This is a genomic window from Streptomyces sindenensis (assembly GCF_014649035.1).
Taxonomy (GTDB): Bacteria; Actinomycetota; Actinomycetes; order Streptomycetales; family Streptomycetaceae; genus Streptomyces; species Streptomyces sindenensis.
In genome coordinates, this window is the sequence record NZ_BMSG01000015.1 from 57,095 (window position 1) to 112,978 (window position 55,884).

55 protein-coding genes, 1 pseudogene and 1 riboswitch (1 of these 57 running past the window's edge) are annotated in these 55,884 nt (G+C 73.2%); of the genes and pseudogenes, 28 read left to right on the top strand and 28 right to left on the bottom strand.

Going from position 1 to position 55,884, the window contains the following annotated elements; genetic code table 11:
• From IE145_RS18015 to IE145_RS18025, 3 genes are all read right to left on the bottom strand, one after another.
• A protein-coding gene (locus tag IE145_RS18015) for a SpoIIE family protein phosphatase (protein WP_189526131.1) crosses the window boundary here: on the bottom strand, window positions 1-589 show its beginning. It extends 1,877 nt beyond the left edge of the window; 589 of the gene's 2,466 nt are visible here — the first part of the coding sequence; it begins with the start codon at window positions 587-589; its stop codon lies beyond the left edge, outside the window.
• A gap of 239 nt (window positions 590-828) precedes the next feature.
• Window positions 829-2,094: a glycoside hydrolase family 26 protein gene (locus tag IE145_RS18020; RefSeq protein ID WP_189526133.1), complete on the bottom strand. Its 1,266-nt coding sequence runs from the start codon at window positions 2,092-2,094 to the stop codon at window positions 829-831.
• A 123-nt stretch (window positions 2,095-2,217) separates the two neighbouring features.
• The gene (locus IE145_RS18025; RefSeq protein WP_189526134.1) at window positions 2,218-3,507 is read right to left on the bottom strand and encodes a cytochrome P450; all 1,290 of its coding nucleotides are present in this window, start codon (window positions 3,505-3,507) and stop codon (window positions 2,218-2,220) included.
• Window positions 3,508-3,739: 232 nt separating this feature from the next.
• Here IE145_RS18025 and IE145_RS18030 point away from each other — a divergent pair, with 232 nt between their 5' ends.
• Window positions 3,740-4,216, top strand: coding sequence for a tyrosinase family oxidase copper chaperone (locus IE145_RS18030; protein WP_189526136.1), 477 nt, complete (start codon window positions 3,740-3,742; stop codon window positions 4,214-4,216).
• 19 nt (window positions 4,217-4,235) lie between these two features.
• Window positions 4,236-5,099, top strand: a complete 864-nt coding sequence (locus IE145_RS18035) for a tyrosinase family protein (protein ID WP_189526138.1) — start codon at window positions 4,236-4,238, stop codon at window positions 5,097-5,099.
• A 67-nt stretch (window positions 5,100-5,166) separates the two neighbouring features.
• Here the strand turns inward: IE145_RS18035 and IE145_RS18040 are convergent, their stop codons facing one another.
• The 15 genes from IE145_RS18040 to IE145_RS18110 form a co-directional block, all read right to left on the bottom strand.
• Window positions 5,167-5,448, bottom strand: coding sequence for a chaplin (locus tag IE145_RS18040; RefSeq protein WP_189526140.1), 282 nt, complete (start codon window positions 5,446-5,448; stop codon window positions 5,167-5,169).
• A gap of 139 nt (window positions 5,449-5,587) precedes the next feature.
• Window positions 5,588-6,736, bottom strand: a complete 1,149-nt coding sequence (locus IE145_RS18045; RefSeq protein ID WP_189526141.1) for a GNAT family N-acetyltransferase — start codon at window positions 6,734-6,736, stop codon at window positions 5,588-5,590.
• Window positions 6,733-7,407 carry a YveK family protein gene (locus IE145_RS18050; protein WP_189526143.1) on the bottom strand — a complete coding sequence of 225 codons (675 nt, stop codon included), beginning with the start codon at window positions 7,405-7,407 and terminating at the stop codon, window positions 6,733-6,735. Before IE145_RS18050 ends, IE145_RS18045 begins: the two co-directional genes overlap by 4 nt.
• Window positions 7,404-8,540: a glycosyltransferase gene (locus tag IE145_RS18055; protein ID WP_189526145.1), complete on the bottom strand. Its 1,137-nt coding sequence runs from the start codon at window positions 8,538-8,540 to the stop codon at window positions 7,404-7,406. Before IE145_RS18055 ends, IE145_RS18050 begins: the two co-directional genes overlap by 4 nt.
• On the bottom strand, window positions 8,537-9,349 hold the full coding sequence (locus IE145_RS18060; protein ID WP_189526147.1) for a polysaccharide deacetylase family protein: 813 nt from the start codon (window positions 9,347-9,349) through the stop codon (window positions 8,537-8,539). Before IE145_RS18060 ends, IE145_RS18055 begins: the two co-directional genes overlap by 4 nt.
• Entirely contained in the window at window positions 9,339-11,051 is a 1,713-nt protein-coding gene (murJ, locus tag IE145_RS18065; RefSeq protein WP_189526150.1) for a murein biosynthesis integral membrane protein MurJ, read from the bottom strand. The genes IE145_RS18060 and murJ overlap by 11 nt, the downstream gene beginning before the upstream one ends.
• On the bottom strand, window positions 11,048-12,406 hold the full coding sequence (locus IE145_RS18070) for an O-antigen ligase family protein (protein WP_189526152.1): 1,359 nt from the start codon (window positions 12,404-12,406) through the stop codon (window positions 11,048-11,050). The genes murJ and IE145_RS18070 overlap by 4 nt, the downstream gene beginning before the upstream one ends.
• Window positions 12,407-12,408: 2 nt before the next feature.
• Window positions 12,409-13,728, bottom strand: a complete 1,320-nt coding sequence (locus tag IE145_RS18075) for a sugar transferase (protein ID WP_229825628.1) — start codon at window positions 13,726-13,728, stop codon at window positions 12,409-12,411.
• Between the two features lie 152 nt (window positions 13,729-13,880).
• Complete coding sequence (locus IE145_RS18080) at window positions 13,881-15,047, bottom strand: glycosyltransferase (RefSeq protein ID WP_189526156.1); 1,167 nt, start codon at window positions 15,045-15,047, stop codon at window positions 13,881-13,883.
• 442 nt (window positions 15,048-15,489) lie between these two features.
• A complete protein-coding gene (locus tag IE145_RS18085; RefSeq protein ID WP_189526158.1) occupies window positions 15,490-16,539 on the bottom strand; it encodes a polyprenyl synthetase family protein in 1,050 nt (349 codons plus the stop codon).
• On the bottom strand, window positions 16,536-17,594 hold the full coding sequence (locus tag IE145_RS18090; protein ID WP_189526160.1) for a tetratricopeptide repeat protein: 1,059 nt from the start codon (window positions 17,592-17,594) through the stop codon (window positions 16,536-16,538). Before IE145_RS18090 ends, IE145_RS18085 begins: the two co-directional genes overlap by 4 nt.
• A 220-nt stretch (window positions 17,595-17,814) precedes the next feature.
• Entirely contained in the window at window positions 17,815-18,474 is a 660-nt protein-coding gene (locus IE145_RS18095) for a TetR/AcrR family transcriptional regulator (RefSeq protein WP_189526161.1), read from the bottom strand.
• Window positions 18,471-19,151 (bottom strand): DUF4166 domain-containing protein, encoded by a 681-nt coding sequence (locus tag IE145_RS18100; protein ID WP_189526164.1) that lies wholly within the window; start codon window positions 19,149-19,151, stop codon window positions 18,471-18,473. The genes IE145_RS18095 and IE145_RS18100 overlap by 4 nt, the downstream gene beginning before the upstream one ends.
• Window positions 19,148-19,840, bottom strand: coding sequence for a hypothetical protein (locus IE145_RS18105; RefSeq protein WP_189526166.1), 693 nt, complete (start codon window positions 19,838-19,840; stop codon window positions 19,148-19,150). Before IE145_RS18105 ends, IE145_RS18100 begins: the two co-directional genes overlap by 4 nt.
• Window positions 19,841-19,954: 114 nt before the next feature.
• Window positions 19,955-20,854: a nitroreductase/quinone reductase family protein gene (locus tag IE145_RS18110; protein WP_189526168.1), complete on the bottom strand. Its 900-nt coding sequence runs from the start codon at window positions 20,852-20,854 to the stop codon at window positions 19,955-19,957.
• Window positions 20,855-21,235: 381 nt separating this feature from the next.
• On the opposite strand from IE145_RS18110, the gene IE145_RS18115 reads away from it, so the two are divergent.
• The gene (locus tag IE145_RS18115) at window positions 21,236-21,535 is read left to right on the top strand and encodes a DUF2087 domain-containing protein (protein WP_189526170.1); all 300 of its coding nucleotides are present in this window, start codon (window positions 21,236-21,238) and stop codon (window positions 21,533-21,535) included.
• A 130-nt stretch (window positions 21,536-21,665) separates the two neighbouring features.
• Window positions 21,666-22,961 carry an alpha/beta fold hydrolase gene (locus tag IE145_RS18120; protein WP_189526172.1) on the top strand — a complete coding sequence of 432 codons (1,296 nt, stop codon included), beginning with the start codon at window positions 21,666-21,668 and terminating at the stop codon, window positions 22,959-22,961.
• A gap of 90 nt (window positions 22,962-23,051) precedes the next feature.
• On the opposite strand, the gene IE145_RS18125 is transcribed toward IE145_RS18120, so the two are convergent.
• Window positions 23,052-23,624, bottom strand: a complete 573-nt coding sequence (locus IE145_RS18125) for a rhodanese-like domain-containing protein (RefSeq protein WP_189526174.1) — start codon at window positions 23,622-23,624, stop codon at window positions 23,052-23,054.
• A 73-nt stretch (window positions 23,625-23,697) separates the two neighbouring features.
• Here IE145_RS18125 and IE145_RS18130 point away from each other — a divergent pair, with 73 nt between their 5' ends.
• The 11 genes from IE145_RS18130 (at window position 23,698) to IE145_RS18180 (ending at window position 34,487) form a co-directional block, all read left to right on the top strand.
• Window positions 23,698-24,432, top strand: a complete 735-nt coding sequence (locus IE145_RS18130) for a PIG-L deacetylase family protein (RefSeq protein ID WP_189526176.1) — start codon at window positions 23,698-23,700, stop codon at window positions 24,430-24,432.
• Between the two features lie 78 nt (window positions 24,433-24,510).
• Entirely contained in the window at window positions 24,511-25,110 is a 600-nt protein-coding gene (locus IE145_RS18135; protein ID WP_030717436.1) for a helix-turn-helix domain-containing protein, read from the top strand.
• Between the two features lie 130 nt (window positions 25,111-25,240).
• On the top strand, window positions 25,241-26,206 hold the full coding sequence (locus IE145_RS18140) for an NADPH:quinone oxidoreductase family protein (RefSeq protein ID WP_189526177.1): 966 nt from the start codon (window positions 25,241-25,243) through the stop codon (window positions 26,204-26,206).
• Window positions 26,203-27,396, top strand: a complete 1,194-nt coding sequence (locus IE145_RS18145; RefSeq protein ID WP_189526179.1) for an acyl-CoA dehydrogenase family protein — start codon at window positions 26,203-26,205, stop codon at window positions 27,394-27,396. Before IE145_RS18140 ends, IE145_RS18145 begins: the two co-directional genes overlap by 4 nt.
• A complete protein-coding gene (locus tag IE145_RS18150; protein ID WP_189526180.1) occupies window positions 27,393-28,526 on the top strand; it encodes an acyl-CoA dehydrogenase family protein in 1,134 nt (377 codons plus the stop codon). The genes IE145_RS18145 and IE145_RS18150 overlap by 4 nt, the downstream gene beginning before the upstream one ends.
• Window positions 28,527-28,723: 197 nt before the next feature.
• Window positions 28,724-29,239, top strand: coding sequence for a hypothetical protein (locus tag IE145_RS18155; RefSeq protein ID WP_189526182.1), 516 nt, complete (start codon window positions 28,724-28,726; stop codon window positions 29,237-29,239).
• 151 nt (window positions 29,240-29,390) lie between these two features.
• A complete protein-coding gene (locus IE145_RS18160; RefSeq protein ID WP_189526185.1) occupies window positions 29,391-31,007 on the top strand; it encodes an ABC transporter substrate-binding protein in 1,617 nt (538 codons plus the stop codon).
• Window positions 31,008-31,030: 23 nt separating this feature from the next.
• Entirely contained in the window at window positions 31,031-31,996 is a 966-nt protein-coding gene (locus tag IE145_RS18165; RefSeq protein ID WP_189526294.1) for an ABC transporter permease, read from the top strand.
• Window positions 31,989-32,846, top strand: a complete 858-nt coding sequence (locus tag IE145_RS18170) for an ABC transporter permease (RefSeq protein ID WP_189526187.1) — start codon at window positions 31,989-31,991, stop codon at window positions 32,844-32,846. Before IE145_RS18165 ends, IE145_RS18170 begins: the two co-directional genes overlap by 8 nt.
• Window positions 32,828-33,829 (top strand): ABC transporter ATP-binding protein, encoded by a 1,002-nt coding sequence (locus IE145_RS18175; RefSeq protein WP_373296603.1) that lies wholly within the window; start codon window positions 32,828-32,830, stop codon window positions 33,827-33,829. The genes IE145_RS18170 and IE145_RS18175 overlap by 19 nt, the downstream gene beginning before the upstream one ends.
• A complete protein-coding gene (locus IE145_RS18180) occupies window positions 33,822-34,487 on the top strand; it encodes an ABC transporter ATP-binding protein (protein WP_189526190.1) in 666 nt (221 codons plus the stop codon). Before IE145_RS18175 ends, IE145_RS18180 begins: the two co-directional genes overlap by 8 nt.
• Here the strand turns inward: IE145_RS18180 and bla are convergent.
• Entirely contained in the window at window positions 34,484-35,428 is a 945-nt protein-coding gene (bla, locus tag IE145_RS18185; RefSeq protein WP_189526296.1) for a class A beta-lactamase, read from the bottom strand. The genes IE145_RS18180 and bla overlap by 4 nt on opposite strands.
• Window positions 35,429-35,593: 165 nt before the next feature.
• On the opposite strand from bla, the gene IE145_RS18190 reads away from it, so the two are divergent.
• From IE145_RS18190 to IE145_RS18210, 5 genes are all read left to right on the top strand, one after another.
• Window positions 35,594-36,496: a LysR family transcriptional regulator gene (locus IE145_RS18190; RefSeq protein WP_189526192.1), complete on the top strand. Its 903-nt coding sequence runs from the start codon at window positions 35,594-35,596 to the stop codon at window positions 36,494-36,496.
• The gene (locus IE145_RS18195) at window positions 36,493-37,377 is read left to right on the top strand and encodes a serine hydrolase (RefSeq protein WP_189526193.1); all 885 of its coding nucleotides are present in this window, start codon (window positions 36,493-36,495) and stop codon (window positions 37,375-37,377) included. Before IE145_RS18190 ends, IE145_RS18195 begins: the two co-directional genes overlap by 4 nt.
• Window positions 37,378-37,698: 321 nt before the next feature.
• A complete protein-coding gene (locus tag IE145_RS18200; protein WP_189526195.1) occupies window positions 37,699-38,550 on the top strand; it encodes a phosphatidylinositol-specific phospholipase C/glycerophosphodiester phosphodiesterase family protein in 852 nt (283 codons plus the stop codon).
• A gap of 125 nt (window positions 38,551-38,675) precedes the next feature.
• A complete protein-coding gene (locus IE145_RS18205; RefSeq protein ID WP_006129323.1) occupies window positions 38,676-38,870 on the top strand; it encodes a hypothetical protein in 195 nt (64 codons plus the stop codon).
• A gap of 39 nt (window positions 38,871-38,909) precedes the next feature.
• Window positions 38,910-39,650 (top strand): hypothetical protein, encoded by a 741-nt coding sequence (locus IE145_RS18210; protein WP_189526197.1) that lies wholly within the window; start codon window positions 38,910-38,912, stop codon window positions 39,648-39,650.
• A gap of 49 nt (window positions 39,651-39,699) precedes the next feature.
• On the opposite strand, the pseudogene IE145_RS18215 reads toward IE145_RS18210, so the two are convergent.
• A pseudogene (locus tag IE145_RS18215) lies at window positions 39,700-39,780 on the bottom strand (DUF779 domain-containing protein); the annotation flags it as partial.
• A 131-nt stretch (window positions 39,781-39,911) separates the two neighbouring features.
• Here IE145_RS18215 and IE145_RS18220 point away from each other — a divergent pair.
• Together IE145_RS18220 and IE145_RS18225 are read left to right on the top strand one after the other, a co-directional pair.
• A complete protein-coding gene (locus IE145_RS18220; protein WP_189526199.1) occupies window positions 39,912-40,298 on the top strand; it encodes a hypothetical protein in 387 nt (128 codons plus the stop codon).
• Window positions 40,299-40,374: 76 nt separating this feature from the next.
• Window positions 40,375-40,554 carry a hypothetical protein gene (locus tag IE145_RS18225; RefSeq protein WP_189526202.1) on the top strand — a complete coding sequence of 60 codons (180 nt, stop codon included), beginning with the start codon at window positions 40,375-40,377 and terminating at the stop codon, window positions 40,552-40,554.
• Window positions 40,555-40,672: 118 nt separating this feature from the next.
• On the opposite strand, the gene IE145_RS18230 is transcribed toward IE145_RS18225, so the two are convergent.
• Both IE145_RS18230 and IE145_RS18235 read right to left on the bottom strand, forming a co-directional pair.
• Complete coding sequence (locus IE145_RS18230; RefSeq protein ID WP_189526204.1) at window positions 40,673-41,344, bottom strand: endonuclease; 672 nt, start codon at window positions 41,342-41,344, stop codon at window positions 40,673-40,675.
• Entirely contained in the window at window positions 41,341-41,523 is a 183-nt protein-coding gene (locus IE145_RS18235; protein ID WP_189526206.1) for a DUF6480 family protein, read from the bottom strand. The genes IE145_RS18230 and IE145_RS18235 overlap by 4 nt, the downstream gene beginning before the upstream one ends.
• 129 nt (window positions 41,524-41,652) lie before the next feature.
• On the opposite strand from IE145_RS18235, the gene IE145_RS18240 reads away from it, so the two are divergent.
• On the top strand, window positions 41,653-42,858 hold the full coding sequence (locus tag IE145_RS18240; RefSeq protein WP_189526207.1) for an FUSC family protein: 1,206 nt from the start codon (window positions 41,653-41,655) through the stop codon (window positions 42,856-42,858).
• A gap of 133 nt (window positions 42,859-42,991) precedes the next feature.
• A complete protein-coding gene (locus IE145_RS18245) occupies window positions 42,992-43,183 on the top strand; it encodes a DUF6381 family protein (protein WP_065479705.1) in 192 nt (63 codons plus the stop codon).
• 126 nt (window positions 43,184-43,309) lie between these two features.
• Here the strand turns inward: IE145_RS18245 and IE145_RS18250 are convergent, their stop codons facing one another.
• Both IE145_RS18250 and IE145_RS18255 read right to left on the bottom strand, forming a co-directional pair.
• Window positions 43,310-44,317 (bottom strand): PHP domain-containing protein, encoded by a 1,008-nt coding sequence (locus tag IE145_RS18250; protein WP_189526209.1) that lies wholly within the window; start codon window positions 44,315-44,317, stop codon window positions 43,310-43,312.
• A 112-nt stretch (window positions 44,318-44,429) separates the two neighbouring features.
• Window positions 44,430-45,917, bottom strand: a complete 1,488-nt coding sequence (locus IE145_RS18255; RefSeq protein WP_189526210.1) for a transcriptional regulator — start codon at window positions 45,915-45,917, stop codon at window positions 44,430-44,432.
• A 274-nt stretch (window positions 45,918-46,191) separates the two neighbouring features.
• Between IE145_RS18255 and IE145_RS18260 the strand changes: the two genes are divergently transcribed.
• Window positions 46,192-46,809, top strand: a complete 618-nt coding sequence (locus IE145_RS18260) for a hypothetical protein (RefSeq protein ID WP_189526212.1) — start codon at window positions 46,192-46,194, stop codon at window positions 46,807-46,809.
• An 84-nt stretch (window positions 46,810-46,893) separates the two neighbouring features.
• Complete coding sequence (locus tag IE145_RS18265; protein WP_373296601.1) at window positions 46,894-49,506, top strand: SpoIIE family protein phosphatase; 2,613 nt, start codon at window positions 46,894-46,896, stop codon at window positions 49,504-49,506.
• A 19-nt stretch (window positions 49,507-49,525) separates the two neighbouring features.
• Here IE145_RS18265 and IE145_RS18270 read toward each other — a convergent pair whose 3' ends face one another.
• The gene (locus tag IE145_RS18270; protein ID WP_189526213.1) at window positions 49,526-50,887 is read right to left on the bottom strand and encodes an FAD-dependent oxidoreductase; all 1,362 of its coding nucleotides are present in this window, start codon (window positions 50,885-50,887) and stop codon (window positions 49,526-49,528) included.
• A gap of 484 nt (window positions 50,888-51,371) precedes the next feature.
• A riboswitch (cyclic di-AMP (ydaO/yuaA leader) is annotated at window positions 51,372-51,530 on the top strand.
• A gap of 3 nt (window positions 51,531-51,533) precedes the next feature.
• Here IE145_RS18270 and IE145_RS18275 point away from each other — a divergent pair.
• Complete coding sequence (locus tag IE145_RS18275) at window positions 51,534-52,370, top strand: transglycosylase SLT domain-containing protein (protein ID WP_189526215.1); 837 nt, start codon at window positions 51,534-51,536, stop codon at window positions 52,368-52,370.
• 161 nt (window positions 52,371-52,531) lie between these two features.
• Complete coding sequence (locus tag IE145_RS18280; protein ID WP_189526217.1) at window positions 52,532-54,175, top strand: GMC oxidoreductase; 1,644 nt, start codon at window positions 52,532-52,534, stop codon at window positions 54,173-54,175.
• 73 nt (window positions 54,176-54,248) lie between these two features.
• On the opposite strand, the gene IE145_RS18285 is transcribed toward IE145_RS18280, so the two are convergent.
• Window positions 54,249-54,728, bottom strand: a complete 480-nt coding sequence (locus IE145_RS18285) for a carboxymuconolactone decarboxylase family protein (RefSeq protein ID WP_189526219.1) — start codon at window positions 54,726-54,728, stop codon at window positions 54,249-54,251.
• A complete protein-coding gene (locus tag IE145_RS18290) occupies window positions 54,725-55,804 on the bottom strand; it encodes an NAD(P)H-dependent amine dehydrogenase family protein (protein ID WP_189526221.1) in 1,080 nt (359 codons plus the stop codon). Before IE145_RS18290 ends, IE145_RS18285 begins: the two co-directional genes overlap by 4 nt.
• Between the last annotated feature and the right edge of the window lie 80 nt (window positions 55,805-55,884).

Here is a 55,884-nt window from a genome sequence, read left to right on the forward strand (position 1 = left end):
GCCGCTCGATGGGCGCCGCCAGCGCACGGGGCAGCACATCGGCCGGCCGGCGCCCCAGACGCTGTTCCCGCGGCACACCGCCGAACCGCTCCAGGGTGTCGTTCAGCCAGAGATAGCGAAGACCGGGGTCGAGCACGGCCATCCCGACCGGGGACCGGGCCATGAAGTCGTCCAGCACGGACCCGGTCATCGTCCAGTGCGGAGTGAGCTCCCGCCCGGACGCCAGGAAGACCTCCCGCCCGGCGATCCGGAACGAGGCGGTGACCCGCACATCGATGTCCAGGGACCGGCCGTCCCGGCCCCGCAGGGAGACCAGCCCGCTCCACGCCGACCCGGTCCGGCAGCGCGCGGCCACCGCGGCGGTCCGGCGCGGGTCGGGCGGGCCGGTCAGCAGGCGGGCGGCCGACCGGCCGACCACCTCGGCCGCCGGATACCCGAGCAGCGCCTCGGCCCCGCGGGTCCAGCCGATGACCGTGCCGTCCCCGGCGAGCACCGCGGCCGCGTCGTCGGCCATCAGAGCCGGTCCCCGCCCGTCCCCGGAGGGCAGCGGGCCGGGCTCCGCCGGGAAGCCCTCATCGGCGGATGCCATTGCACCTCACCACCCTCTGTAGGTTTCCATGGTCGCGCGTCGCCCCGGACCGCGCCCGGCGCGGCGTGCGGGGTACGCGCGCGAGCCGTCCCCCGTTCGGCGGCGTGACGGAGCGGGACATGCCCGCGTTGGTGGGATGACAAGCGGTTGCTCGTCCCCCTGCCCCCGCGCTGGACCCGTGTGGGTGGACGGCTCCGGCCCCGGCACGAGGGCGGCCGGAGCCGTTTCCATGCCCGGGGTCAGAAGCGGAAGCAGATCTCGCGCTCCCGCAGCCACGCGCCCAGCCAGTCGGTGGACGGCAAGGTGACGCACCACCTGCGGGCGGGCGGCGGCTCGGCCCCGGGCGCCGGGGGTGTGGGCGACACCGGCGGGGACGGCTGCGCGGAGGGCGTGAGCGTCGGGGACGGGGCCGCGCCGGTCGGCGTCGGGACCGGGGCCGTCGGCGACGGCGACGGCGGGGGAGTCATCGTCGGGCTGGGGGACGGCGCGGCGGGCGCGGCCATCTCCGACATCATCGTCCGGAACACCTCCGAGGACCGCGGATTGCTCCGGCACTGCCAGACACCGTGCGGGCAGTAGTCCGTGACCGTCTGGTAGAGCGGCTCGTGCCGGTCGATCCACTCCAGCATGCGCCGCATGTACTCGGGGTTGTCGCCGTTGCGGAAGAGCCCCCACTCCGGGAACGAGATGGGCTTGCCGCGCTCCGCGGCGAAGTCGACGTGCTTCTGGAGCCCGTACGGGTCGGTGATCTGGTCGTCGAAGGTCTCGCCGGGAGGCTGGTCGTAGGAGTCCATCCCGATGATGTCGACGACGTCGTCGCCCGGATAGCACTCGGTCCACGGAACCGCGTCCCGCCCGCGGCTCGGGGTGAAGTCGAAGCGGAACTCCTGACCGGGCACCGCGCGCATCGCCGTGACGATCCGCTCCCAATAGGCCTTCCAGGACGTGGGGTCGGGGCCGCACCGGTGCGTGTACGTGGTGCCGTTCATCTCCCAGCCGAGCACGATCACGGTGTCCGGCACACCCAGCTCCACCAGGCGCTCCGCCAGCCGGGTGAAGTGCTGGTCGTAGTCGCCCGCCGCACCCGCCCGGAGCAGGGTGCGGACCTCGTCGTCCGGGACCCGCTCCTCGTTGCGCTCCAGCATCGGTACGTTCAGGACGAACATCCGGTCCGGGTCCGCCCGTCTCCATTCCGCCCAGGCGTCGAGGAAATCGGGGGAGCCCTCGATGTTGACCCACAGATCGCCCGGCAGATACGTGTGCCCCACCCGCAGCTCCGCCCCGCCGAGCCAGCGCGAGAACTCGGCCATCCGGCTGACCCCGTCGGGCCCGTAGTCCAGATACGCCCCGTGCGCCGTAGCACTTCCCGCCCTCGGCCCACCGGGTGCCGCGCCGTCGACGGAATCGGTGCCCGGAGGCGACTGACCCGCGATACCGCCGCCCGCCAGAAGGCTCAGAGCAAGCGCCGCGATGCACGAAACGAAGAGACGGCGCTTGGCCGGCATTGCTCCTCCTGGCTGCGATGAATTCCGGCCCGTCCGGCCCGGTGGGAAGAGAGTTTCATCATCATGCCCCGGCGGCATGCGGAGGGAGTCCATTTATCGTATTCGGCGTTGCGGGCGTGCCGTTCAGGTGAATGTGGGGCCGAACGTGAATGGCAGCGAGCCGACGCGGTTGTCGAAATTCGAATCGACCAGCCCCGGGTCCCCGAGATTCCGCATGACGGGACGCCGGTCGATCAGTTCCCGGAACAGGGCCGTCATCTCCAGGCGGGCCAGATGCGCTCCCAGGCAGTGGTGCGGGCCCCCGCCGCCGTATCCCAGATGGGGATTGGGTGAGCGAGTGATGTCGAAGCGATCCGGATGGGTGAAAACCGCCTCGTCGCGATTGGCGGACGCGTAAATGAGTGCGACTTTCTCGCCGGGGAGGAATGTGCGGCCGCCCAGCGCGAATTCGGCCGTGACGGTCCTGCGGAACTGGATGATCGGAGTCGAATGCCGCACGATCTCGTCGACGGCCCCGTCGATGTACCGGTCGAAGTCGGACCGCAGCAGCTCCCGCTGCTCCGGATGCCGGTCGAGCAGGAACAGCCCGTGCGCGATGGCGTTGCGCGTCGTCTCCACCCCGGCCACCAGCAGCAGCGAGAAGAAGGCCCCCAACTGCCGCCCGGACAGGGCCTCGCCGTCGATGTCCGCGCAGACGAGCGCCGAGACGAGGTCGTCCCCGGGACGACGACGGCGCTCCGCCGCGAGGCGCCCCATGCCCCACTGCATGCGGGCCAGCGACGCCAGCCCTCGCCCGGGGATCCGGATCCGGGCGCGGCCCCGCCGCTCGACGCCGACATGCTCCGACGCGTGGTCGATCTGCTCGGCGATCCGCGCCCGGTACGCCTGCGGGATGCCCATCAGGTCGCAGATCACCTCCAGCGGCAGCCGCGAGGCCGCCGACGGCACGAAGTCCCCGGGCCGCTCGGCGATCAGCTCGTCCACCAGCCGCCCGGCGAGCCGCTCGACGTTCTGCTCGACACCCGCCAGCAGCCGGGGGGTGAACCGCCGCGAGATGATCCGGCGCAGCGCCGCGTGCTCGGACCCGTCCATATTGACCATCGAGTTCCCGAACAGCGCCTTCGCCCAGGCGGCCGGTTCCGGGGTGGTGACCCCGGGAGCGCTCGCGAACACCGCGGGCGTACGGCTCGCGGTCCGCACGTCGGCATGGCGCACCAGGGCGTGGAACGGCTTTCCGGCCGTACGCGCGGTCCCGGGCCGGGGCGTGAACAGCACCGGGGTCTCCAGCTCCCGCAGCAACGCGAAGGCCCGCAGCCGCTCGGGGCGCGGCAGCCGCCAGAACGCCGGGTCGGCCAGATCGACGTCCGCCGCGCGCAGCACACGGCCCCCGGACGGCTGATACGGAACGGTCATGCCCACCACCTCCACGGTTCGCCAGGCCATGTTCCGGTCCGCCGGCCACGGGAGCCCCCGCGACGCGTCCCACCGCCGCCGATCGCCCCGCACCCTCACGCGTTTGCCGGAACGCGACCGCCGCGTGTGCGCCGTACGCCGCACGCACGAGAACTGTTTCGCCACCGCCTCGTTGTCAACATCGCCACCAGAAGCACCTCGGACGAGTTAACGAGAGGCAGGTAGTCATCTCATGAGCCCCACCCCCGCGAAACCGGGCGGCACCCGCATTCCCTCCCGCCGGACCGTCCTGCGCGGAGCCTTCACCGCCGCCGTGGTCACGGGCACCGCCGGCGCCCTGCTCCCGCTGCTCGACCGCGACCCGGCCGCCGCGGCCCGGCCCGAACCGGCGCCCGGGCCCGGCTCCGGATCCCGTGCCACGACGGAGGAGTTCGCCGAGATGTACCGGGGCCGGGAGATCCGGGGGACGGCGACCGTCGTCGTCCCCGCGGGCGCCCCGGCCGGCGACCGGGCCGCGGTCGCCGCCGAACCGGTCACCGAGATCCGTATCGACGGCAGGCCGCTCCACGTCATGAGGCGGGCGGACGGCACCTATCTGAGCGACGTCCGGCACTACGAGTCGTATCCGACGCTGCTGGAGACGGCCCGTGCCGCCGTCGACGAACTCGGCACCGCCCGTCTCGCACCGCCCGCCGCGCACCACATGTGAACCAGGAGGACCAGCACCGGTGTACACCCGCAAGAACCAGCGCGACCTCACGCGCACCGAGAAGCGCCGGCTCATCGACGCGATCCTGAAACTGAAGCGCTCGGGCCGCTACGACGACTTCGTCGTCATGCACCGGGAGTACTACGTCATGGACACCGAACGCCGCCCCCGCCCGGCGCACATGACGTCCTCGTTCTTCCCCTGGCACCGCCAGTACCTGCTGGAGTTCGAGAAGGCGCTCCAGCGCTTCGACGCCGGCGTCAGCGTCCCCTACTGGGACTGGACCCAGGACAACAGGACGACCTCCTCGCTCTGGGCGGAGGACTTCCTCGGCGGCAACGGCAGGCCCGGCGACCGCCGGGTCACCACCGGCCCGTTCGCCTACGCGGAAGGCAACTGGAGCGTCGGCAGGGGCGTCACCGACGAGCACTACCTCACCCGCAACTTCGGCAGGCCGGGCAGCGCCCCGGTATCCCTGCCCACCCGGAACGACCTGGCGCGGGCCCTGAAGGACCCCGTCTACGACACCGCGCCCTGGAACAGCGTCAGCACCGAGGGCTTCCGCAACCGCGTCGAGGGATGGGGCATCCGGGGCGTACGCGCGGTCGGCCTGCACAACCGGGTCCACCAGTGGGTCGGCGGACCGATGGCGGGCGCGGCCTCCCCCGAGGACCCGGTGTTCTGGCTCCACCACTCCTTCATCGACCTGCTCTGGGACCGCTGGCGCAAGGCCCATCCCAAGTCCGCCTACCTGCCGGGCCGGAAACCCGCCTCGCCCGGCCCGGACCGCGACTACGTCTTCGGCCTCGACGAGGCGATGCCCCCCTGGGGCGTGACCCCGAGGAAACTCCTCGACCACGGCAAGATCTACCGCTACGCCTGAGGGCGGACGGAGGAACGGCCGGTCCCCTCCGCACGGAGGGGACCGGCCGTTCCGGAACCGCGGGAGATCAGCGGCCGTAGCCGTAGTCCCCGCCGTTGTCGTGGCCGCCGGAGACGTTGGCGCAGGTGTTTCCGAAGGCCGGGTTCAGCAGGCCGATCACGTTGATCGTGTTGCCGCAGAGGTTCACCGGGACGTGCACGGGAACCTGGACGACGTTGCCCGAACCGACCCCGGGGGAGCCGGCGGCGAGGCCCTGCGCGCCGGCGTCCGCGGACGCCATGCCGGCGCCGCCGGCGATCAGGGCGCCGGTGCCGGCCATCACAGCGGCGACCTTCGTCATACGAGACATGGAGAACTCCTTGTAAAGAAGGGGGTTGTGCTGCGGACACGAGGCCCGCACCCCCTGACAACGCGAGAGACGCCGGACGGTAACGGATCTGCTCATAGGTGATATCTCCGACGCCGCCGTCCGGCGTACGCCCGGCGTGTCAGCGTCCGATCACCGGCAGCCCCGACAGCCGCTCGTGCCAGTCCCGCGCCGCCGGGAACCGGGCCTTCACGGTCTCCGCCGCCCGCTCCCGCACCGCCACCTGCGACTCGCGCAGCCGCAGCAGCGGCTCCAGACCCGGCCGGGCCAGCAGCAGCCGCTGATTGACCACCGGCACCGGCCCCCAGTGGTTCTTGTAGCTCTCCGCGCCGCGCAGCAGGCTCAGCACCGCGCGCCCGCCGTCCGAGGCCTGCTGGGCAACCTCGCGCAGCAGCATCGTCGACACATCGACCCTCCGTTCGCGCAGCGCCGGATCCGCCCCGTACAGATAGCCACCCGTCAACCGCCCGGACTGCAACGACAGGTTGGACGCCACCACCTCGCCGTTCAGCCGGAACTCGGTCATGGCCGCCGTGCCGTCCCCCACCATCCGCCCCACCGACCGGATCAGATGGTCCGAGAACCGCGCCCGCAGATGCTCGGGGTTGACCGTCCGGCCCTCCCACTGCCGCTCGTGCAGCCGCAGCAGCGTGCCGATCGCGGCCGGCACCCCGTCCTGGGGGACCCGGTGCGTCTCGATGCCCAGGGCGTCGACCTTGCGCAGTTTGGAGCGCAGCCGCTGGCCCCGCGAGCCCGTCAGCCGGGCCACGCGGTCGTCCAGCGGCTCGGCCGGCAGTTCCATGCACGTCGAGTCCGTGAGCCGGCTCCGGGCCCCCGGCCACCGCCCGAACAGCAACTGCGCCGAGGCGTCGGGACGGACCTCCCGCAGGTCCACCACGGTGTGCCGGGCGGCCCGGTCCAGACCGCGCCCCAGCGCCCCCACCGCGTACCCGGCCTCCTCCTGGTCCAGGAGGATGTCGAAGAAGTCGGAGACGGCCCCGCCCATGGGGACGAGCAGCGGCATCGGACGGTGCACCAGCATCAGCGGGGCCGCCCCGATCAGCCGCCCGGCCCGCCGGACCAGGAGTACCCGAAGCCGGCCCTCCTGACCGTAGGAGATCCACCACGAGTGCAGCCAGGCGTGGCTCTGGAACGGGGTCGGGGTGGCGCAGCGGCGGTGCAGCGCATCCCATTCACCGGCCAGCGCGCCGAACTCCCGGAAGTCCCGGCACAGCGTCACGGCCAGGCCGCCCGTCCGGTGCGCCGTCATCGGACGAGCTCCCGGTCGTCCTGCGCGACGCCGTCCCCGGCCGCCGGACCGGGCACCTGGGCCGCGACGTTCCAGTCCTCCCGACGGGGACGCACCAGCAGGACCAGCCCGCCCAGCAGACCGCCCGCCGCCGCCCCCACGGCGGCGCCCAGCGGCACCGACGGCGAGACCGGCTGGTCCGGCGTCATCGCATGGGTGAACTTGATCAGCTTGACCCCGGTGTCCTTGGAGACGTGTCCGCTGCTCACGATGACGGCCTCGATGACCGCGTTGGCGATATCGGCCGCCCTGTGGCGGTCCGAGGACGTCCCCGTCACCGCGATCATCGGCGAGTCGGGGGAGGTCTCCGACGTGACGTGGGACCGCAGTTCGCGCACCGGCTCGCCCGCCGCGCCCTGCGCGTACGAGAGGGTCGCGTCGCTCGTCGTCAGCCGCCCGTACGACTGGGCGTACCCCAGCGCCGCCGCGGGGTCCGTGTCCCCTTCCGCGACCGCCATCGCATAACTGGTGGCCTCGTACTGCGGGGTGGCGAGCGCGCCGTACGAGAGCCCGGAGGCGGTCCCGATCAGCACGCTGACGGGCAGCGGCCACCAGTGCGGCAGCCGGGCGAGGGCGGTGCGCAGCCGACGGACGACGACGCGTCGCCGCTGCTGCTCGGGTGAGTCGGTCATGAATGGGCTCTCCGGTTCGGTGGGGCGGTGTCGAGGGCGTACGCGTACACGTCCATCAGGCGCTCGCTGCTGCGCCGGATGTCGTAGTGGCCGACGGCCCGGGGCGGCGGGCGGCGGTCCGGGCGGGCCTGTATCCGCTGCCGCAGCCGGTCCGTCAGCTCCTCGGGGCTCCCGGCGATCCGGGTCGCCCCCGGGGCGTGGGCGGCGGGCAGGTCGTCGATGGCGGGGCAGGCGTCGTGGAGCACCGGGAGTCCGGCGGCGAGCGCCTCCACGGCGGCCAGTCCGAAGGACTCCTCGCGGGACGTGGAGACGAAGACGTCCAGGGCACTCAGCAGCGCCGGAACACCCGGGACCGGCCCTTCCCCGTCCTCGTCGCACTCCCCGAGGAACCGGATCCGGTCCACGGCCCCCAGGCGCAGGGCCAGCGCCCGCAGCGCCCCGGCCTCCGGCCCGTCCCCGGCCAGCAGCAACCGGGCCTCCGGCAGGGCGGCGACCGCGCGGATCAGCACGTCGAACCGCTTGCCCGGCACCAGCCGGCCGACCCCGCCGACCACGAACGCCTCCTCGGGGATGCCCAGGGCAGCCCGCACGGATGCTCGCCGCTCCCCGTCGAAGCGGAACCGGTCCGCGTCGATGCCGTTGGGCACCAGCCGGATCCGGTCGGCGGGCACCCCCCAGTCCCGCAGCCGCCCGGCCACCGTGGACGAGACGGCGACGGTCGCCGCGCCGAGCCGTTCGGTGGAGAGGTAGAGGGCGCGGATGGACCGGGTGAGCGGCCGGCCCTCGATCTCGGCCCGCCCCAGGGAGTGCTCGGTCGCCACGGTGGCCCGCGTCCCGGCCAGGCGCGCCGCGATCCTCCCGTACACACAGGCCCGGTAGAGGTGCGTGTGGACCAGGTCGTAGCGGCCGTCCCGGATCAGCCGGGCGAGCCGCCCCACGGCCGACAGGTCCCGGTTGCCGCGCATTCCCAGGTGAGTCACCCGGATCCCGTCGGACCGCAGCTCCTCGGCCACCGCCCCCGGGTTGGTGAGCGTCACCACATCGCACTCCACCGGCAGATGGCGCAGCAGCAGCCGCAACTGCCGCTCGGCGCCGCCGACCCCGAGGCCGGTGATGACGTGCAGCGCCCTCACCGCGGACCCCCCGCCCGCACCGGCACGGCGCTCCGGGAACCCGCACCCGGCCCGGCCACCTGCCGCAGCCCGTGCCGCAGGTCCTTCGCCCACAGCCGCACCCCCCGGTCCGCCTGGCTGATGTGGGTACGGGGCAGGGCGAACCGGCTGAGCAGGGGACCGGGCGTCAGCGCGCACGCGTAGCCGTAACCCGCCTGGCGCGCGGCCCGGGTGACCCGGCGGTCGAGAAAGCCGTACGGGTAGCAGAAGCCCTCCGGGAGCGAGCCGGTGAGATCACGGATCAACTCCCGGCTGCCGGCGGTCTCGCGGCGCAGCTCCTCGTCCGGCAGCGCCGTCAGGTCCTGGTGGTACAGCCCGTGCGAGCCGACCTCCATGCCCTCGGCGGCGACCCGACGGATGTCGTCGTGGCTGAGGAGCGGCTTGCGCGGGCCCAGCGGGTCCCACTCGTTGACCCCGCCCGGCCGGCCCGGCAGCACGAACACCGTCGCCCGGCAGCCGTGCTTGCGCAGCACCGGCAGCGCCTCGTCGAGGAAGTCCGCGTACCCGTCGTCGAAGGTCAGCCCCACCAGCCCGCGCCGCCCCGATGCCCCCGCGCGCAGCAGCTCCGACACGCCCACCCCCGTCAGCCGCCGGCTGCGCAGCCAGGACAACTGCTCGTCGAGGCGTTCGGGGGAGACCGTGATGCCGTACGGGTCGTCGCTCGGGTCCGTCACCGAGTGGTACGTGAGGATCCACGGCTGACGGCGGGTGTGCGGGCGGAGCCGGGACGAGGGAGCGTCGGCGCAATGTGCCGAGGATTCAGCGGCCATCAAGGAACCTCCGTCGGGTGAGTGCCAGCAGGGAGACGACCTCGGGCGAGCGCAGGGCGAGGCCGGTCAGGAAGAACACGGCGGGGACGAGAAGACACCCGGCGGCCAGGCTCAGCACCGAATCGGCGACGAGCGGGGCGCACGCCCAGCCCGCCGCGCCCGCCGCCAGCGACGCCCCGGCGAGCCGGCCCAGCGAGAGCGCCACGTCCCGGGCCCTGATCGGCACCACCCGGGTGCCGAGGCCCATCAGGAGCAGCAGGGCCGTGGAGCTGATGCCGATCGCGTTGGCGGTCGCGATGCCGTCCACGCCGAAGCGGTACGTCAGCGCGTAACCGGCCCCCATCGTGACCAGCAGCCCGGTCCCCATCGCGAACGCCGGGAACCAGGTGGGCCGCCCGGACGAGAAGAACGGCCGGCTCAGCGCGCCGACCAGACAGTGCCCCAGCAGCCCCAGCGCGTAGACCCGCATGACCTGGGCGGTCGACGCGGTGTCGGCGGCGTCGAACGCGCCGCGCTGGAAGAGCACTTCGACGATCTGGGGCGCGTATCCGAGGACGACCGCCGTGCCGAGCAGCACCACCAGCCCGGCCAGACCGAGGTCCCGCTCGACCCGCCGCCGGGCCTTCTCGTGCTCCCCGGCGGCCATGGCCTGCGCGACGACCGGGAAGGTCACCGTGCAGATCATCAGCGACAGCACCATCGGCATCTGCGCGACCTTCTGCGCGTAGTTCAGATGCGAGATCGCCCCGGCGGGCAGGGTGGAGGCCAGGAACCGCTCCACCAGCACCTGGGACTGACGGCTCACCACGAACACGACCACCGGGGCCAGCACCGCGAACCCCAGCAGCGGAGCACTCCGCGCCGCCCGCCGTCCCGGCCGCCGGAACCGGGGCAGGCGCGGCCGGGTGAGCGGTACCAGCCGCAGGAACACGGGGAGCTGGGTGAGGATCATCAGCGCGCTGCCCACCGCGACCCCCGCCGCCGCCGCCCGTACCCCCCACGCCGCGTGCAGGGCCAGCGTCATCCCGATGATGCCGAGGTTGTACGCGACATAGACCCCGGCGGGCGGCAGGAAGCTGCCGTGCGCGCGCAGCGCGGCGCTGAAGTAGCCGGTGATTCCGAAGGTGAGGACGGTGACCGCGGTCAGCCGGGTGCAGTCCACCGCGAGACGGGGATCGGCGAGCCCCGGCGCGAGGATGCCCACCACCCACGGCGCCCCGGCGACGAGCAGCGCCGCGCCCCCGGAGAGCAGGAGGAACAGCCGGGGGAGCGTGGCCGCCACCAGATCGCGTACGGGGTCGGCGCCCTCCTCCGTCCGGCCCGAGGCACGACGGGTGAGGGCGAGGCTGAACGCCGGGACGAGAAGCAGCGCCATCCCGTCCTCGATCAGCAGCGTCGCCGCCATCTCGGGCACGGTCCAGGCGATCAGGAACGCGTCGCTGGCGTCGCTGGCCCCGAAGTACCGGGCGATGGCCTGGTCCCGCACCAGACCGAGGACGGCCGCCAGCACGGTCAGCACCGCCGTGCCCGCCGCCGCCCGGGCCAGGAAGGCCCCGAGCCGGGGCGCCTCGCCGCTCGCCGCCCCGGGTGAGCCGGGCCCTTCCGGACCCGCCCCCGGTGCGGGGAGCAGCGGCGAGCGCGGGCCCCCTGCCGCGTCCGCCGGGCGCGCCCCGGCCTCCGTGCCCGTACCGGACTCGCTCATGCGGCGCTCACCCGGTCCGGCTCGGCCAGCGCCCACCAGGCGGCCAGCCCCAGCACGACACCGCTGAGCACCGTGGTGGGCCCGCCGATGTCCGCGTACAGGAAGTTGACGCTCTGCCAGGTCATCAGGGCGACCGCCACCAGACCGCAGTCCCGTGCCGCGTGCGGGCGCGAACGGGCGAGCCACAGCCGGCGGAACGCGCCGACCAGGATCGCCGCCCAGCTCCCGACGAGTGCGGTCAGCCCGATGAGCCCCTGCTCGCCGAGGACGAGGAGATACATGTTGTGCGGGGAGAGGAGGGCCTGGCGGCGGAACTCCTGGCCCGCCCCGGCGGTGTCGCTGCCCGACGAGAGCCCGATCGAGGCGTGCCCGTCGCGGTGGTCGGGAAAGCCCTTGAGACCGACCCCCGCGACCGGCTGCTCGCGCCACATCGCGCCCGTCGCACTCCACATCGCGTAGCGGTCGCTGACCGACCGGTCCGGGGTGCTGGTCACCCGGGTCACGCTCGCGGCCCGGTCCGCGATCATCTCGGAGCCGATGCCGAACCCGCCGACCAGTACCACGGCCGCCGCGCCGAGGACGGCCAGCGAGGTCAGCGCCTGCCGCCGCCCGCTCAGCGCCAGGGCGACGAGCACCGCGGCGGCCGTGGCGATCCACACGCCCCGGCTGAACGACAGCGTCAGCGGCACGATCAGCGCGACGGCGAGCACGGCGGCGGACGGTCGCAGCCAGGCCGGGGCGCTCCCGGGCGTGCGCAGGGCGCAGGCCGCCGCGGCGAGCAGTCCGTAGGCGACGACGGTCGCCATGCCCATGATGTCGCTGGGTCCGAAGGTGCCGACCGCCCGGATGTCCTCGCCCAGGTATGAGGCGCCGGTCCCGGTGACGTACTGATGGACGCCCGTGACGCCCTGGACGACCGCCAGGAGGACCAGCGAACCGGCGACGACCCGGAAGCCGAACGCGTCCCTGAGCAGCAGGAACACCGCCGTCGGCACCAGGACGAAGACCTGGAGGTAGCGCCCGAGCCCGGGCAGCGCGGCTGCCGGGTCCGCCGCCGTCACCGTGGCCACCGCGAAGCCCACCGCGGGCAGCCCCAGGACGAGCGCGGCGCGGGCGCTCAGCGGCCGCTGCCGGAGATACAGCAGCCGCCCCACACACACCAGCACCGCGATCGCCGAGGCCACATCGGCCGGGCCGCCCCCGCCGGACGTCCCGTACGGGAGGGCGGGCAGCAGAACGGTCGCGACCAGCGGCAGCAGCGGCCAACGGCCACGCCAGGCGGACCGGGGGGAGCGGGCGGCGGCGCGCGGCCCGGCCGCCGGTGACGGCACGGGCGGGGTCAGGACGGCGCTCATGATCAGCTGCCTCCGAGCCGGAACAGGGAACCCGCCGTCCGCGCCAGTACGCACGCGTCCTGCCAGAGCGACCAGGTCTCGATGTAGTGGTTGTCGAAGCGGGCCCGCTCCTCGATCGAGGTGTCGCCGCGCAACCCGTTCACCTGGGCCAGACCCGTGATGCCCACGGGCATCCGGTGGCGGGCCTGGTAGCCGGGGTGGGAGCGGCTGAACTGCGCCACGAAGAAGGGCCGTTCGGGACGGGGGCCGACCATGCTCATGTCGCCGCGCAGTACGTTCCACAGCTGCGGCAACTCGTCCAGGGACGTCCGGCGCAGCATGCGGCCGACCCGGCTGAGCCGCCCGTCGGACGCGACGTTCCAGCGGGTGGCCGACTCCTGGACGTCGGCGGGGCGCAGCGTGCGGAACTTCAGCAGGACGAAGGGGCGTCCGTGCCGGCCGACGCGCTCCTGCCGGAAGATCACGCCCGGCCCGTCGGAGAGCCGCACGGCGAGTGCGCAGGCCGCCATCACCGGGGCCGCCACCACCAGTCCGACCGCGGCCAGGACGGCGTCCACCGCCCGCTTCACGCCGTGGCCGAGGGGACGGTCCGTGCCATCACGCAGCGGCTGGGCCGTGAATCCCCACAGATGGTCGGGCCGGCCGCCCGCCGGGGGCGCCGCGACGGTGCCGGGCCCGGTGATCAGCCACATCCGGCAACCGTGCCCGGCGAGGAGGGTGAAGAGGGCGGCGCCGTCCGGGGTCGCCTCGGGCGGGGCCGTGAACACCGCGTGCCGCACACTGTTCTGCACCACCGCCCGCCCCACCTCCTGGTGCGAGGTCAGGACCGGCAGCGGCACGGCGTCGGCCCCTGCCACCCGCTGCTCGTCCCCGGCCGCGGCGACCAGACCGACCGGCCGCAGCCCGTAGGCGGGGTGGTCGTGCAGCGCGGCCGTCACCTGACGGGCCGGGGCCCCCTGGCCCACGACGAGCGTGGACTGCGGGCTGCGCACGGCGGTCCGCCGCCGCACCCGGTACACCGCCGCGCGCCCGACGCAGGTCAGCGCGGTCTGGGTACCGGCCCCGTACGCCAGCACCGCCCATCCGAACCCCTGCTGCGGGGCCCAGACGTCCAGCACCTCCATGGTCACGTACCACGGGAGGAGGGTGAGACCGAGGAGCGCGGGCAGATCGGAGAGGACCGAGGGGGACAACCGCATCCGGTACAGGCCGCGCCGGGCGAAGAGCAGCACCTGCGCCACCACCTGGACGGCCATCAGCAGCCAGGGCCACGCGACCGGGACCACCAGGGCGAACGTCACCGCCGGAGCCAGGGCGTCCACGCACAGCAGCGGGGCGGGGCGGCCGTACCGGACGGCCCGGCGCCGGCCCGGCCGTGCCTGCGCACCGCCGCCGCCTCTTCGCGGCGGATGAACCGTGTGAGCCTGCACGGCTGTCGCCTGGCCGGATCCGGGAACCGGTGCACTCTCCATCGTCATCGCTCGGTGCGCTTCCTCGTCGTGGGGCCGGACATGCCGACAAGTTCCTGGTAGAGACCGGCAACCGCCCCCGCGGTCCGTCGGACGTCGAAGGCCGCCCGGGCGTGCCGCAGGGCCCGGCGGGAGACCGCCTCGCGCAGATTCCGGTCGGTGAGCAGGGCGGTCAGCGCCGCGGCCAGGGCCGCCGGATCCTCCGGTGGTACGAGACAGTGGTCCTCGTCGCCGGGCGGCAGGCTCTCCCGCGCGCCGTTGACATCGGTCAGCACGACGGCGCGTCCGCAGGCCATCGCCTCCAGCGGGGCCAGCGCCATGCCTTCCCAGCGGGAGGGCAGCACGAGGACGTCCGCCGCGTGGATCCACGGCCGTACGTCCTCGCAGTCGCCCGTGAACAGCACCCCCGGCGGGGCCGACCGCTCAAGCCCGTCCCGGTCGGGCCCGTCGCCCACCAGGACCAGCCGCGCCCCCGGCACCGCGATCCGGCGCCAGGCCCGCAGCAGGATGTCCTGGCCCTTCTGCCGGGTCAGGCGGCCGACGCAGACGACCAGCGGGGCGTCCCGGCCCGTGCCCTCCAGCAGGGGAAGGGCGGCGCGGGCCTGCGCCCGGACCGTGTGGTCGCCGGGGCGGAACCGGTCGAGGTCGATGCCGTTGTGGATGACCGACCAGCGGGCGGCGATGCCCGCCTCCTGCCCGGTGCGGCGCTCCGACTCGCTGACGCACAGGATGTGATCGGCCCAGCGCGCGCCGAACCGCTCCCAGCCGAGCGCGAGTTCCGCGGTGCGCCCGCCGACGGCCTCGAACGACCAGGCGTGCGGCTGGAAGACCGTGGGGACCCGGCCGCGTACCGCGATCCGGCCCGCGAGGCCCGCCTTGGCGCTGTGGGCGTGCACCACGTGCGGGCGGCTCGCGCGGACGATCCGGCGGGCGGCCGCGACCTCACCGGCCAGCCGGGGCCCGGGGGCACGGGTCGCGGACCAGCCGTGGACCTCGGCCCCCGCTGCCGCCGCCCCGACGGCCAGCGGGCTGCCGGGCGGGCAGGCCACCACGGGCCGCAGTCCGGCACCGGCCTGGGCCCTGACGAGATCGGTGACGACCCGGGCCACACCGCCGTCCACGGGCTGAACCACATGAAGGACCGTCAGTTGTCTTTCCTGAGTACGACGCATGTGCAGCACGCACGGCTCTCTTCGCTCAATCCGGTGAGTAAAGCCGAGGTGCACTTTGGCAGATATGTGGCGATATCGTGCGCGTGACTCGCTCATACGACCACATGGGGATCGCACGTCCGGGTAGACCGTTCGAGTGGCCGGGCGGCAGACCGGCGCAGGCCCGGGTGCCCTGCACGAGCCCGTGGCGAAAGGGATCTCGGGGGTCCGGGGCGGGGAGCGGCTCAGGTGTTCCGTACGGTGCCCGCCGGCTATACGGTCAGCCTTTTCCGGTGGCGCACACACCGCCGATCGCCGCAATGGATGGCGGCACCATCCATCGTCCCGCTCCGCCGGTCCCGGGCGGTGCCGGCACGGTCGACGAAACGCCCGGAGCGCCCCGGACGGTGCCGGGGCGCTCCGGGCGACGGGTCGGCCCACACGGTCGGCGGGCCCTCGCGGGTCAGCCGGTGCGGTCCACGAGATACGGGAACAGCGTGAGCAGATCCCCCTTGGCCTCGTCGGCCAGCGGCACCCGGTCCAGACAGGCACGGGCCGCGGCCAGGTGCTCCCGCGCCTCGGTGACCGCCGCCCGCCGCCCGCCCGCCTCGTCGATCAGCTCCGCCGCCCGGCGCGCCGCCGCGTCGTCGAGCGGCCCGGCGGAGGTGAGCAGCGCGTCGAGACGCCCGGCCGCCGGATGGCCGGCGGACAGCGCCGCGAGTACCGGGTACGTCTTCTTGCCCCGCCGCAGATCGCTGTGGACGGGCTTACCCGTCACCTGCGGGTCGCCCCAGATCCCCAGCAGGTCGTCCACCGCCTGGAACGCCACCCCCACATGCCGCCCCGCCAGATCCAGCGCCTCGGCGGTGGACGCCGGGGCGCCCGCCAATACCGCGCCCAGGGCGGCCGCGCCACCGAGCAGGGAGCCCGTCTTGTGGGTGGCCATCGCCCGGTACTCGTGCGGCAGGACGGCCCCGGGACCGGACCACGGCCGGGACTCGAAGAGCAGGTCCTGCGCCTGACCGCGCACCAGATCACCCAGTGCGCCCGCCAGTTGCCGCACCGCCGCGGGGCCGCCGGGGCCGGGCGCCTCCGCGAGGGTGGAGACGGCCAGGGCGAACAGGGCGTCCCCCGCGAGGACCGCCGGGCCGGTGCCGTACGCCTTCCACAGCGTCGGCCGGCGGCGGCGGGTCTCGTCGCCGTCCATGATGTCGTCGTGGATCAGCGAGAAGGTGTGGATCAACTCGACGGCCACCGCCCCGAGCACCCCGTCCTCACCGCTGCCGCCCGCCGCCCGGGCGCCGAGCACCGCGAGCGCCTGGCGGACCCCCTTGCCCTGCGATCCGGGCACGGGCTCGCCGTCGGCACCGCGCCAGCCCAGCGAGAAGGCCGCCGTCTCCGCGTGCCAGGGGTGCAGCCGGCCCACCGACGCCACCAGGGCCGGGCGCACCAGCTCGCGGCACCGGTCCAGTATCTGCGGCGCGCTTGCCCGGCGGGTCGTGGAGAGCGTCATCGGCGGTCGTCCCCGGCATCGGCCGACACGGGTTCCACGCCGAGTTCGGCGTACGCCTTCTCGACCATCTCCCGGGCGTTGAGCAGCCCGATCCGGCTGAGCCTGCCGCGCAGTTCGTCCAGGTCGGCGGCGGTGGCGTCGCGGTCCCGGCCGAGCCTGGCCCGGGCCTTGACCAGGCCGAGCGAGGCCAGTGCCTCGCCCCGCGGCTCGTCCATCGCACGGAACTCGCCGAGCGCCTGCTCGTACACCTCGCGAGCCTCCTCGTACCGCCCGGCGCGGAACAGCACGTTGGCCCGCATCTTGTGGTTGTACGCCAGGGCGCTGGAGAGGTTCATCTCACGGCAGGTGACCTCGGCCTCGGCGAGCAGATCGAGCGCCCGCCCGGTCGCCCCGTCCCGGAGGGAAACGATGTCGGCGATGCCACGCAGCGCCCAGGCCCGGCCCCGCCGGTCGTCCGCGTCGCCCGCCAGGACCGCGGCTTCCTCGAACATCTCCAGGGCGGTGTCCAGCGAACCGGTGTTGCGGTGGATCTGCGCGATGCCCTCCAGCGCCCAGACGGTGTGCCGGGCCTCGCCCCGGGCGCGGGCCTCGGCCAGCAGTTGTTCGTGCAGCGTCGCCACGGTCGCGTAGTCGCCCTGGATCCGGCCGGTCTCGGCGAGACCGGCCAGCGAGTAGCCGCGGGCGACCACGTCACCGCCCCGCTTCCCGAGCTCCGCGGCGAGGCCGAGCAGCCGGAACGCGAGGCGCAGCGCCCCGCGTTGACGCGCCAGCGTGCCACCGCTCCACAGCGCCCAGGCCATCGCGCCGGTGTTCCCGGCCGACCGTGCCGCCCGGTAGCTGGACTTCCAGGCCCGGTCGGCCTCCGCGACCTGGCCGAGCCTGCGGTGCGCCTCGGCCACGGCCAGGCCGGCGCGCGCCACCTCCTCCTGCGATCCGGAGAGCTCAGCCTGCCTCAAGTGGCGTACGCCCTCGGCCAGTACGTCGGTGAGAGAGGCGTTCACCGACATCTTGGTGAGAGCTCCCTGGTATTCGGGCGCCAGTGCCTTGGTCTGCATGGGTGCCTTCCGCGCGGTGCCGGGCCCGGAACCGACAACTATACCCTCTATGTATACATGGAGCGTATAGCGTGCCGGTCGTACGCGCCCGGATCTTGTGGGGGTGGGGCGCCGCTCGTCCTGTGCGGCGAACCGTCCTGTCGTCGATCAAGACGGCAGGTGGGCGCGGAGGGTTGCTCGGGCGGCCCAGGTCGTTCCGGGCCGCCCCGCCTGTGTCCCGTTACGCCCCGCCCTGCACCTTCTCCGTACGTCGCAGCCGGTGGCGTACCGCGCGCCGGGCCACCGGGCCGAGCTCGTCCAGCACTCCGGCGAGCGCGGCGAACTGCTCCAGCGCCTCGAAGGCCCGCTCCGCGCCCTCCGGATCGACGCCCTCGTACATCTCCAGGCCCACGAACGCCCCGGTCACGGCGCGCGCGAGCCCCACCGGATCGGTGAACTCGCCCAGCGGTGAGTTGGCCAGGATCCGGACGAGGACCTTCTCGATCTCGGTGGTCCACAGGTCCAGCCCGGCCGCGGTCGCGGGCGCCAGCCGGGGCTGGGTCTGGGCCCCCGCGAGCACCTGCGCCAGGAAGGCGACATGCCCGCCGGCCCGCTCCTCCTCGTGCAGTTCACGCCCGCACCGCAGGAGTTCGGCGAGAGTGGTGACGGCGGCCAGCCGGTCGCGGTGGCGGGCCACGCGCTGCTCGGCGCCGTACCGGCAGGCCGCCGCGAGCAGTTCGTCGACCGAACCGAAGTGGTAGAAGACCAGCGCCTGGTTGACCCCGGCCGAGGCCGCCACCGAACGTGCCGACGCCTTCGCGATGCCGTGCTCGGCGAGTGTGCGCAACGCGCCTTCCAGGAGCTTCGTCCGGGTGTCCGCCCCGGCCGGCCCCGCCGTCATGCCCGTGCCTCTTCGCGGACCGGGCGCAGGCCGGCGCGTACGCCGTGGCGCAGGGCGTCGACATAGCGGGCGCGGAACGTTCCCTCGTACCCGAACAGCGGGCCGAAGCGGCGGTTGGCCACCGTGACCCGGATGCGGAAGCGGCCCGTGGAGTCGTCGAAGGACTCGCGGACCTCGGCGTCGCCGCCGATCAGATCGGGGACTCGCAGGTCGAGGGGCCCCTCGCGGAAACGGTGCTCGCCGGAGCGGATCAGCAGCGAGCCGTCGGGTTCCGCGGTCAATCGCAGGTCGGTGGCCAGGTGCTGGTGCGTACCGAGGTAGTCCAGCACGCAGGACCGCTCGGGGCTGTACACCATCGTGGCGTCGAAGCGGCGCGGCCCGGTCGGCAGGGCGAAGGTCCGGACGAAGGTCACGGTCTCCCGGCCGTGGGAGTCGGTGTACGGCACGTTCTCGATGGTGAACGGAACGTCGCGGCCGGTCCTCGGCACGAGGATGTTGCGTGTGGCGCCGAGCGTGAGGAACGGCTTGACGAACGCCCGGCCGTGCCAGATCCGATCCATGGACCCGCACCCCACGCAGGCCACGCCGCTCTCCAGCCCGACCGAGAAGCGGCGCTGCAACTCGGGGTGGAGCCGCGTGAAGTCGTCTCCCATCGCACGGGCGAATATCGAGGTCACGGACGCTCCAGGCGGGCGAGGAGGGACGGGGCGACGGCCGGTCGGCCGGGCGGTCTGCGCAGACACCGCCGGGCGGCGGGCGTGAGCGGCGACGGGGGCACCAGCAGTGCGGCCAGGGCGGCCGGCAGCACGGCCGCCGGACCGAGGGGGAGGGCCGCCGCGACGAGAAGGAGCCGGACCAGCACCTCCGCCAGGGCGTGCGCCAGCGACCGGGCCGGGCCGATGTCGCGCTCGCACCACAGCCGCAGCCGGTCGAAGGACCAGGCCGTCGCCCAGCCCATCAGCGGCCGGAACACCAGCCGGTCCGCGACCGTGCCGAAGCGGCCCCAGCGGGTCCGGTAGTCGTACCCCGTCAGGAAACGGATGCCGTCGGCGGTGGGGACGTAACGCCAGTAGCCGCTGCCCTCGGCCAGCAGCGACAGCCGCTCCGACGAGGCGAACCGCAGGGCGGAGACCCGCTCGCCGTCCGCCCTCTCCCGCTCGCCCGCGCTCGTCCCGGTCCCCGCCACGGTCAGGAAGGGCAGCACCCGGGTCGCGTACCGGAACCGCTGGGCGGAGTCCGCCGGGCCGGGCAGTGGGCTGATCTCGGTGAAGCGCAGATCCCACCGCTGGTGCTGGGCGGGATCCTGGGTCCGGGCCCACAGGCGCTCCGCATCGGTACGGATCAACGCCTCTATGTACAGCCCCACGTCTGGTCCCCCGGGTCGCCGCGCGTGTTTGAGCGAGTGCTCAAACCCCTCCGCGTTTCAGGACGCTATCAAAGGGGGTTGAGCAGTCGCTCAACCCCCTCGGACGGTCCGTGCTCAGGCGGTGGCCGGAGGCCAGGGCACCTCGGCCAGTAGCGGAAGGATGTGCTTCTCCTCGTGGTCGAGGTGGGCGGTGAGCTCCTCGGTCATCCGGGCCAGCTCGGCGCGGAAGCGGTCCGGTTCCGTGATGGCGGCGTCGGCCAGCAGGGCCGCGAGCGCCGCCTGCACGGCCGCGATGGAGCGGTGCTCCTCCCGCAGCCGGTCGAAGACGTCCCGCAGATGGGGGTGATAACCCTCCATGGCGGGGAACATGTGCCCGTCCTCGGCCGTGTGGTGGAACTCCAACGCCTGGCAGAAGGCGAGGCAGCGCTGCCGGATCTGCAGCCCGAGACCCGGGGCGGGCGGCTCGCCGGCGCCTCCGTGCCGCGCCCGCGCGTCGAAGTACGCCTCGGTCTCGTCGCGCACGTGGCGCAGTTGGCCCCGCAGCCAGGTGTGCACCTCGGCCATCTTGCCGGCGAGCGAGGTGACCGGGGGTGCCGCCGCGTCGGGGTCGGGGAGTTCCAGTACGACGACCGGCAGCACCCGGTCGGTCGCGTCCTGGTACTCCGCGTATCCGGGCGCCTCGGCGACGACCCGGGCGAAGAGTTCGTCGCGCCGGGCCCCTTCGGCGGGTACGGCGAGTGACTCGAACTCCTCGTCCCCCAGCTCGACCCGCACGGTGGGGTGGGCGAGGAGGTTGCGGTACCAGTCGGGATGGAGGGGTGCGCCGAGGTTGGAGGCGACGACGAGGAGCCGGCGGCCGTCCCGGACGTAGCCGAGCGGGGTGGTGTGCGGCTTCGCGGAGCGGGCTCCGGTGGTGGTGAGCAGAAGGAGGTCGGCGCCCTCGAAGGGGCCGCCGACCTTACCGGCGTTGGCGCGGAATTCGGTGATGACGGACTGCTGGAAGGTCTGCGGCATGGAGGTTCTGGGTCTCCCGGAAGAAATGCGGGCAGGTGGGGGCCCGGCGCCTGGCGGAGCGTCGTCCGCTGGGTGCGCAACGGCGGGCGGGCGGCCCGGGGCGGAGATGGCCCGGGGCCGAAGATGCTCAGAGGCAGGGGGCGATGAATGGACTCATGGCGTCATCCCTGGGAGAAGGTGCTGGCTTGACCGCCGGCCGGCCCAGATCTCTTTGGCCGACGTCACGCTGCACGGACAGCATGAGAACCCGATCCGCGCGTCGCTGTCAATGCGGGGGGCGGGCAGCGGAAGGGCGGGAACCGTGAAGGAGAGGATCGCGAAGGCGGGCGACGCCGGGAAAACGCGTTGCCCGCCCTGGGGATGCCTGCGACGCTTCCGGCCATGCCCACGGAACAACAGACTCCCGCGCCGCTGCCCCCGACTCCTCGTACGCACGCGGTGGAGGCGCTCTTCTCGCACGGCCGCCTGGTCGCGATCCCGCGCAAGGAGGCCCGCAGGGAGCAGCTGCTCACGCACCTCGCCGACACGCTGTTCGAGCGGGAACGCTCGTACACCGAGCGCGAGGTGAACGAGGCGCTGCTCACCGTCCACGAGGACTGCTCCGCGCTGCGCCGCTATCTCGTCGTCGCCGGGCTGCTGGTCCGGCCCCGGGACGGCAGCAGCTACCGCCGCGGCCGCTGACCGGCGCGGACGGTCGGCGCAACGGGCCACCGCACGCCGCCGCCATGCCCCCTTCGCCGGACCGGGGCGGTCATGTGCTGGACTGGCGCTTTCGCCCGGATCGGCCAGCATCCCGCATTCAGGAGTTCTCGTGAGCAGTTACCGGCAGCCCGGCGTCGTCCTCACCGACCGTCGCTTCACCGTGCCCCTCGACCACAGCGACCCCGGCGGCGAGCAGATCGAGGTGTACGGCCGGGAAGCGGCCGCCGCCTCACGGGCCGGCGAGGAACTGCCCTGGCTGGTCTATCTGGAGGGCGGCCCCGGCTTCGGCGCGCGCCGGTTCGTCGGTACGGAGGCGTGGCTCGGCCGGGCCCTGCGCGAGTTCCGGGTGCTGCTCCTGGACCAGCGGGGGACCGGGCTCTCCACCCCGGCCAACCGGCAGACGCTGCCGCTCCGCGGCGGCCCGCGCGAACAGGCCGGCTACCTCGCCCACTTCCGCTCCGACTCGATCGTCCGCGACTGCGAGCTGATCCGGCAGCGGCTCACCGGCGGGGCCCCCTGGACGGTCCTCGGCCAGTCCTTCGGCGGCTTCTGCGCCGTCCGCTATCTCTCCGCCGCCCCGGAGGGGCTGAAGGAGGTCCTGATCACCGGCGGACTGCCCTCGCTGGACGCGCACGCGGACGACGTCTACCGGGCCGCGTACCCGCGCATCGAGCGGAAGGTGGCCGCCCACTACGCCCGCTACCCGCAGGACGTCGAGCGCGCCCGCGCGATCGCCGCCCACCTCGCCGAGCACCGGCCCGAGAGCGCCGGACACCGGCTCACCCCGGAGGGCTTCCAGTCGCTCGGCATCCTGCTCGGCTCCGGCAGCGGCAGCCACCAGCTCCATTACCTGCTGGAGAACGCGTTCGTCCGCACCCCGCACGGCACCGAACTCTCCGACACCTTCCAGGAGGCGATGCGCACCGCCGTCTCCTTCGCCGGGCACCCGCTCTACGCCCTGCTGCACGAGGCCATCTACGGGCAGGGCGAGCGCGCCACGGACTGGGCCGCCGAGCGCGTACGGGGAGAGTTCCCGCAGTTCGACGCGGTGACCGCGCTGAAGGGCGACGGGCCGGTCCTCTTCACCGGCGAGACCATCCACCCCTGGCACTTCGACGTCGACCCGGCGCTGCGGCCCCTGCGCGAGACCGCAGAGCTGCTGGCCCGGCGCACCGACTGGCCGGTGCTGTACGCCCCCGAGCGGCTCGCCGCCAACGAGGTCCCGGTCGCGGCGGCCGTCTACCACGACGACATGTACGTCGACACCGCGGACTCGCTGCGCACGGCGGCGGCGATCCGGGGGCTGCGGACCTGGGTGACGAACGAGTACGAGCACGACGGGGTCCGCGCGGGCGGCCCCCGGGTCCTGGACCGGCTGCTGTCCCTGGTGCGCGACGAGGCCTGACCGGGGCGGGCCGCCCGTCCCGGCCGGTCCGGCAGGTCCCGGGGCGGGGCGGCGGACCGGGCCCGGGCCCGGTCCGCCGCCCCCGCCGGATCAGCGCTGGAGCTCCTCCAGCGTGGCGTCGAGGTCGCCGGCGGCCCGTGGGGCCCGGTTGTGCGGCAGCTTCGAGAGGAGCGCTGCCATTCCGCAGGTGTTGCTGAGCGCCGAATAGACCAGGCCCGTGCCGACGCCCGCGGAGAGCCAGCGCGCCGCCGGGAAGCGGATCCCCGCCACCAGGCCCGCCACCACCAGCGAACCCGCCGCGAGCCGCACCTGGCGCTCCATGGCCCACGTGGTGCGCGCGCCCTCGGGGCGGTCCAGGCCGCGGCCGTCGCCCTCCCAGGCGGACGTGCCGCCGGTCAGCGTCACGGCCTCGATGTCCGCGCCCGCGAGGATCTCGCACGCCCGGGTGGACCGGACCCCGGAGGCGCACACCACCAGCAGCGAACCGCGCGCGGAGGCGGACTTGAGCGCGGGCAGCGCGTCGGGCAGCTTGTCGAGCGGGATGTTGAGGGCGCCGGGGACATGCCCGGCGGCGTACTCGCCCGGAGCCCGCACGTCGATGACGGTGAACTCCTCCAGGCGGGCTGCGGCCTGGGCGGGGGAGAGGGAGGCGGGGCTGGGCACGGGGGGCTTCCTTTCGTTCGGCCGGACTCCAGCGTCGCACGCCCGCCGCCGGAGCCGGGGGTAGCCTGCCCGTATGACGCCGCAGCGACTCGAACCCATGCCCGGCGACTGGCAGCGCGCCCTGGCCGTGGTCGCCCATCCGGACGACCTGGAGTACGGGGCGGCCGCCGCCGTGGCCGAGTGGACCGACGGCGGACGCGAGGTCGTCTATCTCCTGGCCAGCCGCGGCGAGGCCGGGATCGACACCCTGCCGCCCGAGGAGTGCGCACCGGTGCGCGAACGGGAGCAGCGGGCGAGTGCCGCCGTCGTCGGCGTACGGACCGTGGAGTTCCTGGACCACCGCGACGGCGTCATCGAATACGGCACCGGCCTGCGCCGCGACATCGCCGCGGCCATCCGCCGGCACCGCCCCGAACTGGTCGTCACGCTCAACCACCGGGACACCTGGGGCGGCGCCGCCTGGAACACCCCCGACCACCGCGCGGTCGGGCGCGCCACCCTCGACGCGGTCGCCGACGCCGGCAACCGCTGGATCTTCCCGGACCTGGGCGAGCAGGGACTCCAGCCGTGGAACGGGGTGCGCTGGATCGCCGTGGCGGGCAGCGACCGGCCCACCCACGCGGTCGACGCGACGGCCGGCCTCGAACGCTCGGTCCAGTCGCTGCTGGAGCACCGTACGTACATCGAGGCGCTGACCCGACAGGACCCGGAACAGTACTGCCGGACCTTTCTGACGGGCATGGCCGAGGCCGCCGCCGAGCGGTTCGGCGGCCGGCCCGCGGTCACCTTCGAGGTCTTCGCGCAGTAGGGCACGCCGCCGGGTGGGACGTCCGGTCGGCAAGGTTGCCCGGTTGACAAAACGCCTTGCCGATCCTGCAATGACCGGATGAAGGAACACGACCGGGACGACCCGGAACTGGAGTCCGTCCTCTCCGGCGTCGGCCCCCGCCTGCGCCGCCTGCGCAAGGACCGCGGGGTCACCCTCGCCGCCCTCTCGGCCGCCACCGGCATCTCCGTCTCCACGCTCTCCCGGCTGGAGTCCGGCGGCCGTCGCCCCAGCCTCGAACTGATGCTGCCGATCGCCCGCGCCCACGAGGTGCCGCTCGACGACCTCGTGGGCGCCGCACCGGTCGGCGACCCCCGGGTGCGGGCCAAGCCGATCGTGCAGCACGGCCGGACCATGCTGCCGCTGACCGCCCGGCCGGGCGGCCTCCAGGCGTACAAGCTGATCCAGGAGCCGGGCAGTGGCGGTCCGCCGGAGCAGCGCACGCACGAGGGGTACGAGTGGCTGTTCGTGCTCTCCGGGAAGCTGCGGCTGCTGCTGGCCGAACACGATCTGGTGCTGGAGCCGGGGGAGGCCGCGGAGTTCGACACCCGGCTGCCCCACTGGTTCGGCCCGGCCGAGGACGAGAGGGTGGAGTTCCTCAGCCTCTTCGGCCCGCAGGGGGAGCGCATGCACGTGCGGGCGAAGCCCAAGCGCGGCTGAGGCCCGGGGCGCCCCGGAGGGCGGGGGCGGGGTGTTCCCAGATGGGCAAGCGACCGCTTAGTATGCGGCGCAGCAGTGGTAATGCCGACCGCTCCGGCGGTTGACGCCGACAGTGTTGTGGAGGCCCCTCATGCAGGCATGGCGAGTGCACCGGAACGGCGAGCCGGGCGAGGTGATGCGGCTGGAGGAGACGGACCGGCCCACGCCCGGCGACGGGCAGGTGCTCGTCGAGGTCCGCGCGGCGAACGTCAACTTCCCCGACGCCCTGCTCTGCCGGGGCCAGTACCAGGTGCGGCCGCCGCTGCCGTTCACCCCGGGCGTCGAGGTGTGCGGCACCACCGAGGACGGGCGGCGGGTCCTCGCCACTCCGGCCCTGCCCCACGGCGGCTTCGCCGACTGCGTGGTCGCGGACGAGGCGGCCCTGCTGCCCGCCCCCGACGCCCTGGACGACGCCGAGGCGGCCGCACTGCACGTCGGCTACCAGACGGGCTGGTTCGGCCTGCACCGCCGTGCCCACCTCCAGCCCGGCGAGACCCTCCTCGTCCACGCGGCGGCCGGCGGCGTCGGCAGTGCCGCCGTCCAGCTCGGCAAGGCCGCGGGCGCCAAGGTCATCGGCGTCGTCGGCGGCCCCGACAAGGCGGCCGTCGCCCGCGAGCTCGGCTGTGACCTGGTCATCGACCGGCGGAGCGAGGACATCGTCGCCGCCGTCAAGGAAGCCACCGGCGGGCGCGGCGCGGACGTCGTCTACGACCCGGTCGGCGGCGACGCGTACACCAAGTCCACCAAGTGCGTCGCCTTCGAGGGGCGCATTCTCGTCGTCGGCTTCGCCAGCGGCGTCATCCCCACCGCGGCCCTCAACCACGCCCTGGTGAAGAACTACTCGGTCCTCGGACTGCACTGGGGCCTCTACAACACCAAGGACCCGGCCGCCGTCCGCGCCTGCCACGAGGAGCTGACCAAGCTCGCCGATCAGGGCATCGTGAAGCCGCTGATCAGCGAGCGTGTCGCGATGGCCGACGCGGCCGACGCCGTGCAGCGCGTCGCCGACGGCACCAGCACCGGCCGCATCGTCGTCCTTCCCGGAGGCGCCCGATGAGCCCCGCCGTGGACGCCGCCGAGGTCCGCCGCCGCACCCGCGAGCTGCTCGCCGCGCACCCGCCCGCCACCACCGGGCGCACCGACTTCCTGAAAGCCCGCTTCGACGCCGGACTCGCCTGGGTCCACTATCCGGTGGGCCTCGGCGGGCTCGACGCGCCCCGCTCCCTCCAGCAGGTCGCCGACGCCGAACTCGCCGCCGCCGGCGCGCCGGACAACGACCCGCGCCGCATCGGCATCGGCCTCGGCATGGCCGCGCCCACCATCCTCGGCTTCGGCACCGAGGAGCAGAAGCGGCGCTTCCTGCGCCCGCTGTGGGTGGGGGAGGAGGTCTGGTGCCAGCTGTTCAGCGAGCCGGGCGCCGGATCCGACCTCGCGGCCCTGGCCACCCGGGCCGTGCGGGACGAGACCGGCGACTGGATCGTCGACGGCCAGAAGGTCTGGACGTCCAGTGCCCACCTGGCCCGCTGGGCGATCCTCATCGCCCGCACCGACCCCGACCTGCCCAAGCACCGGGGCATCAGCTACTTCATCTGCGACATGACCGACCCCGGCGTCGAGGTCCGGCCGCTGCGCCAGATCACCGGCGAGGCCGAGTTCAACGAGGTCTTCCTCACCGGCGTACGCATCCCCGACAGCCACCGGCTCGGACCCGTCGGCGAGGGGTGGAAGGTCGCCCAGACGACCCTGATGAACGAGCGCGTCTCCATCGGCGGCTCCCGTATCCCCCGCGAGGGCGGCATGATCGGCCCGGTCGCGAAGACCTGGCGCGAACGCCCGGAGCTGCGTACCCCCGACACCCACCAGCGCCTGCTGACCCTCTGGGTCGAGGCCGAGGTCGCCCGGCTCACCGGCGAGCGGCTGCGCCAGCAGCTCGTCGCCGGACAGCCCGGACCCGAGGGGTCGGGCATGAAGCTCGCCTTCGCCCGCCTCAACCAGGAGATCAGCGGCCTGGAGGTCGAACTCCTCGGCGACGAGGGCCTGTTGTACAGCGACTGGACGATGGTCCGCCCGGAGCTGGTCGACTTCACCGGACGGGACGCCGGTTACCGCTATCTGCGCTCGAAGGGCAACTCCATCGAGGGCGGCACCAGCGAGGTCCTGCTGAACATCGTGGCCGAACGCGTCCTCGGACTGCCGGCCGAGCCCCGCAACGACAAGGACGTCGCCTGGAAGGACCTGAGCCGATGACCGCCCCCACCCAGCCCTTCGCCGCACACTCCCCGGCCACCCCCGACCTGCTCTACTCGCAGGACGAGGAGGATCTCCGCTCCGCCGTCCGCGCCCTCCTCGCCGACCGGGCCGACGCGCCGACGGTGATCGCCGCCACCGAGTCCGACACGCCGTACGACCCGCGGCTGTGGTCGTCCCTGGCCACGGACATCGGCGCGGCCGGACTCCTCGTCCCCAAGAAGCTCGGCGGCCAGGGCGCGTCCCACCGCGAGGCCGCCGTCGTCCTGGAGGAGCTGGGCCGCAGCGTCGCCCCCGCCCCTTACCTGACCAGCTCCGTCGTGGCCACCGAGACCCTGCTCGCGCTCGGCGCCGAGGACGGACCGGCCGCCGCGCTCCTCCGCGAGCTGGCCTCCGGCGCCCGTACGGCCGTGCTCGCCGTGCCCTTCGCGACCCCGCCCGCCGGGGCTGGGCCGGTCCTCGCCGCGCTCGACGGCACGGTCCGGGGCGTCGCCGACGCGGCGGCCGTCGATGTCCTGCTGGTGCCGACCGACGAAGGGCTGTACGCGGTCGGATCCGCGGACCCCGGCGTCACCGTCGAGGCGCTCGTTCCGCTCGACCTGACCCGCCCGCTCGCCGCCGTCACCCTGGCCGGGGCGGCCGGGACCCTGCTGGCCGGCCCGGACGCGAGCGCCGGCGCCGTACGGCGCGGACTGCTCGCCGGGGCCGGGCTGCTCGCCTCCGAACAGCTCGGAATCGCCGAGTGGTGTCTGACCGAGACCGTCCGCCACACCCGCGAACGCCACCAGTTCAACCGGCCGGTCGGATCGTTCCAGGCGCTCAAGCACCGGATGGCACACCTCTGGCTGGAGGTCGTCTCGGCCCGCGCCGCCGCCCGCAACGCCGCCGACGCGCTGGCCACCGGCAGCTCCGACGCCCCGCTCGCCGTCGCGGTGGCCCAGGCGTACTGCTCGGGCGTCGCCGTGCACGCCGCCGAGGAGTGCGTCCAGCTGCACGGCGGGATCGGCATGACCTGGGAGCACCCCGCGCACCTGTACCTCAAGCGGGCCAAGGCGGACTCCCTGGCGTACGGCTCGGCGGGCAGCCACCGTGAGGAGGTCGCCGAGCTGGCGGAACTCCCGGCGCCCTAAACCCTGTCGTCACACTGCCGTCTGCCGTGCGGCGTCCGGCACGCACGCTCGTGCTCGATCCCCTTCTGGCGCGCCGGTCGGCTCGTCCATTGCGGTGGTCTGCGCGTGCGAGGCGATCCCGTTCCGCCCCGGTGGGCGTTTGTCCCTGGGGCGCGAGTGCGCTCGGACAGACGACCGACAAGGGTGTGAGGCAGGCGATGACGGACATGGATCGCAGGAGGGTGCTGCGGCTGACCTCGGCGGCGACCGCCGCCGGGGGACTGGTCGCCGGGGCGGGCGGGGCCGCCCACGCGGCGGGCAGGGCGGCCCGGCGGATCGTCCTCACCGGCAGGCGCACGGGCGCGAACATCCCGGACGTCCTCACGGCCGGCGTCCCGTACTTCGTCCGCTACGACCTGTCGGACGCGCAGGGCGACAGTGTGGGCACCGAGAGCGCGCACTGCCTGCCCGTCTCCGTGGGGCCGGACGGTTCGTCCGTCCTGGCGACGCTGGTGCTGAGCCTCGACGACGGCCTGATCACGGCTGCCACGGTCTTCCAGCGACCGCTGCCCGCCCTCACCGAGCCGCCGGTGAACGCCCAGCCGTGGTCCCACGTCTTCGCGATCACCGGAGGGACGGGGTCCTACGTCGGCGCGGCCGGGTCGATCACGATCGACCACCCCGCGAGGGACGAGGACGTCCTGACCATCGAGCTGGCCGACGCTTCGCTGTAAGGGCGGAACCCGAGCGGCCGTTCCCTGTCGTGCCCACCCTGGTACACCCCGCCCCGTCTGCCGGGGCGGGGTGTACCAGGGCCTTTTGCGTGCTGTTTAATTGCGTGCTGTTCGCAATAGCAGCCGATCTTCAACAGGGATGTGCAGAGTTATGACGGCCCGATCGATACGGGTGGCGGTCGCCGCCACACTGGCGACCGCCCTGTCCCTGACCGCGGCGGCCTGCTCGAACCCGGACAGCGCCGAGAGCGGATCCGGTGCGGGCCCCGCCTCGGCCGTCGTCGGCATCGCCTACGAGCCCGACAGCCTGAGCCCGCTGCTCGGCTACGGCAAGGACGGCAACTCCAAGATCTTCGACGGTCTGCTGGCCCTGGACGCGGACATGAAGCTCCGCCCCGCCCTCGCCGCCGAACTCCCCGAGGTCAGCGACGACGGCCTGACGTACACGTACAAGCTGCGGCAGGGCGTGAAGTTCAGCGACGGCAAGCCGTTCGGCGCCAAGGACGTCGTCTTCACCTACCGCACCATCCTCGACGAGAAGACCAACAACCCCTCCCGCACCGAGTTGGACGCCGTCAAGGACGTCACGGCGAAGGGCGAGGACACGGTCGTCTTCACGCTCAAGTACCCCTACGCGCCGTTCGCCCAGCGCACCGTCCTGCCCATCGCCCCCGAGCACATCGCGGGCAAGCAGGACGTCAACACCGGGGCCTTCACCACCAAGCCGATCGGCACCGGGCCCTACGTCCTCACCAAGTGGTCCAAGGGCGAGAAGCTCAGCTTCACCGCCAACCCGGACTACTGGGACGGCGCACCCGAGGTGAAGAAGTTCACCATGGCGATCATCAAGGACGACGACGTGCGCGCCACCCGGCTGCGCTCCGGCGACCTCGACGGCGCGATCCTGCCGCCCAACCTCGCCAAGGGCTTCGCGAACGACAAGGCCAAGAAGACCTACGCCGCGAACAGCTACGACTACCGCACGGTGACGCTCCCCACCAACAACAAGGTCGCGGGAGACACCGCCGTGCGCCGCGCCCTCGACGTGGCGGTCGACCGGCAGACGATGGTCGACGCCATCCTCAACGGCAGCGGCAAGCCCGCCTACGGCCCGGTCCCCACCGACAGCGAGTGGTTCACCAAGGGCACGGAACGTAAGCACGACCTCGCCGCCGCGAAGAAGATCCTGGACGAGGCCGGATGGAAGCCGGGCAAGGACGGCGTCCGCGTCAAGGACGGCGTGCGCGCCACCTTCCCCCTCTGGTACCTCAGCGGTGACAAGCTCCGCCAGGAACACGCACTCGCCTACGCCTCCGACGCCAAGAAGGCGGGCATCGACATCCGTACCGAGGCCGGAACCTGGGAGGTCATCGAGCCCCGCATGAAGCACGACGCCGTGCTCGCGGGCGGCGGCTCCCCGGCCGACCCCGACTTCGACCAGTACACCCTGCTCAAGTCCTCCCTCGCGGGCGACGGCTTCAACAACATGGCCTGGTACGACAACAAGGCCGTCGACGCCGCGATCGAGGCGGGGCGCAGGAGCGGCGACAAGGCCGAGCGGAAGAAGGCGTACGACACCGTCCAGCGCGAGCTGGTGAAGAACCCGGGCTACACCTTCCTCACCCACATCGACCACCTCTACGTCGTCGACGACCGCTTCGGCCTCCTCACCACCCAGGTCGAGCCGCACGACCACGGGCTGGCCTCCGGCCCCTGGTGGAACGTCGAGAAGTGGTCCACCCAGAACGCCCGGGGCTCGGAGAAGTGAGCCGGCGCCTCCCCTGGGGGCCGATGGCGCGGATGGCGGGACGGCGGGTCCTGTTCGCCGTCCCCGTCCTCGGCGTCGTCACCTTCGGCGTCTTCGCCGTCGCCGCCGCGTCCCCCTTCGACCCGGTCAAGGCCTACGCGGGCACCGCCGGGCTCACCGCATCACAGGAGAACCTCGACCAGCTGCGGGCCAACCTCGGCGTCGACCAGCCGCTCGTCACCCGCTGGTGGGACTGGCTGACCTCCGCCCTCCAGGGCGACCTCGGCGACTCCAGCCTGATGCGGCAGCCCGTCGCCGACGTCATCGCGGAACGCGTGGGCTGGTCCGTCCTGCTCGCCGCCACCGCCTTCCTCATCGCGATCCTGCTCGGCACCGGACTCGGCGTCCTCGCCGCCCGCAGGCCCGGCGGCTGGCTCGACCGGTGCGTCAGCTCCGTCGCCTACACCCTGGAAGCCGCCCCCGCCTTCTGGCTCGGGCTGCTCGCCATCTGGTTCTTCGCGCTGAAGCTCGACGTCCTGCCGGCCGGCGGGCTCACCGATGCCGCCAGCGACGTCGTCACCTTCGGCCAGGTCGCCTCCCACCTGGTGCTGCCCGCGGCCGTCCTCGGCATCTCCCAGCTGCCGTGGTTCTACCTGTACGTACGCCAGGGGGTCGCCGACGCGCTGGCCGAGGACCCGGTCCGGGGCGCCCGCGCCCGGGGACTGAGCGAGCGCACCGTGCTGCTCGGCCACGCCCTGCGCTCCGGGATGCTGCCGATGCTCACCCTCATCGGCTCCCGCGTCCCCGAGCTCATCACCGGCGCGCTGCTCGTCGAGACGGTCTTCAGCTGGCCCGGCATCGCCGCCGCCACCGTCCAGGCCGCCACCTCGGTGGACTTCTCGCTGCTCGCCGCGCTCACGGTGCTCGCCACCGCCGCCGTCCTGCTCGGCAACCTGCTCTCCGACCTTCTCTACGGACTCGCCGACCCCCGGGTGGCCTTCGATGGCTGAGACCGCACTCGCCCGGCCGGGGCGCACCACCCGCCGCGTCCGGGTCGTCACCTCGGCGGTGATCGTCACCGTCGTGGCGCTCGCCGTCCTCGTCGTCCCGCCGCTGGCCCAGCTCGACCAGCAGGCCGTCGACCTCGCCAACAAGCTCGACCCGCCGTCCCTCGCCCACCCCTTCGGTACCGACGACGTCGGCCGCGACCTCCTGCTCCGCTGCGTCTACGGGCTGCGCGTCTCCTTGCTCGTCGGCCTGGTCGCCGCCCTCACCGCCACCGTCATCGGCACGGCGATCGGCGCGCTCGCCGGGGCGTCCGGCGGCTGGGCCGACCGGATCGTGATGCGGGTCGTCGACGCCCTGTCCTCCATTCCGCACCTGCTGCTCGGCATCTTCATCGTCGCGATGTTCCGGCCCGGCGTCTGGCCGGTGATCGTCTCGGTCGCCCTGACGCACTGGATCTCCACCGCCCGGATCGTCCGCTCCGAAGTGCTCTCGCTGCGCTCACGCCCCTTCATCGACGCGGCCGTCTCCGGCGGCGCGTCCCGCACCCGGGTCATCGTCCGCCACCTGCTGCCCGGTGTGCTGCCGCAGGCGGGACTCGCGGCGGTGCTGATGGTGCCGCACGCCATGTGGCACGAGTCCGCGCTGTCCTTCCTCGGGCTCGGCCTCCCGGCCCACCAGGCGAGCCTCGGCAACCTCGTCCAGTCCGCGCGCGGTTCGCTGCTCGCGGGGGACTGGTGGCCCACCCTCTTCCCCGGCCTCTTCCTGATCGTCCCGACCCTCGCGCTCGCGGGACTCGCCGGAGCCTGGCGCGACCGGATCAACCCGCGCCGGAAATCGGAGCTGATGCTGTGACCGCCGAGCCCCCCGTCCTGGACGTCCGGGACCTCTCCGTCCGCTTCCGGATGCGCGGCGGCCGGGACATCGCCGCCGTCACCGACGCCCGCTTCGCCGTCGCGCCCGGCGAGTGCCTGGCCCTGGTCGGCGAGAGCGGCTGCGGCAAGTCCGTGCTGGCCTCCGCCCTGCTCGGCCTGCTGCCCGCCAACGCGGCCACCACCGGAAGCGCGGTGCTCGGCGGCGACACGGACCTGCTGACCGCCGGCGAACGCACCCTCGCCCGCACCGTACGGGGACGGCGCATCGGCCTCGTACCGCAGAGCCCCGCCGCCCACCTCACCCCCGTGCGGACCGTCCGGGCCCAACTGGAGGAGAGCCTGCGCGAGCTGACCGGCGCGAGGGGCGGCGAGCTGCCGAAGGCCGCCGTGGCGGCCGCCGCCCGGGCCTCGTTCCCCGAGGGGCACCTCGACCGCTACCCGCACGAACTGTCCGGCGGCCTCGCCCAGCGCGCGGCGACCGCCCTCGCCCTGATCGGCGACGCCCCGCTGCTGCTCGCCGACGAACCGACCACCGGACTCGACCGGGACCTCGTCGAGCGGACCGTGGACGAACTGCGCCGCCACACCGACGAGGGCCGGGCGCTGCTGATCATCACCCACGATCTGGCCGCCGCCGAACGTATCGCCGACCGCGTCGCGGTGATGTACGCGGGCCGGATCGTCGAGATCGCGGACGCGGAGGCCTTCTTCGGCGCTCCCGGCCCCCGCCACCCGTACGCCAAGGGCCTGCTGGACGCCCTGCCCGAGCGGGAGTTCACCCCGATCCCCGGGATGCCGCCGGAGCTGGGGGCACTGCCCGGGGGCTGTGCCTTCGCCGACCGCTGCGCCCATGCCGACGCCCGTTGCACCGGCGAACGCCCGGTCTTCACGGCGGGCCTGGCCTGCCACCACGCGCCGACCGGCCGGGCATCCTCGCCGTCCAAGGAGCCCGCCGATGCTTGAGCTGAACCGGATCACCGCCGGCTACGACCGCCGCGACCCTGTCGTCCGCGAGGTGTCCCTGCAGGTGACGGCGGGCGAGGCGGTCGGGCTGCTGGGCCCCAGCGGCTGCGGCAAGTCCACCCTGGCCAAGGTCGCCGCCCTCCTGCACCGCCCGGACGCCGGAACCATGACCCTCGACGGCACGGTGATACGCGGCTGGCGGCACCGGGCCCCGCGCGAGCTGCGCACCGCCGTCGGCGTGGTCTTCCAGCAGCCCCGGCTCTCCGCCGACCCCCGCCTCAGCCTGCGCGAACTGATCGCCCAGCCGCTGCGGTCCACCGGCCGCCGCCGGGACGTCCCCGCGCGGGTGGCGGAACTGGCCCCGCTGGTCGGCCTCTCCGACGAGCTGCTGGAGCGCCGGCCGCACGCGGTGAGCGACGGCCAGCTCCAGCGGGCCTGCCTCGCCCGGGCCCTGGTGCTGCGGCCCCGGCTGCTGATCTGCGACGAGATGACCGCGATGCTCGACGCGTCCACCACGGCCGCCCTGGTCGCCGTCGTCGAGCGCTACCGTGCCGAGTCCGGGGCGGCCCTGCTGGCCGTGGGCCACGACCGGGTGCTGCTGGAGCGCTGGTGCGACCGTACGGTCCGCTGGGACGAGCGCGACACCGAGAGCATCTAGGAGGAGGCCGAGAGCGAGTCGACGACCACCGTGGCCGCCTCGGCGATCAGCCGGTCGTCCGGCTCCGCGTCCTTCGTACCGCGGTGCGACAGGATGGCGATCACGATGGGCGCGGAGTCCGGGGGCCACACCACGGCGATGTCGTTGCGGGCCCCGTAGTAGCTGCCGGTCCCGGTCTTGTCGCCGACGACCCAGTTCTCCGGCACACCCGCCCTGATCACCGCGTCCCCGGTGGTGTTGGTCCGCAGCCACGTCGTCAGCTGCGCCCGCTCGGGTGCGGGCAGGGCCTTGCCCAGGACGAACGCGCGCAGATCCTCGGCCAGCGCCCGGGGCGTGGAGGTGTCCCGCTTCTCGCCGGGGACCCAGCGGCTCAGCTCCGGCTCCTCCCGGTCCATCCGCGTGACGTCGTCGCCCAGCTTCTCCAGCGAGGCGTCCAGGCCCTCGGGCCCGCCGACGTGGTCGAAGAGGAGGTTGGCCGCGGCGTTGTCGCTGTAGCGGACGGAGGCGTCGCACAGCTCCTTCAGCGTCATGCCGGTGTCGACGTGCTTCTCGGTCACCGGGGAGTGGGCGACCAGGTCCTCGCGGGTGTACGTCACCCGCTTGTCCATACCGTCCAGGGAGTAGGTGCTGAGCACGACCGCTGCCTGGAGCGCCTTGAAGGTGGAGTGGTAGGCGAAGCGCGCCCGGTCGTTGTGGGTCACCTCGCGTCCGGTGCCGGTGTCGACCGCGTACACGCCCAGCCGTGCGTCGAACGCGCGCTCCAGCTTCCTGAAGTCGCCGGTGTAGGGCCTCGTGGTGGCAGCGGAGGCCGACGCGCTCGCGGCGGGTTTGGCGGAGGACGGCGGCGAGGTGGAGTCACTCTGCCCGCAGGCCGCCAGCGGTACGAGGGACAGCGCGGCGACCAGACCGGCGACGGCGGTCCTGACGCGGGGGTGGTGCATCGGCGAAACCTCCTGGCGCTCCGGAGCGGAGCGCATCGGGGACAGGGCCGCACGGGTCCGTCCCGGAACGTGATCATGCCTGCCGAAGCCACCTTCGTCCCCGCCGGTCATGCGGTCCAATACGCTCATGGGCGTTTCCATGCCGAAACCGCATAGGATGGGGAGGTGGATCTGGTCGGAGCGTGTCGCGCGTTCGTGAGCGTCAGCGAGTACGGCGGCTTCACCGACGGGGCGGCCGCCGCCGGGATGTCCCAGTCGGTGGCGAGCCGCCGGGTCGCGGCGCTGGAGGAGCGCTTCGGCGAGCAGTTGTTCGAGCGCACCTCGCGGCGGGCGGTGCTCACCCCTTTCGGGCGCGACATGCTGGCCGCCGCGAGGCAGCTCGTCCAGGCCGCCGACGTGCTGCTGGAGGAGGCCGAAGCCGTCAAGCACAAGCCCTGGCGGCTCGCCGTCCCCGCCATCTGCTCCGCCTCCGCCCTGGCGCGCCTGGTCGCCGAGGCACGGGGGCACGGTGTCCGGCTCGATCTCCGTACCGCCGGACCGGCGCGCCGCAGGGAACTCCTCCAGGCCCAGCAGGTCCGCGCCGCCCTGCTCGCCGTACCCGCGGAAGGGGCGCCCTGGTCCGTACCGCTGGGGCTGGCCGGGGCGCGGGACGGCGGGGTGCGGCGGATCTACGTCGAGACACTGCGGCTCGGACGGGGTGCGCCGGGCCCGGCCCGCCGCGTCTGGATCCAGCCGGAGGACGACGTACCGCACATCCGCGACCCCCTGACCCGGCTGCGGGACGCGGTGGGGCTGCGGCCCGCGCAGGTCCTCGCCGCACCGGACCTGACGGCCGCCGCGGCCGAAGTCCTCTGCTCCGACGACCTGCTGCTGTGTTCCCGGGCCCAGGCGGCGGAACTCGCCCTGGCCTGGCACCCCATCGGGGAGCTGACGCCCCGCCGGGGCTACGCCTTCACGGTCGCGGCGGACGGCAACCCCCTGCCCATGGCAGCGCGACTCGGCGAGGCCATCACGCGCTGCCTGGGCGCCGACGATCCGGCCGGCGCCGGGGGAGGGGAGGCGGCATGAACACCGAGGCCCTGTTGCGGGACGTGCGCGCCCGGCTGTCCGAAGGCGGCCTGCGCGCCTGCCTGCTGGTGCGGGACCTGCACACGGGGGAGGAGCTGGGCATCGAGCCGGACACGGACCTGCCGTCGGCCTCCCTGGTCAAGGTTCCGCTCGCGCTCGCCACGCTCGAACGCATCCGGCGCGGTGAGCTGGACGGCGCGACCCCGCTGGACGTGGCGCCCGGGCGGGTCACCACGCCGGGCCCGACCGGCCTCAGCCGCTTCCGGCACCCCGCCCGGATCGCCATCGACGACCTGCTCTACCTCAGCACCTGTCTGAGCGACGGGACGGCCGCCGACGCCCTGTTCGACCTCACTCCGCCCGCCTGGGTCGCCGGCCTGCGGGGGATCACCGTCCGGCACCGCACGGAGGAACTGTTCGACACGCCCGTGGAGCGTTTCGACGCCGACCAGGCGCACCTCGCCCACGCGCTGGCCATCGACGCGGGCACCAGCGGCCGCGGCCACCGGGTGCCCCAGCTCGACACGACCCGCGCCAACACCGGCAGCGCACGCTCCTTCGTCGATCTCCTCCAGGCCCTGTGGACCCCCTCGAAGATCCATCCGGAAGTTGCCGCACGGCTCCGCGACCTCCTGGCCCACAACGTGCTGCGCCACCGGCTGACCCCGGACTTCAGTTCCGACGCGAGCCGGTGGTCCTCCAAGACGGGCACCCTGCTGAACCTGCGACACGAGATCGGTGTCGTAGAGCACGCCGACGGACAGAGCTTCGCCATCGCCGTACTGACCGAGTCTTCGGTCCCGGCCGCCGCGCAGCCGGGCGTCGACGCGCTGATGGCCGAAGCCGCCCGACGGCTGCGCGACCATCTGCGACAGCTCTAGGACCTGTCGTCAAACTGCCGTCTGCCGCGCGACGCCCGGCACGCACGCTCGCGGCGTCGCCGACATGCCCTGGCAGCTCCGCCGCGAGTCCATTTGGGCGCCTTGCGATCGCATCCACCGGACGCCGCGCCGCCGCCCTGCGGGCGACGACGGCCGTGTGACGACAGGACCCAGGTGTGCTGCTCGGGCTGCCCGGCCGGCCACCCGCCACCGAGATGGCCACGGTGTGAAACATCGCCAAACACCTGTCAGGTACCTGACGGAATGGCTTGCCGCGCCCCCATACTCGTCGCGACCCCGTCCGCCGCTCAGGGAGTCCCCATGGCCCACGTCACCCGCCGTCGCCTGCTCACCGTCGCCCTCGCCACCGCCGCAGCGGGCGTCGCCGTCCCCACCGCGACGGCCGTCGCCGCACCCGCCCGGCCCGGCGGCCCGCGCCCGTTACGCCACGCCCACGCGCACAACGACTACCTCCACCCGCGCCCGCTGCACGACGCACTCGCCCACGGGTTCACCAGCGTCGAGGCGGACATCTTCCTCGTCGACGGCGAACTCCTCGTCGCCCACGAGCCCGCCACCCTCGACCCCACCCGCACCCTCGCCTCGCTCTACCTCGACCCGCTCGCGGCCCTCGTCCGCGCCGGACACGGCGGCGTCCACCCGCACCACCGGGCACCGCTGCAACTCCTCATCGACATCAAGGCCGACGGCGTCGCCGCCTACCACGAGCTGGACCGGCAACTGCGCCGCCACCACCGCATGCTCACCCGCTACCAGCACGGCCGCGTCGTCCCCAAGGCCGTCACCGCCGTCATCTCCGGCGACCGCGCAGCCCGGGCCCCCATGGAGGCCCAGCGCACCCGCCTCGCCTTCTACGACGGCCGCCTCGACGACCTCGGTACCCCGGCCCCCGCCTCCTTCGCCCCGCTCGTCAGCGCCAACTGGACCCAGAGCTTCAGCTGGCTCGGCGCGGGCCCCTTCCCCCGGGCCGAGCGCGATCGGCTCCACGCCCTCGTCACCACCGCCCACCGCGAAGGCCGCCGCATCCGCTTCTGGGCCACCCCGGACGTCGCGGGCCCCGAACGCGAGGCCGTCTGGTCCGAACTGCTCGCCGCCGGGGTCGACCACCTCAACACCGACGACCTGGCAGGGCTCGAAAGCTTCCTGCGCTGATCCTGTAACGCACGACCTTCCGGAAGTACCCGTTCGGCGGACACGCCAGTGCGCCGAACGGCCCCTCCGCTGCGCCACACTGGCGGCCGAAAGCCGCAAATCAGGCGCGGCGGAGGAGGTTGGTCATGGCCATTTCGATTTCACTGGTGCTGCTCCTGGTGATCCTCGCGGTGATCTTTCTGCGCAACGGCGGACTGAAGGTCTCACACGCCCTGGTCTGCCTCCTGCTGGGCTTCTTCCTGGCCGGTACGAGCATGGCGCCGACCATTCACGACGGCGTCGGGGCCACCGCCGACCTGGTCAGCAGCCTGCACCCCTGACCGTCCGCATCCACCCCGGACATCCCGCACAATGGGCAGATGTCCTTTCCGCCCTCCGGCCGGCACTCGGGCGCCGCCCACCACGAGTACTGCAACACCGCCCTGTGCTGCCGGTGCCAGATGCGGACCTGGACGACCAAGGCGGGCAACGAGCGGCTCTGCGGACCGTGCGCGGCCTGCTGCCACGAGTGCGGCCGGGCCCCCGCGCCCCATCTGGACGGGCTCGACGGCGGGCTGTGCGCCGAATGCCGCGGACTGTGCGGCCGCTGCCACACCCCCCGGCGCCCCGACGGCTCCTGCTCCTGCGACCGCTGGCGGGAGAGCGCCCGGAGCAACCCCCGCGGTTATGTCCTCCAGGCCCTGCCGCACCAGCTCCTCCAGGCCCTCGGCGGCCGGGTGCCCAGCACCGTCCACGACCTCATCCACCAGGAGATCGCCGTCCGCAGCGCCGCCCAGCTCCGCGAGCGCGTCGAACGGCGCTGGAACCTCCGCTGGGCCCACGCGCTCGGCGAACTCGACGAGGACGGCCGCCGCCGGTGGAGCGCCCAGGACATCGCCGAACAGCTCCTGCGGCCCGGCTCCTGCACCGACCCGCTCTGCGAGGACGGCTACCACCTCACGACCGACGCCCCGTGCGCCCACTGCCGGCAGCCGCTGCACCGCTTCGTCACCTCGGTCGCCGACCACACGGCCACCACGGAGCACGCACGCTCCACCGCCGCGGAGATCCGCCGGGCCATGAAGGAGAACCGCTCCCGCCCCAGGCGCCCGCAGCGCTGAGCCCCCCCGGCCCGGGCATGCCGCGGCAGCGCTGCCGGGCGGCACGTTCTCATCCGTGCCCCTCCACCAGACGGGAACGGATGAGGAAGCGCACCCCTTCCGGAGCCTCCAGCGAGAAGCCGCTGCCGCGGCGGGCGTCAGCCCGACAGCGGGTGGTACCGGGTCACACTCCATGGACCTGCCCCTTTCCGGCCGTGGCAGCGGCGCGACAACCGGACGCGAGTCAACTCGACCGGACGTTGCGACCGGGTTGCACACCCTATGCTCGCGCCCATGGAGCAACGGGAAGTCGTGAAGCGCGTGATCGGCATCCTCACAGAGGCGCGTGAAATGCAGCGTCTGCTGGAGGCGGACCTCGAACGGGAAGATCTGGACGCGGGAGCGGGCGCCGTCACCGCCCTGCTGAACGAGACGATGCCCCACATCGCCATCCCCGACGACTTCTCCGTCGAGGAGGTGGTCGCCGTCGTCGGGCGCGAGGTCGGCGGCGCGGTCGAGCAGCTCGTGAGCGCCTTCACCCTCGCGTTCACGATGCTGGCCCAGGTCCATGACTCCGGGCAGACCGACGTGTCGTCGGCCGACGTCCTCCAGGACCTCGCGCTGCGGGTCGAGGGCGGCGGACCGGACGATGACGATCCGCTGCTGTAGCCCCCTGCTTTTCGCGGCGCGCGTATGCATAGTGGAGGGAGGAAGCGCGTATCTCCCTCGCGGCATGGAGGCAGCTGTGGGAAAGAGCACCGAGATAGCCCGCGCCAAGGCGCGGAGGCTCAAAGGCATGATCAAGGAATCGGACGGCATCGCCCTCGAGAACGAGCGGCTGAAGGCCGAGGGCAGGAGGGAGCAGGCCGAGGCCCGCCGCGAGGAGGCCCTGGCACGCGCGTCGCGGACTGCTTCCGGCCGCTGAGAGTGAGCGAGGCGCCCGCGCCGTCACCGTACGGCCGGGCGCCCTCGCCATGGCCGGCGCCCTTGCGAGGCCGGGGCGCTTTCGCCGTGGCCCGAGCTCTCGGGAGGCCGCGCGGCGGTCACTTCCTCGCGAGGGCCGCCTCCCGGACCGTCTCGGCGGTCTCCCGGTCGAGAGCCGCCCGCACCAGGGCCGCGGCGAACGCGGCCCGGTCCAAGTCGCGCGCCACGTCCAGGAGCCGATCGCCGGACGTCGGCAGACCGAGCCGCTCGGCCCCCTGAAGCCCCTTGGCGCCGACCCAGAACCCGGTCTCCGGCCACACGGTCTGTACCTCGCGTACGAAGATGTCGGCGCCCGCCGGACCGATCCCCTGGACCCGCTGCAGCCCGGCCCGCAACGCCTCCGTGTCGCCGTCCGCCTCCGCGCGCAGCCGCCGCAGGTCGCCCTTCCAGACGTCGAGGACGAGGTGGGCGCCCTCCCCGAGCTGGGTGGAGGTCCGCTCGTCGTAGCGGCGGTAGCCGCCCTCGCCCAACGCGTCCACACGCTGCTGCCAGGTCGCGTCCGCCATCCGGCGCGGCGTGCGCATCCCGTGCGCGAACAACGCCCGCGCGGCGGCCACGGCGACCGAGGCACGGATCCGGGCGCTCAGCAGATGGCTCAGCACCAGCAGCTGGTAGAGCGGCTGCGGAGTGTCGCGCAGCCGGATCCCCGCCTCCGCCGCGTACGTCCGTCCGCACTCCTCCAGCAGCGCGTCGGCGGTCCGGCGTGCCGATGCGGACGCCGTGCCGGTCATCCGTAACCGAAGATCCGGGCGAGGAAGAACCCGGCGACCACGAGCGCTCCCAGCACGATCAGGGCGGTCCAGACGCCCGGGTGCTCCCACAGCCCTCCGTCCGCGCGTTCCTCATGGGCCTCGCCGGTCGAACCCTCGGCCGGCGGTGTTTCTCCTGGGGGATTCACCAGTACAGCCATGCCTCCAGGGTCTCTCCGACCGGGCCCCCGCGCACGCCGTACGGAATCCCGCACCCGGATGCGGGGCCGTACGGCGGAGCGCGGCCGAAGGGAGCGCTGTGGCGGGGCGAATCGGGGCACCGTCAAGGAATGCCCCGAGTCTCCGCCCCTGTCGTCAAACTCGTGCAGCGCACCACCGAACCCGCCGGGGTGCAGACGCTGCGCTCGACGGCCGCGGCCGTCATCGCCTACTCCGTGGCCGTCTGGCTCCTGCCCGAACCGGCCCCGCTCACAGCACCCCTCACCGCGCTCCTGGTCGTCCAGGTGACCCTCTACGCGACCCTCACGACCGGCATCCGCCGGGTGAACTCGGTCATCGTCGGCGTCCTCATCGCCATCGGCTTCAGCTCCCTGGTGGGCCTGAGCTGGTGGAGCCTCGGTCTCACCATCTTCACCTCGCTGCTGATCGGACGGCTGGTCCGGGTCAACGAGTTCGTGCCCGAGGTGGCGATCAGCGCGATGCTCGTCCTCGGCGTCTCCCAGGTCGCCGACACCGCCTGGGACCGGGTGTGGGAGACGCTGATCGGCGCCGTGGTCGGCCTCCTGTTCAACCTGCTGCTCGCCCCGCCCGTCTGGGTCGGCTCGGCCGGCTCCTCCATCGAGTCGCTGGCCGCCCGGATGGGCACGATGCTGCGCAGCATGGGCGAGGAGGTCGTGGGAAACAACCCCGTCTCCCGGGCCGCCGCCCGGCTGCACGAGGCCCGCAGGCTCGACCACGACATCGTGGAGGTCGACGCCTCCCTGCGCCAGGCGGAGGAGAGTCTCACCCTCAACCCCAGGGTGAGACAAGGGCTGCTCCACCGGGTCGTCCTGCGCACCGGGCTCGACACCCTGGAGATCTGCGCCGTCGTTCTCCGCGTCCTCTCCCGCACCCTCACCGACCTGGCGAAGGCCCGTACCGAGGAGTCACTCTTCCCCGCCGATGTGACGGAACTGCTCCAGGAACTCTTCGGCCGCCTCGCCGAGGCGATCGAGAGCTTCGCCGTCCTGGTCACCACCCAGCTCGCCGCCGACGCGGAGGCGGCCGAGGAACGGCTCGCCGACGCGCTCGTCCGCAGCCGCGCCACCCGCGACCGGGTGGCCGACCTGCTGCTGGAGGACGTCCAGGAGCATCCCCGCCAGTGGCAGCTGCACGGCGCTCTGCTGGCCGAGATCGACCGGGTGCTGGCCGAACTCGACATCGAGGAGCGCACCAGACGGCTCGGCGAGGAGCTGGACCGCCGCTCGGGCGAGGCGCACGCGCGCCACCCCCGGCTGCGCGCGCTCCTGCGACGACTCGGCCGCCAGCCCGCATGACCCACCGGACCGCACGTGCCCCGGCTCCGCCGCCGGTTCCGGAGATCCGGCCCCGGCCACGCGGGATGCGGAGGCGGCCGGTCGCTGGTTCGCTGGGGGCAGAGGTCCCGTACCCGGCGTTCAAGGAGTGGTGATGAGCGGTTCGGACGAACCCGCCGACCTGGCTCGGCAGATGCGAGAGAAGGCCCAGCAGCTCCACGAGGCGGCAGAGCGCGCGAGCGACCCGCAGGAGCGCGAGCGGCTGGAGAAGAAGTCCCGGACGATCCGGGACCGGAGCGAGCAGCAGAGCGCCATGGAGGCCGGGGACATCTACCCCCAGAAGTAGCGCCGCCGACGCCTGCCCACCCGCCCGCCTCGGAGGACGTGCACGCCCCCCGGGGCGGGCGGGCGCGTGTGGTGCGGACGGGGCCGGGCCGGGCCGTGCGGCGTCACGGAAGCCGCCGGTGCGGGGTCAGCCGGCCCACTCCAGGAGCCGTTCCGCGCTCCAGGTCGTCACCACCCGGTCCGCCGGCACCCCGCACTCCTCGGCACGGGCGCACCCCGACCGCTGCCAGTCGAGCTGCCCCGGGGCGTGCGCGTCCGTGTCGATCGCGAACAGTGTCCCCGCCGCGACGGCCGCCCGCAGCAGGCGCAGGGGCGGGTCCTGCCGCTCCGGACGGCAGTTGATCTCCACCGCCGTCCCGGCCTCGGCGCAGGCCGCGAAGACCCGGTCCGCGTCGAACCGCGACTCGGGGCGGCCACGCCCGTGCAACAGCCGTCCCGTGCAGTGGCCGAGCACATCGGCCCGCGGATGGCGCACCGCCGCTTCCAGCCGCCGGGTCATCGGGGCCGGATCCATCCGCAGCTTCGAGTGGACGGAGACCACGACCACGTCGAGCCGTTCCAGCAGGTCGTCCTCCTGATCGAGCGAGCCGTCCGGCAGGATGTCGCACTCGATCCCCGTCAACAGCCGGAACGGGGCCCACTCCTCGTTGAGCCGCTCCACCACCTCCAGCTGCTCCCGCAGCCGCTCCGGCGACAGGCCCTTGGCCACCGTCAGCCTCGGCGAGTGGTCGGTGAGGACGGCCCAGGCGCGGCCCAGCTCCGCGGCGGTCCGGCCCATCTCCTCGATCGGGCTGCCCCCGTCCGACCAGTCCGAGTGCACATGGCAGTCGCCCGTCAGCCGCGCGAAGAGGTCCCGGCCCCCCTCGACGGGCGGCTCGGCCGCGGCCTCCTTCTCCAGCCGGTCCAGATACCCGGGCGTCTTTCCGGCGAGGGCCTCACGGATCACCTCTCCCGTACGCGGCCCGATACCGGCGACCCGTTCCAGGGATCTCGCCGCCACCCGCTCGGCCGCCTCCCCGGGAGCCATCGCGTCCACCGCCGCGGCGGCCGTACGGAAGGCCTTCACCCGGTAGGTGGCGGCCTGCGAGCGTTCCAGCAGGAAGGCGATCCGCCGCAGGGCGGTGACGGGGTCCATCGGCACCTCCACCAGGATGGTCTGCGGCCGACGCCGGTCCGCCGGGCACCTCGCCCGCCCCACCAGCATGAGCGCACCCGGCCCCGCCCGCCTCCGCGCCCCGGTCACCGTCTCAGGACGCGGCCTCCGCGTCCTCAGGGGCCTCGGCGGCCTCGGCGGCGTCCGACACGGGCACCCAGCGGCCGGTGGTCGTGTCGTAGTCGAGTACGGAGTGCCCGCGTATCCCGCTCGTACGGAACGGCCGCCCGCCGTCGTCGATGCGCACCGTGCCGGACCGACCGCCGCTGCTCCAGGCCAGCTCCGCGACCCAGGAGCAGTCGCAGCCGACCGTGCGGCCGGTGATCAGGAAGACTTCGGGGTCGGTGACCGAGACGCGGTACGGGAAGGCGACCGCCTCGATGGGGTCGCCCGAGTCGTTGCCCGCGACCGAGCGGGCCACCGGGCGGGAGGCGTCGAGATCCACGTCGAACATCCTCGGGGTGAGGGACCCGCCGCAGCCGGAACTCATCCGGTAGACCCGGCCCCCGGCCGGTGAGCGGCGCTCGACCACCCGGATCCGCAGGGATTCCAGCACCACGGCCCGCTCGTCCCGGCCCTGCAGGGTGATCCGGACCCCGGTCTCGCCCGCGTGCACCCCGCCGAGCGCCCCCGCCCAGGACGCCGCGTCGGCCTGCACCGGGGGCGGTGGTACGGCGCCGGGCGCCCGGTCGAGGAGGTAGGAGTGGTCACAGCCGTTCTTCCAGACGTGGGCGTCACCGGTCCAGGTGAACGGCACCCGCCCGGCGGCCGCCGACGACGAGGACCCGGACGGCCGGGGAAGCGGCTCGCCGCGCGGCCCGGCACCGGGCGGCGTGGTCGACGCGGGAGCGCCGGGCGGTGCTTCCCGCGCGAATCCGCTCGCTGTGGCCTGCGGCTTCCCGGGCGCGAGGGAGCCCGAGGAGGGGGACTTTGGGCTGTCCTCCGGGGGCCCGCCCGGGACGTGGGCCACGGACGTACGCCCGTCGGAACCCGCGGACCACGGCCGCCCGAAGGCTACGACCAGGGCGAGGACGAGGACCGCCGCGGCGAGGACGCCGAGCCCCTGCCCGTACCGGCGAGTCCGGGACGACCGGAGCGGCGGCTTTCGGGAAGTACGGCCCCCGACCGCGCTGGACTGCCCGGAGCCGGAGCCGGAGCCGGAGCCGGGGTCGGGGGTGAGGGCGGGGACGGCTGCGGCTTCGGGCGCGTTGCCGGGGGACGGCACCGTGTCCGGTGGCTCCTCGTCGAACGGCCCGGGCCGGAATCCTTCCTCCGGCGGCCCCGCCGTTCCCTCGGGCGGCGGCGCCACCCCCTGCCGGTCCAGGCGTTCGCCGTCCGCCAGGAGCCACAGGCGGTGCAGCTCCTCCCGGTCCTCGGCCGGTGCGCCGCACAACCGGGCCAACCGCTCCACCGGGGCGAACTCCGCGGGCACCGTCCGCCCCGTGCAGTACCGGTGCAGCGTCGAGCCGCTGACCCCGATGCGGCGGGCCAGCGACGCGTACGTCCGGCCCGACCCCTCCCGCAGCGCGCTCAGTCGCTCCGCCAGTACCGCCCGTGCGGCCCCCTCGGCGTCACCCGACACGCTCGACCTCCCCTGCCGCCGTTCCAGGGCGTTCCAGCCCTTCGAGAACACCCACGTCACCAGGGGTGGGACGGTTCCAGCCCGGCCGGAAGCCGTGGCGCGCTTGTCCGGATCCGGGGCCGCGGCCCAGGCTGGTGCCCGTTCCGAACCGCCGCCGTACGGCCCCACCGGGCTCCGTACGCCTCGGCGCCACGTCGTACGTACGGACGAACGGACGAACGGCCGGACCGTACGGAGCACCTGACCGCACCATCCGAAACGGGGAAACCTCACCATGCGCAACCTCCGCACCGCCCTCCTCACCGTCATGGCCACGGGCCTGGCCGTCACCGCTCTGGCCCAGGTGCCCGTCGCCGCGGCCCCGGCGCCCGCTCCCGCCCAGCCGAAGTTCCTGAGCGCGGGCCAGCTGCCCGCCTCGCACACGCCCTGGACGGCCGGTCCAGTGCTCCGGGGCGTGCCCGTGGACGGGTCCGTGTGCACCAGCGGGATCGCCCCGGCGGCCGGCACCCGGCACCGGGACTTCCGCACCGAACTGGACACCAACGCCCGCCAGACCATCACGGTCGCCGCCACCACCGCCCGGGCCAAGAAGCTCGCCGCCGATCTGCGCAGCGCCGTGGAGACCTGCCTCGACCGGCTGAAGGAGCAGGAGCCCGGCCTGGAGGGGGAGGCGCTCTACCAGGGCAGGATCGACGTCGAGGAAGGCGCGCACGTCTACAGCATCGACACCTCCTACCCGGAGGTCGGCTCCACCGACATCGGGCTCTTCTCGGTGGGCCGCGACGGCCGGGCGGTCACCGTCGTCGAGTGGGGCCAGCTGGGCGAGCTGGACGGGGCTCCGCTGAAGGGGTTCAAGAAGACCACCCGCAGCGCCGTCGCCAAGCTGTACTGATCCCGCCTCGGCGGCCGGCCGCCACGGGGGAGCGGCCGGCCGCCGGAGGTGCGGGGTACCCCCGATCGGGAGCATGCTGGCTGTGTGACCCGGCACGATAAGCCCCGGTCTGCCCCGCCCGCCGGACACGGGACCGTCGCCGGGGCGGACGACGTGTGCCATGTGCCCGACGAGCTGTCCCTCGTCCTCGCCCAGGCCCTCGTCAGCGCCGTCGAGTCGAGCGACGGTTACGCGGGGGGTATCTATCTGCGCAGCGAAACGCCGGGACTTCTGCGGCTCGCGGTGCTCGCCGGACTGCCCGGCCCGCTGTTCCGGCCCTGGTGGCGGGTGCACGTGAACCGCCCCTTCCCGGTCTCCGAGGCCTACCGCGCCGGCCGCCCGGTGCTGCTCTCCGACGCGGAGGAGGCGATGCGCCGCTTCCCGCAGCTGATGGCCGGGCTGCCGTTCCCGTTCGGTTCGCTGTGGGTGCCGGTCACCGGGCCCCGGGGGAGCATGGGCGTCATCGCGGTCCTGCGGGCCTCCACGCCGGGGCAGCCCGTCGCCCCCGCCGACGGCGAACGGCTCCACCGGCTCGGGCGTCGGCTCGGCGCCGCGCTCACCGATCTGGAGCGAGGGGGTGGCGAGTGCTTGTGGGAGAGCGAGCCGGTCCCCGTGCAACTGCCCGCCGCCACCACGCCCCCGGTGCGGGTGGGCCGCTTCGACTGGGATCTGCACTCCGGGAGGGTCTCCGCCGACGACGAACTGTGCTCGATCCTCGGCTTCGAGCCCGCCGCCTTCCCCGGCACTGTCGACGCGCTCGCCGAACGGCTGGTCCCCGAGGACGTGTACGGGCTGTGGGCGCTGGCCCGGCAGACGGTGGAGTCCGCCGAACCGGTCGTCCGCCGGATGCGGCTGCGCGGTCCCGACGGCCGGTCCCATCTGCTGGAGCTGTCCGGCCGCTGGACGCACCCGGACGGCGATGTGTCCGCCAGCCATCTGACCGGCTTCCTGGTCGACCTCGGTGCGGGACCGGTCGTGCCGGAGGCCGCCGACCGGCTGCCCCGGGGCATCCTCTCCCTGGACCGGCTGGGCCGGATCACGTACGCCAACTGCCTCGCCGAGGAACTGCTCGGCCACTCCCGTACGGAACTCGTGGGCCATCCGGTGTGGCAGGCCCTGCCGTGGTTCGGGCACGAGGCGTACGAGGACCACTACCGGGCCGCCCTGATCGCCGACGAGCCCGTCCACTTCCTCGCCCGGCGTCCGCCCTCGCGCTGGCTGTCGGTGTCCCTGTACCCGGGGCACGACGGGGTGAGTGTGGTCCTGCAGCCGACCGACCAGCCGGCCTACGCCCCCGGCTCCGTCACGACGCCGGGTCCTGGCATCGGTTCGACCGCCGACCGCTCCTCCGCGCTCTACCGGCCGGTGGCCCTCGCCATCGCGCTGACCGAGGCGGTCACGGCCCGTCAGGTCTCCGCGGTCGTCACGGACGAACTGCTGCCCGCGTTCGGCGGCCGCCAGCTGGCGATCTATCTGCTGAACGAACGTCATCTCCACCTGGCCTGGGAGACGGGGTTCCCCAAGGGCTTCCTCGACCGGTTCGACGGGGTCGGGCTCGACGTCAGCATCCCCGGCGTGGAGACCCTCACCACGGGGCGCCCGATCTTCTTCGAGTCCATGCAGCGCCTGGCCGAGGCCTATCCGGGCATCCCGATCGACACGGACGTCGGGGCGCGGGCGTTCCTGCCGCTCATCGCCTCGGGGCGGCCCGTCGGCTCCTGCATCCTCGGCTTCGACCGGCCGCGCGGCTTCAGCCCGGAGGAGCGTACGGTCCTCACGGCCCTGGCCGGGCTGATCGCGCAGGCCCTGCAACGCGCCCAGCGCTACGACAGCGAGTCGGCCCTCGCCCGCGGACTTCAGGACGCCCTGCTGCCGCACCGGCTGCCCGAGGTGGCCGGGGTGGACACGCTGGGGCGCTATCTCTCCGGTACCCAGGGCATGGACGTGGGCGGCGACTGGTACGACGTCATCGAGACCGGCCGCGAACTCGCCCTGATCATCGGGGACGTCCAGGGCCACGGTGTCTCCGCCGCCGCGACGATGGGACAACTACGCAGTGCGGTACGGGCGTTCGCGCTGAGCAACCATGATCCGCGGGAGGTGATGAGCGGCACCAACCGGCTGCTGATCGACCTCGACCCCGGGCAGTTCGCGAGCTGCTGCTACATCACCCTCGACCCGGCGACCGGCGTGGCCCGTGCCGTACGGGCGGGGCATCCGCAGCCCGTGCTGCGGGGGCCCGACGGCCGGACGAAGGTGCTGGACCTGCCCGGCGGCATCGTGCTCGGGGTCGACGGGGACGCGGCCTACCCGGTCACGGAGATGCGGCTCGAACCCGGGGCGATGCTGGCCCTGTTCACGGACGGGCTGATCGAGCGCCCGGGGACGGACATCGACGAGGGGATCGAGCGGCTGCGCGCCACCGTGGAACGCATCGGCGCGGTCCCCCTGGCCGAGACGGCCGACCAGGTCATCGGAGAGGCCCGGGCGGCCACCGACCGTCCCGACGACATCGCGCTCCTGCTCGCGGCCCGCTGGACCGCGGCTCCGCGGGCGCGGCAGCCCCGGACGGAGCGGGAGTCCGGGCCCGACCTGTGGCGCACGTTCAGGAGGCCGGACCCGGGGCGTCCGACGGACTCCCCGGATCCGGCCTCCTAGGGCCTGGGCGTCGTGGTGATCAGGCGCCGGAGGCGTCCAGCATGCCCTCGCGCTCCACGACCTTGATCCGCTCACGGCCCTGGGCCGCGCCCAGCGCCTGCTCGTGGGCGTCCAGCTTGTGCCAGCCCTCCCAGGTCGTGTACCGGACGCCCCGGTCCTGGAGGAAGGCCTCGACGGCCTCCAAAGCGGGCGTCGCCGGCTCGGGCAGACGGCCGGCGGCACGGTCCTCCAGGAGGCAGGCGACCGTTTCGTTGGCGTCGCCCTTGGTGTGTCCGATCAGACCGATCGGACCGCGCTTGATCCAGCCCGTGACGTAGACCGAGGCCATGTGCTCGTCACCGGTGATGACCCGGCCCGCCTCGTGCGGAACGGTGCCGGAGGTCACGTCGAACGGGAGCTTGGGCAGCTCCTCGGAGTAGTAGCCCACCGCGCGGTAGACGCTCTGCATGTCCCAGTCGGTGAACCGGCCGGTGCCCCGGACGTTGCCGGTGCCGTCCAGCTCGGTGCGCTCGGTGCGCAGCGCGGTGACCTTGCCGTCCTCGCCGAGGATCTCGACCGGGGACTCGAAGAAGTGCAGGAACAGCTTGTGCGGGCGGTCGCCGATGTCGCGGATCGCCCAGTTCTCCAGGGTCTGCGCGACCATGTTGGCCTGCTTGTTCTCGCGGCGGGTCGCGATGGAGCCCTCGTCGTACTCGATGTCCTCGGGGTTGACGATGACCTCGATGTTGGGGGAGTGGTCCAGCTCCCGCAGCTCCATCGGGCTGAACTTGGCCTGCGCCGGGCCACGCCGCCCGAACACATGCACCTCCAGCGCCTTGTTCTGCTTGAGGCCCTGGTAGACGTTGTCCGGGATCTCGGTGGGCAGGAGCTCGTCGGCCGTCTTGGCCAGGACCCGGGCCACGTCCAGTGCCACGTTCCCGACGCCGAGCACGGCGACCTTCTCCGCGGTGAGCGGCCAGGTGCGCGGGACCTCGGGGTGACCGTCGTACCAGGAGACGAACTCGGCCGCGCCGTAGGAGCCGTCCAGCTCGATGCCGGGGATGTCGAGCGCGCGGTCGGCCTCGGCGCCGGTGGAGAAGATCACCGCGTCGTAGAACGAGCGCAGGTCGTCCAGGCCGATGTCGTGCGGGTAGCTGACGTTCCCGAAGAGCCGGATCTGGGGCTTGTCCAGCACCTGGTGCAGGGCCTTCACGATGCCCTTGATCCGCGGGTGGTCGGGGGCCACGCCGTAGCGGATGAGGCCGAAGGGCGCGGGCATGCGCTCGAAGAGGTCGATGGAGACCCCCGGGTCCTGGCAGACCTCGGATTTGAGCAGCGCGTCCGCAGCGTAGATACCGGCGGGGCCGGCTCCGACAATGGCGACGCGGACGGGGCGTGTCATGGCGTGGTGATCCTTCGGGGCGGGCGAACGCGGGCAGGTACAGCGTACGTCGGAGGTAAGGCTTGGCTTACTAGTCTCCACCCCACACCGTAAGCGATCGCCGCGCGGGCCCTTCGGCCACCCCTGCCTAGAGTGTCCGATTGGTCCGTTTTATTATTCCGATATGGTCGATTTGACCTCTATGGGTTTACTGATACGTAAAGGGCTTATCGGGGTTGCTGGGAGTGTTTAGTCAGTCCCTTTTTCGCCATCGCGGCGAGGGAGTGGTGAGCGTCACGTCCGAGAGTCGGGACGCCGAAGTGGACGTATCGGTTCCCTTCTGCGCGAAGAAAGTTGACGCCGTGACGGCGCCGCCCGATCCGGGAATTCCGCAATTCGATCATGTGCGGAAAAGGGAATCGGGAATGCGGGGCTTGTTCCGTCCGGCGTTTCTCGCCTACGGTCACCGTCAATCCGGATGGAACGCCGAATCCTGCCGCCGTCCGGGAATCCGAAACCCACTCACGTACGGCAGGAGCGGGGGACCCAGGTAAGTCGCCGATCCGTAACCGGAACGGCTTGGGGTGAAGGCGCACGACCGTGCGCCCAGACATCTCCCGTCTGAACCCGACAGCTCACCTCGCAGGCGCCGGAGAGGAAATCCCCCATGCCCGCAAAGGGTCAGCACCGCCGTCCCAAGTCCACCTCGCTCGGCCGCGGCCTCGCCGCCGTGACCACCGGTGGAGCCGTCCTCGCCCTTCCGGTGATCGGCGCCACCAGTGCCTTCGCCGCTCCCGTGCCCGCCGCCGCCCCGCAGGCCGTGGCGCCCGCAGCGGCAGCCGCACCGGCGAATTCCGCCGTACAGGCCGCCCCCACCAAGCATTCCGTGGTGGCCGGCGAAACCCTTTCCAAGATCGCCCGCGAGCATTCCGTCAGCGGCGGCTGGAAGAAGCTGTACGAAGGCAACCGGAAGATCGTCGGATCGAATCCCGACCTCATTCACCCCGGTATCAAGCTGGTCATCGGGGCCGCTTCCGCCGCCCCGTCCAAGGGCAAGGCGGCCAAGGCTTCCCCGTCCGCCGCGCGCGGTGCCTCGGCGGACCGCGCCGACCGTTCGGAGCGCGTCAACGCCGCCCCCGTGGCCCAGGCCGCTCCGGCCGCCGAGAAGGAGGCCGTCGCCTACACGAACGACCTCGACGGCTGGATCCGGGAATCGCTGGCGATCATGGCCGAGCGGGGCATCCCCGGCACCTACGAGGGCATCCACCGCAACATCATGCGCGAGTCCTCCGGCAACCCGAACGCCATCAACAACTGGGACTCCAACGCGGTCAAGGGCACCCCGTCCAAGGGGCTGCTCCAGGTCATCGACCCGACGTTCCAGGCCTACCACGTGCCCGGCACCTCGACCGACAGCTACGACCCGGTCGCCAACATCACGGCCGCGTGCAACTACGCCGCGGACCGCTACGGCTCGATCGACAACGTCTTCGGCGCCTACTGATCCCCGCGCGCCCGAACGGAACAAGGGGCCCCGGACCGCACGGTCCGGGGCCCCTTCGTCGGACCGGGGTGTCGCCGGGAAGTTACCCCCAAGTTTCTCGTGACTTACCACGCCGACAGCAGTAGAACCTGTTGCACTCTGTTGAGAGTGAGGTGTGTCACATGAACGACACTGCCATGCAGGACAGCGAGACCAACGGTGTTTCGCGACGAAGATTCATCACTGGAACAGGTTCTCTTCTGGGGGCTGCGGCGATCGCCGGGCACGCTCCACGCGCACGGGCGGATGCCCGCACGGCGGCGGCGCCGATCGGATCCGGGGCCCATGTACCGGTCCTGGTCATCGGCACCGGATACGGCGGCTCCGTGGCCGCCCTCCGCCTCGCCGAGGCCGGCACGGACGTCCACATGGTCGAGATGGGCATGGCCTGGGACACCCCCGGCGCGGACGGCAAGATCTTCGCCAACACCACGAGGCCGGACGACCGCTCCTTCTGGCTGCGCACCCGGACCAAGCAGCCGCTGAGCAACTTCCTCGGCTTCCCCCTCGACAAGGACGTCAACCGCCGCACCGGCATCCTCGACGCCGAGGAGTTCGGCGGCATCACGGTCTACCAGGGCCGGGGCGTCGGCGGTGGATCCCTGGTCAACGGCGGTATGGCCGTCACCCCGCGCCGCGAGCACTTCGGCGCGATCCTTCCGACGGTGAACGCCGCGGAGATGTACGGCACCTACTACCCGCGCGCCAACAGCGGTCTGGGCGTCACCACCATCGACCCCGCCTGGTTCGACAGCGCCGACTGCTATCAGTACGCCAGGGTCGGCCGAAAACACGCACAGCGCTCCGGCTTCCCGTTCCTCTTCGTGCCCGCCGTCTACGACTGGGACTACATGAAGCAGGAAGCGGCCGGGACCGTCCCGAAGTCAGCCCTGGACGGGGAGATCCTCTACGGCAACAACCATGGCAAGAAGTCGCTCCAGAAGACCTACATCGAGCGGATCAGAGCCACCGGACGGGTCACCATCTCCCCGCTGCACAAGGTCACCAAGGTCACCCCCGCCCCGGGCGGCGGCTACACCGTGCTCATCGACCAGCTCGACACCGGCGGCCGGACCACCGTCACCAAGACCGTCACCGCCGACAAGGTGTTCTTCGCCGCCGGCAGCGTCGGCACCAGCAAACTGCTCGTCGGTCTCAAGGCCACCGGCGCGCTGCCCCTCCTCAACGACGAGATCGGCCGGGGCTGGGGCGACAACGGCAACGTCATGTGCGGCCGGGCCAACCACCTCTGGGACCCGACCGGGAAGGTCCAGTCGTCCATCCCCACCGGCGGCATCGACAACTGGGACGCCGGGGGAGCGTTCGCCGAGATCGCCCCGCTGCCCACCGGCATCGAGACCTGGGCGTCGTTCTACCTCTCCATCACGAAGAACCCCCACCGCGCCCGGTTCACCTGGAACGCGGCGGCGGGAAAGGCGGAACTGGACTGGCGGACGGCGTGGAAGCAGCCGTCCATCGACGCCGCGAAGACCATCTTCGACAAGATCAACCAGAAGGAGGGGACGATCTACCGCACGGACCTCTTCGGCACCTACAAGATCTGGGGCGACCACCTCACCTACCACCCGCTCGGCGGCGCGGTCCTGGACAAGGCCACCGACAACTACGGCCGGCTGCACGGCTACTGGGGCCTGTACGTCATCGACGGGGCGCTGATCCCCGGCAACACCAGCGTCAACCCGTTCGTCACCATCACCGCGCTCGCCGAGCGCAACATCGAACGGATCATCGCGACGGATCTGTAGGCGACCCGCGCACACCGGGGAGCCCGCGAAGAGCCCGGGGCCGGGAGTGCCAACCCGGCGGCCCCGGACTCCGTCAGTGACCGGGCAGAACGCACACCGCGTCGATCCCCAGCACATGGTTGAGCCGCCCGAACGCGAGCCACGAGCCGATGCTCATCGTCAGCTCCACGATCTCCGCCTGGCTGTAGTGCGCGGTCATCCGCTGCCAGAACGCGTCGTCCAGACCGTGATGGTCGAGCGTGTACCGCTCGGCGTACTCCGCCGCGAGCCGGGTCCGCTCGTCGAAGGCGTCGGTCGTACGCCACCGGGTCACTGCCTCGGCGAACCCCTCCTCGACCTTCACCCCGTCCCGCTCGGTCCGCCAGTCCAGGCAGAACAGGCACCCGTTGATCTGAGCCACCCGCAGCCGGGCTGCCTCGAACTCGCGGAGCCCCAGCGTCGTGTGCTCGTAGACGGACATCGAGAACGTGGCGGCCGCGACGCCGATGCCGGGGACCATCTCCCCCCACACGTAACCGATGGGCTCCTGGCCCTCCGGAACATCGATGATCATGCCGGTCTCCTTCCCAGCCTGCCGACCGCAGGCCGCAGCGGAACGTCCAGTGCGTCGTACAGGCCCGGTTCCGCGTCCACCAGCCAGTCGATCGCCGAGACGAGCCGCCCGACAGCGGTGGCGTTCCCGCCCGCCGACCGGTTCTCGTCCTCGTCCAAGGCCTCGACCGTCACCTCGATACGGGGACGCCCCTCGATCACCACCCGATGCGCGCCGACCCCGTCGGGCGGCGACGGCCAGGCCGGGGCGCACGACGCGTGGATCCGGGTGACGTGCTCGATGACGATGCGGGGCTCGCCGCCCACGATGCCCTGCACCTCGAAGCGCACGGCGCCCTGGGTGCCCGCCGCGAACTCGCCCATCGTGCGCGTGGTCACCGCCGTCTCCAGCGCCCGGCGGTCCAGCGTCTCGCGGATCTCGTCCAGTTCGACGCCCAGCGCCCGCGCCATCAGACGGATCTGGCCACCCCACACCATCGTCGGAACGCCCTCCGCCAGCATCAGCGGCTGGTAGTCCATCGGATGCCCCATCCCGATCAGATGGCGGACCGAATCCTCCTGATCGTACGTGGAGTAGTCGAAGATCTCCTGGCAGCGGATGACGTCCACCTCGGTCCCGAGGCCGCTGATCAGCAGCGGCAGGACGTCGTTGCCCCAGCCGGGGTCGACACCGGAGACGAAGAGGGAGCCACCGCCCTCGGCGACGGCCGCCACGATCGGGTCCCGCAGCTCGGGCGGGGCGTTGCGCTGGTCGTAGAGCGGATAGAGGGAGGGCGTGACGACCACCGCGCCGGCCCGGATCGCCCGGCCGATGTCGGCCAGGGCGTCATCGGGACGGATGTCGCCGGAGGCCGCGTAGACCACCGCCCGGGGCCGGGCGGCCAGGACGGCGGCGATGTCGTCGGTGGCCGCGACCCCGAGCGTGCGCCCGAGACCGCCGAGTTCGCCCGCGTCGCGGCCGACCTTGGCGGGATCGTGCACGAGGACGGCGGCGAGTGTCAGCGCCGGATGGGCCTCGACGGCGCGGACCGCCGCGCGGCCGACGTTGCCGGTACCCCAGACAACCGTGGGAATCATGCGCGGAGGGTAGCTCCGGGGTCTTGCACTTCCCAGAGCCGTGCACCACCGAATCCCCGGGGGGAAAAGGGGTGTTCCCG

Coding starts and splice junctions, on each gene's coding strand:
- IE145_RS18020 (WP_189526133.1), bottom strand. CDS start 2,094: ATGCCGGCCAAGCGCCGTCTCTTCGTTTCGTGCATCGCGGCGCTTGCT.
- IE145_RS18025 (WP_189526134.1), bottom strand. CDS start 3,507: ATGACCGTTCCGTATCAGCCGTCCGGGGGCCGTGTGCTGCGCGCGGCG.
- IE145_RS18030 (WP_189526136.1), top strand. CDS start 3,740: ATGAGCCCCACCCCCGCGAAACCGGGCGGCACCCGCATTCCCTCCCGC.
- IE145_RS18040 (WP_189526140.1), bottom strand. CDS start 5,448: ATGTCTCGTATGACGAAGGTCGCCGCTGTGATGGCCGGCACCGGCGCC.
- IE145_RS18045 (WP_189526141.1), bottom strand. CDS start 6,736: ATGACGGCGCACCGGACGGGCGGCCTGGCCGTGACGCTGTGCCGGGAC.
- IE145_RS18050 (WP_189526143.1), bottom strand. CDS start 7,407: ATGACCGACTCACCCGAGCAGCAGCGGCGACGCGTCGTCGTCCGTCGG.
- IE145_RS18060 (WP_189526147.1), bottom strand. CDS start 9,349: ATGGCCGCTGAATCCTCGGCACATTGCGCCGACGCTCCCTCGTCCCGG.
- murJ (WP_189526150.1), bottom strand. CDS start 11,051: ATGAGCGAGTCCGGTACGGGCACGGAGGCCGGGGCGCGCCCGGCGGAC.
- IE145_RS18070 (WP_189526152.1), bottom strand. CDS start 12,406: ATGAGCGCCGTCCTGACCCCGCCCGTGCCGTCACCGGCGGCCGGGCCG.
- IE145_RS18080 (WP_189526156.1), bottom strand. CDS start 15,047: ATGCGTCGTACTCAGGAAAGACAACTGACGGTCCTTCATGTGGTTCAG.
- IE145_RS18085 (WP_189526158.1), bottom strand. CDS start 16,539: ATGACGCTCTCCACGACCCGCCGGGCAAGCGCGCCGCAGATACTGGAC.
- IE145_RS18090 (WP_189526160.1), bottom strand. CDS start 17,594: ATGCAGACCAAGGCACTGGCGCCCGAATACCAGGGAGCTCTCACCAAG.
- IE145_RS18095 (WP_189526161.1), bottom strand. CDS start 18,474: ATGACGGCGGGGCCGGCCGGGGCGGACACCCGGACGAAGCTCCTGGAA.
- IE145_RS18110 (WP_189526168.1), bottom strand. CDS start 20,854: ATGCCGCAGACCTTCCAGCAGTCCGTCATCACCGAATTCCGCGCCAAC.
- IE145_RS18115 (WP_189526170.1), top strand. CDS start 21,236: ATGCCCACGGAACAACAGACTCCCGCGCCGCTGCCCCCGACTCCTCGT.
- IE145_RS18130 (WP_189526176.1), top strand. CDS start 23,698: ATGACGCCGCAGCGACTCGAACCCATGCCCGGCGACTGGCAGCGCGCC.
- IE145_RS18135 (WP_030717436.1), top strand. CDS start 24,511: ATGAAGGAACACGACCGGGACGACCCGGAACTGGAGTCCGTCCTCTCC.
- IE145_RS18140 (WP_189526177.1), top strand. CDS start 25,241: ATGCAGGCATGGCGAGTGCACCGGAACGGCGAGCCGGGCGAGGTGATG.
- IE145_RS18145 (WP_189526179.1), top strand. CDS start 26,203: ATGAGCCCCGCCGTGGACGCCGCCGAGGTCCGCCGCCGCACCCGCGAG.
- IE145_RS18150 (WP_189526180.1), top strand. CDS start 27,393: ATGACCGCCCCCACCCAGCCCTTCGCCGCACACTCCCCGGCCACCCCC.
- IE145_RS18155 (WP_189526182.1), top strand. CDS start 28,724: ATGACGGACATGGATCGCAGGAGGGTGCTGCGGCTGACCTCGGCGGCG.
- IE145_RS18160 (WP_189526185.1), top strand. CDS start 29,391: ATGACGGCCCGATCGATACGGGTGGCGGTCGCCGCCACACTGGCGACC.
- IE145_RS18165 (WP_189526294.1), top strand. CDS start 31,031: ATGGCGCGGATGGCGGGACGGCGGGTCCTGTTCGCCGTCCCCGTCCTC.
- IE145_RS18170 (WP_189526187.1), top strand. CDS start 31,989: ATGGCTGAGACCGCACTCGCCCGGCCGGGGCGCACCACCCGCCGCGTC.
- IE145_RS18180 (WP_189526190.1), top strand. CDS start 33,822: ATGCTTGAGCTGAACCGGATCACCGCCGGCTACGACCGCCGCGACCCT.
- bla (WP_189526296.1), bottom strand. CDS start 35,428: ATGCACCACCCCCGCGTCAGGACCGCCGTCGCCGGTCTGGTCGCCGCG.
- IE145_RS18195 (WP_189526193.1), top strand. CDS start 36,493: ATGAACACCGAGGCCCTGTTGCGGGACGTGCGCGCCCGGCTGTCCGAA.
- IE145_RS18200 (WP_189526195.1), top strand. CDS start 37,699: ATGGCCCACGTCACCCGCCGTCGCCTGCTCACCGTCGCCCTCGCCACC.
- IE145_RS18205 (WP_006129323.1), top strand. CDS start 38,676: ATGGCCATTTCGATTTCACTGGTGCTGCTCCTGGTGATCCTCGCGGTG.
- IE145_RS18210 (WP_189526197.1), top strand. CDS start 38,910: ATGTCCTTTCCGCCCTCCGGCCGGCACTCGGGCGCCGCCCACCACGAG.
- IE145_RS18220 (WP_189526199.1), top strand. CDS start 39,912: ATGCTCGCGCCCATGGAGCAACGGGAAGTCGTGAAGCGCGTGATCGGC.
- IE145_RS18230 (WP_189526204.1), bottom strand. CDS start 41,344: ATGACCGGCACGGCGTCCGCATCGGCACGCCGGACCGCCGACGCGCTG.
- IE145_RS18235 (WP_189526206.1), bottom strand. CDS start 41,523: ATGGCTGTACTGGTGAATCCCCCAGGAGAAACACCGCCGGCCGAGGGT.
- IE145_RS18240 (WP_189526207.1), top strand. CDS start 41,653: ATGCCCCGAGTCTCCGCCCCTGTCGTCAAACTCGTGCAGCGCACCACC.
- IE145_RS18245 (WP_065479705.1), top strand. CDS start 42,992: ATGAGCGGTTCGGACGAACCCGCCGACCTGGCTCGGCAGATGCGAGAG.
- IE145_RS18250 (WP_189526209.1), bottom strand. CDS start 44,317: ATGGACCCCGTCACCGCCCTGCGGCGGATCGCCTTCCTGCTGGAACGC.
- IE145_RS18260 (WP_189526212.1), top strand. CDS start 46,192: ATGCGCAACCTCCGCACCGCCCTCCTCACCGTCATGGCCACGGGCCTG.
- IE145_RS18270 (WP_189526213.1), bottom strand. CDS start 50,887: ATGACACGCCCCGTCCGCGTCGCCATTGTCGGAGCCGGCCCCGCCGGT.
- IE145_RS18275 (WP_189526215.1), top strand. CDS start 51,534: ATGCCCGCAAAGGGTCAGCACCGCCGTCCCAAGTCCACCTCGCTCGGC.
- IE145_RS18280 (WP_189526217.1), top strand. CDS start 52,532: ATGAACGACACTGCCATGCAGGACAGCGAGACCAACGGTGTTTCGCGA.
- IE145_RS18285 (WP_189526219.1), bottom strand. CDS start 54,728: ATGATCATCGATGTTCCGGAGGGCCAGGAGCCCATCGGTTACGTGTGG.
- IE145_RS18290 (WP_189526221.1), bottom strand. CDS start 55,804: ATGATTCCCACGGTTGTCTGGGGTACCGGCAACGTCGGCCGCGCGGCG.